Consider the following 57,671-nt stretch of genomic DNA (forward strand, 5'->3'; position numbering starts at 1 on the left):
GCAATCAGAATTTTAGTGAACATGGCGTCGGTTTCCTCCGATCAATCTTGTTTGTCTTGGGTCACCGTCCAGGACGGTGTCCGTTTGTCCAAAAACGCCCCAATTCCGTCCCGTCCCTCATCGCTGGCGCGGCGGTCGGCGATGCGTTCCGCCGTTTCCTGGATCATCGCCTTATCCACCGGACAGTTCTCCACCAACCGGACCAGAGCTTTCGCCTCAGCCTGGGCGATGGGACCGCCGGCCAAGAGGGAGGCGATCACCGCCTCCCCGGCGTCTTCCAGGGCGTCCGGAGCAACCACCTCACTCACCAAACCCAGGCGGAGCGCCGTGGCCGCGTCCATGACTTCCGCCGTCAGGAAATAGCGGCGACAGGCCCGGGCGCCGATGGCCCGGTTCACATAAGGGGAGATCACCGACGGGATCAGGCCCAGGCGAACCTCCGACAGGCAGAATTTCGCGGGGGTCGCGGCGATGGCGATATCCACCGCCGCCGCCAGCCCGACGCCGCCGCCAAAGGCCGCCCCCTGAACCAACGCCAGGGTCGGTTTCGGGCAAAGGTCGATGGCCTCGCACATGCGGGCCAGACCCAAGGCGTCAGTGACGTTATCCTCCCGGGAATAGGCGGCCATCCGCTTCATCCAGTTGAGATCCGCTCCGGCGCTGAAGGCCTTGCCTTCGCTTGCCAGAACGATCACGCGGACCTCGGGGTCGGTGCCCAAGCGCAGGAAGGCGGCCGTCAGGTCGGCAATCAAAACGTCGTCGAAGGCATTGCGAACCTCCGGTCGGTTCATGGTCAACCGGGCCACGCCCCGGTCGTCGATGGTTTCGCGTAGGGCTGTCATCGTCTGTTCCCTCCGATCACATCCGGAACACGCCAAAGGGCGTGGTTTCGATGGGGGCGTTGAGGGAGGCGGACAAGGACAGGCCAAGGACCATGCGCGTTTCCGCCGGGTCGACAATCCCGTCATCCCACAGGCGAGCACTGGCATAATAGGGATGGCCCTGGGTCTCGTACTGGTCGCGGATGGGGGACTTGAAGGCCTCCTCCTCCTCTGCGGGCCAGTGTTGCCCCCGGGCCTCCATGCCATCGCGGCGCACCTGGGCGAGCACATTGGCCGCCTGCTCCCCACCCATCACCGAGATGCGGCTGTTGGGCCAAGTCCAGAGCATGCGGGGGCTGTAGCCTCGCCCACACATGGCATAATTGCCCGCCCCGAAGGAGCCACCGATCAGCACCGTGAACTTGGGCACTTTGGCACAGGCCACTGCCGTCACCATCTTGGCGCCGTCTTTGGCGATGCCGCCGTTTTCATACTTGCGGCCCACCATGAACCCGCTGATGTTTTGCAGGAAAACCAAGGGGATGCCGCGCTGGGCGCAGAGCTCGACGAAATGGGCGCCCTTGAGCGCACATTCACTGAATAAAATTCCATTATTGGCAATGATACCAACAGGGTAGCCGAAAATCCTCGCAAAGCCGCAGACCAAGGTCTGACCATAGAGGGCCTTGAACTCGTCGAAGCGGGAACCGTCCACCACCCGGGCAATGATCTCGCGCACATCATAGGGCTTTCGCGTGTCCGTGGGCACGATACCGTGGATCTCCGCCGGGTCGTACAGAGGCTCCTCCGGTTTGCGAAGATCAAGCGTTACTTGTTTGTTTCGATTGAGGTTTGCCACCACTCGCCGAGCCAGGGAGAGGGCATGGCGATCATCTTGCGCATAGTGATCCGTCACGCCGGAGGTCCGGCAATGGACGTCCGCGCCCCCCAGGTCCTCGGCGGTCACTTCCTCGCCCGTCGCCGCTTTCACCAGAGGCGGGCCACCCAGGAAGATGGTGCCCTGGTTCTTGACGATAATGCTCTCGTCGCTCATGGCGGGCACATAGGCGCCACCGGCCGTGCAGCTTCCCATGACCACGGCGACCTGGGGAATCCCCATGCCGCTCATGGTCGCCTGATTGTAGAAGATGCGCCCGAAATGATCCCGATCCGGAAAGACCTCGTCCTGGCGGGGCAGGAAGGCGCCACCACTATCAACCAGATAAACGCAGGGCAGATTATTTTCCCGGGCGATGTCCTGGGCGCGCAGGTGCTTCTTGACAGTCAGGGGGTAGTAGGTTCCGCCCTTCACCGTGGCGTCATTGGCGATGACCACGCATTCGGTGCCCTCGATCCGACCAATGCCAGTGATGACACCAGCGGCGGGGACGTTGTCCTCATAGACCTCGTGGGCGGCGAACTGGCTGAACTCCAGAAAGGGCGAGCCCACATCCAGGAGAGTCCGCACCCGGTCCCGGGGGAGCAGTTTGCCCCGGGCCAAATGCTTTTCCCGGGCCTTCTCCCCTCCGCCCAGTTTGATGGCTGCCAGCTTGTCCCGCATGTCAGCCATCAAACCTTCCATATGGGCCTTGTTGGCCTTGAAGTCCTCAGATCGGGTGTTGATGGCGCTCTTGATGACGCTCACGGTCGGTTCCTTCCTGCGTTTCTGTTTTTTTGCTCTTGGGGGGAAGGGAGGATCCCTACCACCCACCCCGGCTCAACCAATCGTCGAGCATGTCCAGCCGGTCCGATCCCCAGAAAGGCTCCCCATCGGCCAGAATATAGGGAGCGCCGAAGACACCGGCCTCGCGGGCCGCGTTCCCTTCCGCAACCAATTTTGCCTTCCAGACCGGATCATTGCTTGCGACCAAAGCGGCCTCCCGGTCCTGCCCCTCCTCTCCCGCGATGTCCGCCGCCACCGCCCGGTCGGAGATATCCCGGCCATCGGAGAAATAGGCCCGAAAGACCGCCAGCGCATAGGCTTGCCCGACATCCCGCCCGGCGGTTTTCCGCAACCAATGGAAGATCCGCGCTGCCCCCACCGTGGCCACCGGGAATTTGCTCGGCAGCCCCCCCTTCAGGCCATATAGGCGCAGGGAACGGGCAAAGTCCAAACGGGTATAGTCCCCCTTCAGGGGTTGGTCGAGTAGCGGACGGTTGCCGCTTTCCTTCAACAAAGGCCCGAGCATGATGGCGCGCCAACGGACCTCGCGCGCATGACGGGCGGCCAAACCGTTGATCCGCTCGGCCGCGATCCAGGAATAGGGGCTGGAAAAGTCGAAATAGAAGCTCAACGGTTCGGGCATGGATCACTCTCCTCAAATGAGAACATCGAGCGGAAAAATGGGCACCGGTTTTCCGGTTCACTCGATGCTCAACCTATTGGATCTAAGCGAGAATATCACGGCCAATAACCAGCCGCTGAATGTCGGATGTGCCTTCATAGATCTGGCAAACCCGGACATCCCGGGCGATGCGTTCCACGGGATAGTCGCTCAAATAGCCGTAACCGCCCAAGGTCTGGATGGCCACGGAACAGACCTTCTCCGCCGTTTCGCTGGCGAACAGCTTGGCCATACAGGCCTCGGTCAAACAGGGCTGTCCGGCATCGCGCAAGCGCGCGGCGTTGAGCACCATCAGGCGGGCCGCAGTCAATTGGGTGGCCATGTCCGCCAGACGCATGCCCACGGCTTGGTGCTGGGCGATGGGTTGGCCGAAGGTCTCCCGTTCCTTCGCATATTGGATGGCGTAGTGCAGTGCCGCCCGCGCCATGCCGACCGATTGGGAGGCGATACCAATGCGTCCGCCCTCCAGATTGGACAAGGCGATGCGATACCCCTGCCCCGGCTCGCCAAGCATCAGTTCGGGTTCAAGCGCCAGATCCTCCAGGACGATTTGGCAGGTATCGCTGGCATGCTGGCCCATCTTGTGTTCGACGCTGGCCACCGTCCAACCGGGCCGATCGGTCGGCACGATGAAGGCGCTGATGCCCTTCTTGCCCGCCTCCGGATCAGTGACGGCGAAGACGATGGCCACCTTGGCGTTTTTGCCGCTGGTGATGAACTGCTTGACCCCGTTCAGCACCCATTTGCCGTCAACGAAGCGGGCCTTGGTTTTCAAAGCCGCCGCATCGGATCCGGCCTGGGGCTCGGTCAGGCAAAAGGCACCCAGCATCTCGCCTGCCGCCATGGGCTTGAGGAACTGCTCTTTCTGTGCCTCCGTCCCGAACTTCAGGATGGGCATGCAGCCGACGGAATTATGCACGCTCATGATCGTCGAACAGGCGCCATCCCCGGCCGCGATTTCCTCGAGCGCAAGGGCATAGGCCACATGGTCGGCCCCCACACCGCCCCAGTCCTCGGGCACCAGCATGCCCATGAAGCCCAACTCTCCCATCTGTGCCAGGGCTTCGGCAGGAAATACATGCTCCCGGTCCCAGGCCGCCGCATGGGGGGCCAGGGCATCCCGGGCGAAGGCGCGGGCCGTGTCGCGGATCAGCCCTTGCTCTTCCGAAAGCAGCGCAGCGAGGGAAGAATCCAGGATCACCACGCGATCTCCACACCGTCGTAGTTTAGGAACCGCCCTGCGTCGGCGGTGGTCAGCCCATCGATCACGCCACGCATGGCGGTCACGGACTCGTCTGTGGACAACAGTCCGTTGGGTCCCCCCATATCGGTCCGCACCCAACCAGGGTGAAAGGCCATCGCGATGATGCCCCGCTCGACCAACTCGATCCCCAGGCTCTTCACCACAGCATTCAAGGCAGCCTTGGAGGAGCGGTAAATGTACTGAGCCCCTGAGGTGTTCTCCGTCATGGAGCCCATCTTGGAAGACAGAAAAACCGCCTTGCTTCCCTTGGTGTTTTCCAGGCAGGGCAACAGGGCTTCCAGCAGCTTCAGAGGGGCGACGCTGTTGACTCGCAGGGTATATTCCCAGACGAGGGGATCCACTTTCCCAAGGATCTGTTCAGTCCCCTTGCCGCCATAGGTTCCGGCGTTGTTGATAAACAGATCGATCGCCTGTCCAACCATGCGACCGCCAAACCGCTGGATATCCCTCAGGCTGGACACGTCGAGGTTCTCCACCGTACATCCCAGGGCGGCCAGATCCTCGGCCTTGTCGGGCTCCCGGCAGGTGGCGATGACTTCCCAGCCATCGGCCGTGTATTGACGAGCGAATTCGAGGCCAAGCCCTCGGTTGGCGCCGGTGATCAAGACGGTGGACATGGCTCCGTTCCTCCCTTTCCGTTACACGAGTTCCAAGGCAACAGCAGTGGCTTCTCCGCCACCGATGCACAGTGAAGCTACCCCCTTGCGCAGCCCATGGGTCTTCAGGGCATTCATCAAGGTGACCATGATCCGCGCCCCAGAGGCGCCGATGGGATGGCCCAGCGCACAGGCGCCCCCGTGAACATTCACCTTTTCAGGGTCCAGATCCAGGTCGCGCAGGGCCACCATGGAGACCACGGCAAAAGCCTCGTTGATTTCCCACAGGTCCACCGCCTCCTTGGACCAGCCTACCTTGTCCATCAGCTTGGACATGGCTCCCACCGGCGCAGTGGTGAACAAATTGGGCTGATGCGCATGGGCAGCATGGCCGCGCATGATGGCCAGAGGCTCCCAGCCTTGCCGCTCGGCAACCGACGCCCGGGTCATCACCAGGGCCGCACTGCCATCGGAAATGGAGGAACTATTGGCCGCAGTCACCGTGCCCCCCTCCCGAAAGGCGGGCTTCAGTAGGGGAATCTTGTCCGGATCAACCTTGCCCGGGGTCTCGTCCCGGGAGACATCGACGGCGCCTTTCCGTCCCGGCACGGAGACCGTTACACATTCCCGGTCCATGACACCGCCGTCAACCGCCGCCCGCGCCCGGGTCAGGGAGGTGATGGCATAGGCATCCTGCTCCTCGCGGGTGAACTGGTAGACTTCGGCGGTATCCTCGGCGAAGGTGCCCATCAGGCGACCCCGATCATAGGCATCCTCCAGCCCGTCCAGGAACATATGATCGAGAACCTTGCCGTGACCCAGGCGTTGGCCCGCCCGGGCCTTGTCAAGCAGGTAGGGGGCATTGGACATGCTTTCCATTCCGCCCGCCACCATCACCTCCACCTGACCGGCGGCAATGGCGTTATAGGCGAGGATCGAGGCCTCCATGGCCGACCCGCACATCTTGTTGACCGTGGTGCAGGGGACATCCCAGGTCAGCCCCGCAGCATGGGCGGCTTGGCGGGCGGGCGCTTGCCCCAAACCGGCAGGTAAGACACAGCCCATATAGGCGCCGCCCACCCTCTCCGGGGGCACACCAGCCTGCTCAAGAGCGCCTTTGATCGCCGCCCCGCCCAGTTCTGGCGCGCGCAGGGACGACAGAGCCCCCTGGAAGGCACCCATGGGGGTGCGTTTGGCGCCAACGATGACGATGGGATCCTTATTGGCTTCGGACATGGGTTATTCCCTCTACGCGATGGACCAAGAGGTCCCGATCAGATGTGTTTGGCAGCAGGTCCAAGCAGGTCCCGTAACAGGGGATCCACCTGGTCGGCGGTCGGATGGCTATCAGACAGCCCTTCCCCCTTATCCCGGGAGGCCTGAAAGATGGCGTCGATCCAGGCATCCACCGCCGGATGGCGGCGGCGCTCCAGGGGAGCCAGGGCCAGGGCGTCAAGCACTTCGGCCACCTCCGATGGCAGCTCCGTCCCGGCACGCAGGGTCATCCAGTCGGATGGCGGCGGTTCGTCGCGGGTCAGGATCCAATCCACCGCCATCAAGGCCCGAACCGTATGCATATATTTAATCCGGGCCGCATCCGTGGGCGTGTCCTGGAAGTACGCGTTCATCGCCGCCTTCGCCAAACCCAGGTAATGGCCCAGCAGGGTCACCCGGGAGAACCCGGCGACCGCCAGTTCCCACAAGGCGGCGATTGGCGCCCCTCCCTCTTCCACCACCTGCGAAGCGGAGATCCACTCCCAGACGGTCGCATTGGATCGCAGGAACAGGCGCAAGGCCTTCCGGGCATCCCATAGAAGAACCGGCGGCAGATCCCCTTCGCCCCCGTCGCGCAGGATATCTGCGGGCTCGACCAACCCCAGGTAGGCCGGGATCGGATGGGTAAACAGGCCCGCACAGACCAGGGGGGCGGCCCCGGTCTTGTCCTCGTAGGGGAGCCCCCATGCCAGGGGACCTGTAAGCACGGCATGGACCGGACGCACCCCCGTCTCGGCGGCGAGCCCATCAAGGGCACGCCGCGCGCCAGATGCATCGAGATGCGCTAAATGAGGGGGCGGAAGAACCGGAACGGATGACACGGTGGAACCTCTCTCCTGAAACGGAATGGGTTCGCCGGGCGTCAGGCCGTTTCGCCAAACAGTTCACGGCCAATGAGCATCCGGCGAATCTCGCTGGTGCCCGCGCCAATCTCGTACAGCTTGGCGTCGCGCAACAGCCGACCCGTGGGATACTCGTTGATATAGCCATTGCCGCCAAGGCATTGAATGGCCTCCAAGGCCATCCAAGTGGCCTTTTCCGCAGAATAGAGGATCGCCCCCGCCGCATCCTTGCGGGTGGTCTCCCCCCGGTCACAGGCCTTGGCCACGGCATAAACATAAGCTTTGCAGGCATTCATGGTGGAGTACATGTCCGCCAGCTTGCCCTGCATCAATTGGAACGATCCAATGGGCTGGCCGAACTGGCTGCGCTCATGGACATAGGGCAGGACCACGTCCATACAGGCATCCATGATGCCGAGCGGACCACCGGAGAGAACCAGACGCTCGTAGTCCAGACCGCTCATCAACACCCGGACGCCGCCGTCCACCTTACCCAGTACGTTCTCCTCAGGGACTTCGCAGTCCTCAAAGACCAGTTCGCAAGTGTTGGAGCCGCGCATCCCCAACTTGTCCAACTTCTGGGCCGTAGAGAATCCCTTGAATCCCTTTTCTACCAAAAAGGCCGTAATCCCCTTGGATCCCGCCTCGGGAGAGGTCTTGGCATAAATCACCAGCACATCGGCATTGGGACCGTTGGTGATCCACATCTTATTGCCGTTGAGGATATAGCGATCCCCTTTCTTGTCCGCGCGAGTCCGCATGGACACCACGTCGGACCCGGAGCCGGGTTCGCTCATGGCCAGCGCTCCCACATGCTCTCCGGAGACCAGCTTGGGGAGATAGGCCCGTTTCTGTGCCTCGGTGCCATTGCGGCGGATCTGGTTGACGCACAGGTTGGAATGGGCGCCGTAGCTGAGACCCACGCTGGCCGAAGCCCGGCTGATTTCCTGGACGGCGATGGTATGCTCCAGGTAGCCCATGTCCGAGCCCCCAAATTCCTCTTCCACCGTCACACCCAACAGGCCCATTTCGCCCATCTTACGCCAAAGATCGGCGGGGAAATCATTCTCCCTATCGATATCCGCAGCCCGGGGGGCGATCTCGGATTCGGCAAAGGAACGCACGCTGTCGCGCAACATCTCGGCGGTCTCGCCAAGGTCGAAATTCAACGACGGATAATCGAACACGGACACCTCCCTGGACGTCTTGACCTCGACCCGCTCCCGAATTATGGCTCCGGGCTTATCCAGACGAGGCGTCTTGATAGGATTCACTTGGCACAGTTCAGAACAAGAACAAGCCACCGCCACTCCTTCTCAGAGTGTGTTCGTCGCATGCGGCTCGTCCATTCCTCCCTTGCGAACAATCTCACTGTATCTACCGTTTACGTTAACGTCAATATCTACCGTTTACGTTAACGTAAACCAACGTCTTGGAAATGACCCTCTACCGGAAAGCATGGGATTCCCCCTCGCCACACCCGGAGAAAGGAGTGTATTTTGGCCCCCTTCCCCCTACCCGGGACCGGATAAAACCGGCGAAAACAAACGGATCAGACCAGGAAAGACGCCAGGGACCATGGAAACACGGCTGACGGTGATCGGCGAAACATTAGGAGACGGTGAGATCGTCGCGGCCCTCCCCTCCTTTCTCAAGGGGATGGGACGGAGCTTGGCCAATATGTTTCCCCGGTCCACCCGAAAGCGCTTAAATCGGGCGCTCCATCGGTTGTATCCGCGCCTCCAAAACGTGGAACACAAGGTCCTGAAACCCGAATCCCTTCTTCTTCAAGGTGTGCCCCTGGACGAAGCCTTGGCCGACCCGGACCTGATCGACCGGGGCTGGGCTGTCTTCCAGGCCTCCTGGAAAGCGGGTCTGGTGACCCTGCGGGATCTTGATGGTGATCCCATTCCCTTTGGGAAAAATGGTTTGGAAACCGCCTGTTGCGGTGTTGCCATGGACGATGTAGAGGAAGCCCTCGTCATGATCGCGGCAGAACATATGTTCGCGGGCAATGAGATGGCCTTGGAAAAGGTGGGTGACGTTTTGGGAGGACTGGCCGACCTGCCAAAGCTGCGCATTATCGCGGAATTTGATGCCCTCCGCTTGGACCACCTGCGCGAAGCCTTTGGCAACCGGTTCGAAGAAATCATGTTCGGCATGGAGCTGGAGCATCTGAAAGCCTTCGCCCGGCTCGAGCCCCATGCCCTCCATGCCCTCCGTCAGTCCATGGGCAAGGAATTCATTGAAGTCACCCAATGGGATCCGGACTATCTGAATGCCATCGCCGATACCTTTCAGGTGGTGGAACAATTCCGGGATCTGGGTCCCTATATCATTTCGGTGAAGAGCTCGGAAACCATCCGCTCCATCGGAAGCTGGTCAATCCGCGACATCACCGAACAAGTGAACGCCAAGCGCGTCAAACAGGGAAAACAAAGACTCAAAGGACGACGATACGAGACGGACATTGCTGTCGTCCGCCATGTCCTGGGCAAGCATTTCGAAGTATTAATGGAACGACCCGGCGATCTGGTCGACGCCATTGGGCGGGTCTGCGCCACCACCCGCCATCTCTCAGGGCCAGCGCGGTCAGATCGCTACGACCAGATCGCGAAGCTGGCAGACCGCTATTTAGAGTACTTCTCCTCGGCCGATATGGTAAAGGCCCTGCACCTGACCGAAAACAATCCCGTTGTCCGGGGTGACACTGACGATTCAAACGTCGACCTGTCCTTTGGAGAAGCTGTTTTGATCCTGGACGGCCTTTGGAACAAGCAAGGCTTTGGTCGCCCCTTCTTCGAAGGACCGTTCCAAAATGAAAAAGGCGTCAAAGCCATTGCAGGACTAGTGACGAACATCCAATCCATGAAAAAACGCGGATCCGTCAAGGGGGGAGAGATCGATAAGATCCTGGGCTCCACGGATCTGCTCGATGCCAGCCTGAAGGGCGTGTTCAAAAAATAGCGCATTCCAGCGGAACAGGCGGGACGCGATTGGGACTGAAAAGGGAAACGGGACAATGCCCTCGCATCAACGTTTGCGCCTACGCTTAAAACTATGCGGCTTCGCCATTCTTGGTCCAGGGAAGGCAGATCTAATGGAAACCCTCAAGAAAACAGGGTCCATTTCCTCCGCAGCCCGGACCAATGGTCTATCCTACCGCAAGGCCTGGGCCATGCTCGATGAATTGAACCGAGCCTTTCAAAGCCCTCTCGTCTCCACTTCCTTCGGTGGGGCCAAGGGAGGTGGCGCTCAATTGACGCCAATGGGTGAGACCGTCCTCGCGACCTTTCGGGAATTGGAACGCAAAACCCTAGAAGCCGCAGGCGATGAAATCGCTCTCCTGCAGTCCCTATCCAACGAGAACGCCCCCCAAGGCGACCCCGATTCCCCCGGCTGCCGCTTCGCCGACGGCGACGAAGAAGGGGCAGAATAGCAGACAGGGTAAATATCCAGCCCTGCCCTCATATGCATAACCAGACATAACGAAGCGATTGACAGCGCTGAGGTTTTCGGCGAGGCTCGCTATGCACAGACAAACTCAAGCATGTTTATGCTTAAGAAAGGAACCTGTCTGGCATTACTCCCGCCACAGATGACGGGCATAAAAAGGGGAACCCAGCATGAAACTCAGCACACGCAACCAACTCACCGGAACCGTAACAGCTTTGATCGAAGGGCCGGTGAACGCATCCGTGAAAATTGACATTGGAGGACAGACCGTTACGTCTTCAATTACAGACGAAGCGGTGAAAGATCTGGGCCTCAAGGTCGGAGACGCGGTCACCGTCCTCATCAAATCCTCGGATGTGATGATTGGCAAATAGCTAGAGCGGAATGAGGAAAAGCATGTGCGGTTTTCCGTCTCATTCCACTCTAACTATATGATTTAGATCACGTTTATAAAACCAGGTCGGACAGACCTGATTTCATCGTGATCTAAAAGGTCTTTGGCGGCCCCTTTCTTCTTCGCTTCCCCCTCCCCCAAGGGGCCGTCCGCTTCAAGGCCTGCCTCTATGCGACCGTCGCCCCATCCATTGGGAGGATCCAGCCATGCGCATCGCTTTCGCCACCACCGACCTGGCCCATGTAAACGCTCTCCCCCTCTCAGCACCTTGCCTGGTCATCCACGAGGTCTCCGAGGAAGGTGCTCACCTGATCCAGGCATCCGAGTTGACCACAAATGACAGGGAAGCCCATCTACGTCTGTTGGGCGGCTGTCAGTTTGTCTTTGCGATGGAAACGGACGACATCACATCTGCGCTTTTAAGGCGACTCGGATGCGATGTTCTTCTCTCACACCGCGAACGCCCTATTGCCGAAGGCCTGGATAACATGGTCTCGCGATTGCGCGACCAAGGAAGTCGATGGTTGCGCCACCGGGAACGAGAAGCCCGTCAATGGGCAATCGAAAATCCAGAAAGGTTGTAAATCCCAGGTTCTTCAACAGTCTACCAAGACATCACCTTCGACAATCACGGACACCAAAGGTCCATCGGAAAAATATAGAAAATTAAAACAAAATATTAACATTTAAGATTAATTGACGAATTCCATGGAATTGTTCAAGAATAAGATGGTTGGTCAAGGTGTCACGTCCCACGCTAAACGAGCAAGATCAGGCTTTGCCCCGTTTGAGTGACATGATAGGAGTTGAGTGATCTCATCGAATGGTATTGGTCAATTGGTTGGAGATGGAGGCTTTTCTTAAAGGGGATAAAAAAACAAGTACACAGAGGGAGGCGAAACCATGGACGCGAACACCCCCACGGGTCCGGTACAATGCCTATTGGCACATATGGTAGAGGTCTGCTCAACCGCAGACCACTCGCCAACGGCATCCGACTTCGGACAGGAGATCGAGAAAGCCCGCGCTGTCGCCCATGACCTGGAACGGCTGGTCAGCGCACAATGCCTCACATGCCAGGCTGAAATTCAGGATTTCCTTGACGCAGCAAACCGTGTGACACGCCCGGACTATCGACCGGAAGACCGGGAATTGATCGGATTGACCGAATGGGCGGCCTATCTACAGGACCAGTGTTTGGAGCGGGATATGCTCGGTCGCTGTGCAAGAGAACAGCTTACCCGATAGGGGGTCCTCTTGTCCGGAGTAGCCAAGGGGCTGGCGCGTTTTTCTGAGAGCATAATATCCCCCACTGGGGCCGAAGGGCCCCAGACCCCGGGCCCTTATTTCTAGAGCATGTTTCGTGAATCACATTTCACGTGACATGCTTTAGAACAAAAAATGGGGGTTTGGGGGCATTTGCCCCCAAATGGGCTTGGGCAATCGTCCAAGACTTACGAGACACTCTCCTGTCCCATAGTGTGAATCAGACCGGATGCTCTTCAGAACACCTCAAGGGACAAGCGCGCCTGAGCAACCAGGGGGGGCGCGATATCATGGGCGAGGTAATCCCAGGCGGCCAGGGCAATCATTGCGGCATTATCCGTGGACCACTTCAAGGGAGGCAGGCAAAGCGCCACCCCTTTCTCGGCGCACAGCGTTTCGAGCGACTCTCTGATCTGGGGGCTCGCCGCCACGCCGCCCACCACGGCCATGCAGCTCGAGGGGTAGTCCTCCAGGGCCTTACGGCATTTGGCTTCTATCACATCCAGAACCGCGCGAACGAAGGAGGCGGCAAGGTCGTTGACGGGCTCCGGCCCGTTCTGATCCACATGGCGCCCCACCGCAGCCTTCAACCCAGACCAAGAGAACTCCAGGCCTTCGCGGATCAAGGGGCGGGGAAAGCGCAGGGTAGCGGTCCCCTCCTTGGCGCGTCGGTCGATCTCCGGTCCGCCTGGATAGCCGAGGCCGAGCATGCGCGCGACCTTGTCATAGGCTTCGCCGACGGAGTCATCGCGGGTCTTGCCAACAATCCGGATATCCGTGGTCGAACGCATATGGGCGAGCACCGTATGGCCGCCGGACACCAGGAAAATCAGGGCTGGGTAGGTGATCCGCGCCTCTTCCAGGTCGGCGCTGCGCAGGTGGCCCCGCAAGTGATTGACACCGATCACCGGCTTATCCCAGACCAACCCCAGCCCCGCCGCCGTATTAATGCCCACCAGCAGGGAGCCGATCAGCCCTGGCCCCCGCGTCACACCAATGGCCCGCAGGTCTCGGGGCGAGATTCCGGCTTCCTTGAAAGTGCCCTCGACGGCGGGAATGATCGACTTCACATGGGCGCGGCTGGCGAATTCCGGATACACCCCACCAAATTCAGCATGGATCTCCTCTTGGGTCGCCTTGCGGGAGGCCAGAACCTCCCCCTTGGCAGTCACCAGAGCCACGGCCGTATCGTCGCAAGAGGATTCGACCCCAAGAATCACCCCGCCATCCATCCCATCAAAAGGGCTCATGCCAACAGCTCCCGGATCGTCTTTTCAGGGATCACCCCTTCTCGCTCCACCCGAGGTGGATCCACCCGGCAATTCACCAAGGTGGAGGGATCCCCGCTCAGCGTACCGCCATCAATCACCAGATCCGGCCGACCGGACAGTTGAGGCAGGATGCCTTCGACCCGTTCGGCAGTCGCCATCCCATGGCCATTGGCGCTGGTCACCAAAAGAGGGCCCATTGTCCGCAGCAGCGCGAGCAGAAATGGGTGGTTTGGAATGCGGAAGGCCACTTCTTCCCGCCCCTCAAGCCAGATCGGGCGAGGCCTCTCCGAGAATCCCACGGCCAAGGTCAGGGCACCGGGAACAAAGGAGGACGCAGCCAGACGATCCATAACCGGGGTGCGCTCCAACCCAAGCGGACCAAGCGCCTCCAGGTCCGCGACCATAACCGGCAGGTTTCTCTGAGCCGGGCGCTGTTTCAGGGCGAACAGGCGCGCCACCGCTTCCGGATACTCCGGCGAGACTGCCAAGCCATAGACCGTATCGGTGGGCAGCAGAACCACTCCTCCCTCTCGCAGGCAGGCGGCGACAGTTTCGATCTTGGTTTCAGTCACGGCTTGGGCCATTGATGTCTTGCTCTTTGCTCGCCATTCCCCCTCCCCTCGTCAAACGCGGTCGAGGGGGATGAATCGGGGATCCAGTTCATTCAGGGGCTCGACCGGATCCGGTCCCGCTTTCTCTGCCCCATCCAGCGCCAGCTGGAGGAAACGCGGCGCGAGAGCACTCTCCTCCGCGCCCAAAACCGGAGCCCGAGCCGTCAACGCCGGATCCTTCAAAACCTGGACGTCACCGGACAGCACCGCCCCGTCCCCAGCCTTACCCAACACATGGGCAACGGCGGGGCCCGCTGGGCCAAAGACCAGATGGGACAGGGTTTGGCCGTCGTAAAGCCCCACATAGGCGTGGGCGTTCGCCGCCCGCTTCAAGCAGACCACCGGTGCAGCCCCCAAAGCCCGCGTCCGAGATCCCAAAAGGATAAGATGGTCGACCCCGAGAATGGGCCGCCCCAGGGCAAAGGCCAAGGCATTGGTGAAGGAGACCCCACAGCGGGTGGCGCTCAGCCCCCCGGGGCCGATGTTGACCGCGACCAGATCAATATCCGCCAAGGTCCGCCCGGCTTCAGACAAAACCTCCCGCGTCGCCTGCGGCAAGAAGATGGCGGTATCCAGATCCCGCCCCCGGTCACGGGTGGCCAAAACGCCGATCTCGTTTCCCAGAACCACATGGGAATGGCCATCGCTGGTATCAATGCAGAGGGCGAGAGTCATACGGCGCCTCCCTGACCCAGATCGGCCAGAAGGGCCGCCACTTTGTTGTCCCAGGGTCCGGCCTCCCACTCCAAGGTCACGCTCCGCGCCTCGGGTCCGGAGGGCGCCTGGGCAATGCGCAGCGTCAGTGGATCGTCATGGGCACCCCGAACAGTCTCGCCCCATTCCACAAAGACCATCGCCTCGTCGAAATAGGCTTCCATACCCATGTCCAGATATTCTCCCACACCGGATAGGCGGTAGGCATCCACATGCAGGATATCCACTTCTCTTCCTTTATAGACCTGAGCCAAAGCGTAGGTGGGGCTGGTGACTTCGTCCTCCGACCCCAATACCCGAGCTACGGCCTTGACGAAATAGGTTTTGCCCATGCCAACGGGACCATCCAACAGGATCACGTCCCCCGGTTCCAACCGGACCGCCAAGGCCTCAGCCAAGCGATCCATGTCGAGGAAATCGGATCGGGTGAGGGTCACGGGGGGGAGAACGGCCATCACGATCACAAAGCGCTGGAGGTGCTGGTGGAGGAAGAATTGGCAGAGGAGACTGCGGCCTTGGCGTCTGCAATCCGCACCATGACCGGGCAATCGGGGCGATGGGCGCCCGGCAGGGTTCCGGTGCTCATCAGGAATTCATTGACCACTTCCTTGCCCGTGAAGCGGAAGGTTTTGCGGAACAGTTTCACCCACTCGTCAAGATCTCGGGGCGTATGGGCATCAATCCAGCAGGCGAACCCACCATGACTTGCCCGCAGCCCCTGAAGCACCTGTGCATTATGGATGATCGCATGAACCTTTAACCGATTGCGGATAATCCGCACATCCCCCAACAAACGGGCCACGTCTTCCTCGCCATAGGCCGCGACGGTGTCTACGTCGAAGCCATCGAAAGCGGCATTCAGCCCCGGGCGACGCTTGAGGATCAGCAGCCATGACAAACCCGCCTGGAAGATCTCCAGGCAAAGGCGCTCGAACAGGACCGTTTCGTCCCGGGTGGGAAAACCGTATTCGGTGTCGTGGTAGGGGCCATGCTCCGGATGCCCCGGCGCCACGTCACAGTACCAAGACATGGAGCGATTCTCCTTCAAAACAAGAGGGGGCTTTCGCCCCCTATACCCCCCAATTGGGAAGCAGAGCTTCCCAAACCAATCTCCTTTTTTTCAAAGAGATCCCCTTCCCGGAAGCAACCAACTCAAAAGGGGTCTGGGGAGTGAAACTCCCCAGCCGGGTGTGGGCGGGAGCCCACACTATCCTACTCTGTCACCCAGGCGAGAGCCTCCCCTTACGCCTGTTCCAGCTCCACAAGGGTGCCATAGAAATCCTTGGGATGCAGGAAGAGCACGGGCTTGTCATGGGCTCCGTTCTTGGGCTCCCCGTCGCCCAACACGCGCTTGCCGTCGGCCTTCAGCTTGTCCCGGGCGGCAATGATGTCTTCCACCTCGTAACAGACGTGATGGATCCCCCCGGACGGGTTCTTGTCGAGGAACGCCTGAATAGGGGACTTCTCCCCCAGAGGGTGAAGCAGCTCAATCTTGGAATTGGGCAATTCAACGAAGACCACAGTCACGCCGTGGGCGGGCTGGGGAACCGGGTCGGATACCTTGGCGCCCAGAGTACCCCGATAGTCCGCAGCGGCGGCTTCAAGGTCGGGAACGGCGATGGCCACGTGATTCAGACGTCCAATCATGGTGTTTCTCTCTCTATCCATATCCATAGTGAGGATTTATAAATCACTATAAATCCTCACCACAGCGGATCAAACGCGCAAAACGTGAATATCCGTCACTGGGCGGCGGCCCTGGCTCTGACGGAAAGCGCGACGCACCGCCACACGCACTGTTTCCTCCACGGGATAATCATCCCGCCGGTCTGCCGATCGCATCCCATTGACCGCATCGCTCACCAGATCCAACAGATCCTCCAGGTCATCGGCATCGTCTTCCACATCCAACAGCCCACGGGCACTGATGCGCGGCTCTGCCATCAGCCGCCCCTTGCCGTCAAGCACCAGGGACACCACAACGGCCCCGTTGAAACCAATGCGCTTGCGATCGCGAACCACTTCGCTGTCCAAGGGAATCAATCGGTCACCGTCCAGTGCGAGACGCCCCGTCGGAACTTGGCCAACCACCTCCGGCTCGGTCCCGTCCAAGCGGACCACATCACCGTTGGTGATGGTCACAACCTGCTTGACCCCCATGTCCCGGGCGACGGAGGAATGCTCATCCAAATGCATGAACTCCCCGTGCACGGGCAAGGAAATCCGGGGCCGGGTCAATTCATACAGGGTCCGAACCTCATCCGCTCCCGGATGGCCCGAAACGTGGACGAGGGCGTCGCGCGAAGTGATCATCTTCGCCCCTAGGGCAGCGATCTGGTTCTGAAGCTGCAGGATGGACCGCTCATTGCCGGGAATGATCCGGCTGGAGAAGATCACCACGTCGCCCTTGCTCAATGACACATGGGGATGGCTATCACTGGCGATACGCTTCAGAGCGGCCCGGGGCTCACCCTGGGAGCCAGTGCAAATGAACAGGACCTTGTCCCGGGGTAGGCGCGCGCCCTCCTCGTCCGTCAGGAACTTTGGCGCATCTTTCAGATACCCACAGGTCTTCGCCGTATCATGCATGCGCCAGAGAGACCGGCCCGCCAGCGCCACCTCCCGTCCATTGGCCTTTGCGGCAATGGCAATGCTTTCCATTCGCGCAATGTTCGAGGCAAAGCAGGCCACGGCAATGCGACCGGTCTTGAACTGACCGAACAGCTCAATCATGGAGCGCCGGACGTCGCCTTCCGACCCGGAATGCTTATCGGAAAAGATATTGGTGCTATCGCCGACCATGGCCAGCACACCCTCGTCACCCAGGCGCTTCAACGCATCCAGGTCAGCAGGCCCGCCCACGAGGGGCTCGGGGTCAAGCTTCCAATCCGCCGTATGCAGAATCACCCCGGATTTGGTCCGAATGGCCAAGTGGTTGGGCTCGGGGATGGAATGGGTAGTGGATATGAATTCCAGATCGAAGGGTCCCACCGTGAACCGACCACCCAGTGGAATTTCCGTCAGGGGAACCTCCCCCACCAAATCGTCTTCCCGCAGTTTATGACGCAGGAATTCTGCGGAGAAGGGGGTGGCATAGACCGGGCATTCCAGATCGGGCCACAGATAGGGCACGGCCCCCAAATGGTCTTCGTGAGCATGGGTGATCACCAAACCAACCAGATCGGCCTTCAACTCTTCAATAAAAGACGGATCGGGTAGAATCACATCCACACCGGGTGTGGTGTCATTGCCGAAGGTGATCCCCAGATCGACCATCAACCACTTACCTTCGTAGCGGTAAAGGTTGAGGTTCATGCCGATCTCTCCGGCGCCCCCCAGGGGTACGAAATACAGGCCTTCCTTATGGAAGCGTGGGGGAACCGGTGTCTTAGTATCGGCCATGGGGCGGATTGATCCCGTCGAACAAGGGGTTATGTAAAAAACGGCGGACCCGACTGAGCGGAAATCCGAGAGAAGTCATGTATTCAGGCGATGGATAATCAGTAAGCCGCGAAGGGTCAAATCGGGATCAATATGCTCCATCACATCAGTGGCCTCAGCGAACAAGGGCGCGAGCCCGCCCGTCGCAACCACCCGCATGGGCGCACCGAACTCTTCCGATATGCGACGGGTGAGCCCCTCAATCAAGCCAACGTAGCCCAAATAGATACCGGACCGCATGGCCGGTATGGTTGACTTACCGATCGCAGTCCGAGGCCGTCCGATGGCGACCCGGGGTAATTTGGCCGAGGCCATGTGCAAGGCCTCTAGGGACAGGTTCACCCCCGGGGCAATCGCACCGCCACAATAGTTGCCATTGCCATCCACCACATCGAAGGTCGTTGCCGTACCGAAGTCGATGACGATCAGTGGTCCACCATAGGCCTGATGGGCGGCGACCGCATTAACCAATCGGTCCGCCCCGACCTCTTCCGGGTGGTCCAACAGGACGTCTATGCCCAGCTTCACATCGGGCTCGCCCACGACCATAGGCGGACAGTGAAAATAATTGTGGCAAAGCAACCGCAAATTAAAAACTGCAGCCGGTACGACCGAGGCAATGATGCAGGAATCAATAGCCTTGGGATCAATCCCGGCAAGGGACATCAGTTGGAACAGCCAGACGCCCATTTCATCGGCGGTGCGATTCTGATTGGTGGCCGAACGCCATTCTCCCGATCGCGTTTCCCCGTCATAAACAGCGAAAACGGTATTGGTATTACCCGCATCAATGGCTAGAAGCATCGTGTCCGCAAATCCCAAATCACAAAAAAATCCCAGTGCTCCAATTCAGGAAACGGGACCTTTCCCAGGCAACGGATCCAGATCGGATCCTTCAAGACCTGGCTCCTCGAGACCTGGAAAGAAAACGTCGCCAGCCGAAATCAGCCGCCGCCTACCATCAGGCTCCAGAAGACATAAATGTCCATCCCCATCCAACCCTTCAAAAATTCCGGACAGAGTCACGGTTTCTGAAAGTCGAGCTTCAATCGGCCGCCCCACACCCAATGCCCGGGCGAGCCATGCGTCTCGTATAGGCGTGAAGCCATCCGTCCGCCACTTGCCCACCCATTTGCTTACGGACCGGGCAATCGCCTCCAGCAACCCCTCCACAGTCATCCCGCACCCCAGATCGGCCAATGCCAAGGCCGGAAACAGGGCACCGGTGATGGGAGCAGTCGTGACATTCACCCCGATTCCGAGCACCACCCAAGGCGCGCCTCCCTGTGGGTTCTCCACCTGTTCTAGGAGCATGCCAGAAACTTTGCCCCCATGACACACAATGTCATTGGGCCATTTACATCGGGGATCCGCGAAGGCACAGAGTGCCTCGATCGCCTCACTCAAGGCAATGGCCCCAACGAAAGACAATTGGGCATTCACTGCCGGAGCAGAGCCAGAGCGAAACAGATAGCTGTGATACAGGTTGCCCTTCGGGCTATGCCAAACCCGTCCGCGCCGCCCGCGACCACCGGTCTGCTCACCCGCCCAGACAATCAGACCTTCGCGAGCTGTTCCTGCCAAAACATGATCCCTGGCAGTCGCATTCGTGCTCGACAGGCTGTCATGGGCATCCAGCACCCACCCGAAGGGAAGGGAGAGGACCGGTCCGGTCCTCTCCCCATACGCTCCATCGGAGCCCTTCGCGATCACAGAGACCGCCTCAATGGCTGGAGGCCACAGCAGTTGTCCCGCCAGTCAGGGATTCCGCCGCCGCCATGGCGCCGTCCACGAGCGGAGCAGGCGTCAGGAAAAACAACAGAATCACCAGAGAGCTAATGGCCAACAAAGCCTTCGGCGTGGTGCCAGAGAGTCTATCCAGTGGCTCCACCACATCATCGAAGTACATCACCTTGATGAGGCGGATATAATAGAAGGCACCCACCACACTAGAGAGCACACCGATTACGGCCAGGGTATACAATCCGGCATTTACCGCCGACATGAAGACATAGAACTTACCAAAAAAACCAGCCAGCGGAGGAACACCCGCCATAGAGAACATGAAGGCTGTCATCGCCGCAGCCATCAGAGGGTTGGTCTTTGATAGACCCGCCAGGTCGTTGATGTTCTCCACCGCACGGCCCTTCTGGCGCATGGCCAGAATGATCGTAAAGGTGCCAACGGTCATGAACAGGTAGATGGCCAAGTAGACCAAGACCCCTTGAATGCCTTCCGTCGTTCCTGCCGCAATGCCAACCAGGGCAAAGCCGACATGACCAATGGAGGAATAGGCCATCAGACGCTTGATATTGGTTTGATTGATGGCGGCGAAGGCACCCAGGACCATGGACAGAATGGAGATCAAGACGATGACCTGTTGCCACTGCGGAGCATAGGCTTCAAAGGGACCCATCATGACCCGGCAGAACAGGGCCATGGCTGCAACCTTGGGGGCTGTAGCAAAGAAGGCCGTTACCGGGGTTGGTGCCCCCTCATACACGTCAGGAGTCCACATATGGAAGGGCACGGCGGACACCTTAAAGGCCATACCCGCAACCATGAAGATAACACCCACCAGAACGCCGGTGGACATTTCTCCGGCATTGGCCACTTCAGCGAGACCGTCAAAGCTCACTGTTCCGGCGAATCCGTAGACCAGAGACATGCCATAGAGCAGCAGGCCGGACGCCAAGGAACCCAGAACAAAGTACTTCAGGCCCGCCTCGGTGGAGCGCAGGTTATCGCGCTGAAAGGCCGCTATCACGTAGAGTGCCAGCGACTGCAGCTCCAGCCCCATGTACAGGGAGATGAGGCTGTTCGCCGAAATCATCATCATCATGCCAACGGTGGCCAGGATGATGAGCACGGGGAACTCAAACCGGCCCTCCCCTTCCCGCTTCATCCAGGATAGGGCCATGACGGTGGTCATGATGGTGCCAAGCAGCACCAGAATCTTGGTGAACCGGGCGAACCCATCGTTGATGAACAGGCCGCCAAAGGCCAATTCGGTATCGTGGCCAGACCCCATCAGGGTCATAACACCAGCCACAACAAAGCCAGCGATCGCGATCCACCCCACCAGTGCCGTGCTGTCTCCCTTACGGAAGACACCCACCATCAACATGGCCAAGGCGAGGACAGCCAGGAGGATCTCCGGCAGGGCGGGCCCCATGACAAGCGATTGAGACATCATCTGATCTACTCCCCCGTGCTCTTAGCGCTGAGCCAACGCCAGGGCCTCGGCCGGGAGCTTCCCGGCCGCGACGAGCGCGGTTTGGTAATTGGACACAAGGTCACCCACCGATGCATGCATGACGTCCAGGAAGCTGGAGGGATAAATACCCATCCACAAGGTCAGAACGATCAGCGGAGCGAAGATGGCAACCTCGCGGGGCGAAAGGTCCAGGAGAGCCTTCAGGTCCTCCTTTTCCAGCTTCCCGAAGATCACCCGGCGATAGAGGTACAGCATGTAGGCCGCGCCCAGAATCACACCGAAGGCAATGAAGAAGGCGACCCAGCTACTGGCCTGGAAGACACCCAGCATGATCATGAACTCACCCACGAACCCGGCCGTACCCGGCAAGCCGATAGAAGCCATGGTGAACAACATGAAGAACAGGGCATAGCGGGACATATTGTTCGCCAGACCGCCGTAACGGGAGATCTCCCGAGTATGCAGCCTGTCGTAAACCACGCCGACGCATAGGAAGAGCGCCCCGGACACCACACCGTGGGACAGCATCTGGAAGATGGCACCCTCTACGGCCAGTTCGTTCATGGCGAAGATTCCCGCCGTGACGAAGGCCATGTGCGCGATGGATGAATAGGCAATCAGCTTCTTCATGTCCTGCTGCACCAGGGCTACCAGGGAGGTGTAGATCACCGCGACGATGGACAGGACATAGATGAAGGGCGTGAAGTCCGCCGAGGCAATCGGCAGCATCGGAATGGAGAAACGCAGGAACCCATATGCACCCATTTTCAGCAACACGCCTGCCAGGATCACCGACCCCGCCGTCGGCGCTTCCACGTGGGCATCAGGCAACCAAGTGTGAACCGGCCACATCGGCACTTTCACTGCGAAGCTGGCGAACATAGCCAACCACAGCCAGGTCTGCAGAGCCGGAGCGAAGTGGAAAGCCATCAGGGACGGAATGTCCGTGGTGCCCGCCTGGATCGCCATGGTCAGCAGGGCCAGAAGCATCAGCACCGAACCCGCCAAGGTATACAGAAAGAACTTGAAGGCTGCGTATACCCGACGCGCCCCACCCCAGACGCCGATGATCAGGAACATCGGGATCAGGACGGCTTCGAAGAAAATGTAGAAGACCACGAAATCCAGAGCACAGAACATGCCAACCATCATCGTTTCCAGGATGAGGAAGGCAATCATGTACTCTTTCACCCGTTTGGTAATAGCAGTCCAGGACGACAGGATGCACAGCGGCGTCAGCACGGTGGAGAGCAGGACGAACAACACGGAGATGCCGTCCACGCCCATCTGGTAGTTAATGCCGTATTCAGGCAACCATTCCACCTTCTCGGTGAACTGGAAGCCCCCATTGGTCGGATCGAAGCCGAACCAAAGGGCCAGAGACAGCAGGAAGGTAAAAGCAGTGGTCAGCAGCGCCACATTGCGAGCGTTGCGCGCCACGACCTCCTCATCACCCCGCACCATGAAGATGAAGAGTGCGCCGACCAGCGGCAGGAAGGTAATGATCGAAAGCAGCGGAAGATCGTTCATCGTGGCCTCTCTCAATGCCCGGCGGAGGTGACCATGAACCACGTGACGATTCCGGCAACGCCGATGATCATCGCGAAGGCATAGTGGTAAAGGAAACCGGATTGCATCTTGCCGAAGCGCGCCGCCATGGAACGGGTGACCGAGGCGATCCCGTCGGGACCGATCCCGTCGATGAGCGCACCGTCACCCCCCTTCCAAAACGCACGTCCCAAGGCGAAAGCCGGCTTGATGAAGATGCGGTCGTAGAGCTCGTCGAAGTACCACTTGTTTAGCAGGAACTTGTAGATTCCCGGCTGGGCCTCAGCCAGACGAACTGGCCATTTCGGCTTGGCCGCATAGAACACCCAGCCCAAGAAAATCCCCGCAGCAGTCACAACCAGCGGCAACAGCTTCACCCAACCCGGCACATGGTGGGCATGTTCGGTGACAGCCATATCCTTCACCGCCTCGCCCCAAAACTGCTCCCGGCCCTCGCCGATGAACAAATTTGCCCCCAGGCCACCGGCGATCATCGCACCCAAAGCGAGAACAACCAGTGGAGCAAGCATAATCCAGGGGCTTTCATGCACATGACCCATCACGTGATCGTCGGCACGGGGCGTCCCATGGAAGGTCATCAGGAGCAAACGGGTGGAATAGAACGCGGTCAGGGAAGCGGCGGCGACGCCGAGCCAGAAGGCGTATTGTCCAACTCCACTATCGGCGGCATAGGCGACTTCCAGGATCATATCCTTGGAGAAATAGCCGGAGAACGGCGGCAGCCCCATCAAAGCCCAAGAGCCAATCCACATGAACCCGTAGGTCCAGGGAACCATTTTCCAGATGCCGCCCATGCGGCGCATGTCCTGTTCGTCAGACATGGCGTGAATGACCGAACCGGCACCAAGGAACAAAAGGGCCTTGAAGAAAGCGTGGGTCATCAGGTGGAAGACACCGGTTCCGAAGGCACCGACGCCAAGGGCGAAGAACATATAGCCCAACTGAGAACAGGTGGAATAGGCGATCACCCGTTTGATGTCATTCTGCACACAGCCGATGGTCGCGGCAAAGAAAGCGGTCGAGGCACCGACAATGGTCACGATGGCCATGGCCGTGTCTGACAGGACGAACAGCGGCGACAGGCGCGCAACCATGAACACACCAGCCGTCACCATGGTCGCGGCGTGGATCAGAGCAGAAACGGGCGTCGGACCCTCCATGGCATCCGGCAACCAAGTGTGCAGACCAAGCTGGGCCGACTTGCCCATGGCGCCAACGAACAGAAGGACACAGAGGATCGTCATGGCGTGCCACTCGACCCCAAAGAAGGTCTTCGTGGTATCCGCATACTGGGGCGCGGCGGCGAAGATCGCGTCCAACCCCACCGTCCCGAAAACCACGAAGACACCGAAGATCCCCAGAGAGAACCCGAAGTCCCCCACCCGGTTGACAACGAAAGCCTTAATGGCCGCAGCGTTAGCCGAGGGCTTCTCATACCAGAAGCCGATCAGCAGGTAGGAAGCCAGACCGACACCCTCCCAGCCGAAGAACATCTGCACCAGGTTGTCCGCGGTCACCAACATCAACATGGCGAAGGTGAACAGGGACAGATAGGCCATAAACCGGGGGATGCTCGGATCGTGGTGCATATACCCAACGGAATAAATATGCACCATGAAGGAGATCGTCGTGACCACGATCAGCATGACCGCCGTCAGGGTGTCGATCTTCAGCGCCCAATCAAAGTGTAAATCCCCGGAGGCCACCCAAGTGAACAGAGTGACCGTCGTCGGATTACCCCCCACGGCAACCTCAAAAAACGCGTACCAGGACAAAAGGGCGGCAATGCCCAAGCCTGTGCAAGTAACCCACTGCGATCCCTTGTCGCCCAACGCGTGACGGCCAAAGCCCGCGATTAAGGCGCCGAGAAGCGGCAGGAAGACGATGGCGGCGTACATCATGGTGTCCCCCTCACCCCTTCATCTGGTTGATGTCTTCGACCTCGATCGAGCCTCGGTTCCGGAAGAACACGACGACGATCGCAAGGCCGATGCCCGCTTCAGCGGCGGCCACGGTCAGGATGAACATGGTGAACAATTGCCCCACCATGTCCTGAAGATGGGCGGAGAAGGCCACCATGTTGATGTTCACCGCGAGCAGGATCAGCTCGACGGACATCAGGATGACCACCACGTTCTTGCGGTTCGCGAAGATGCCAAAGACACCCAGAGTGAACAGCATCGCAGCGACGGTGAGATAGTGGGCCAGCGTGATTTCCATCACGAAATCCCCTTGCCGGTGTGCACTTTGTTGAGCTTCAGGGTGCGTTCCTTCCGCCGAGCAATCTGATCGGCGACCTTCTGGCGACGCACATTCGGGTGGCTGCGGTGGGTCAACATGATCGAACCGATCATCGCCACCAGCAGGACCAAGCCCGCAGCCTGGAACAGATAGACGTAATCCGTGTAGATCACATGCCCCAAAGCCTGCGAGTTGGAAATCGTACCCGGCTCGGGCGCCGGTACAGCGCGAAGGCCCATGGCCTCTGGCGCCATGGTCCAGCCCCCTGCCAGCACGGCGATCTCCGCGAGCAGGACCACGCCTATTGCCGCGCCAATGGGCAAGTAGGTCAGGAACCCTTCCCGAACTTTCAGGTAATTGATGTCGAGCATCATCACCACGAAAAGGAAAAGGACCGCGACCGCGCCTACATAGACGACAACCACCAGCATGGCCACGAATTCCGCCCCAAGGAGGAGGAACAGGCCCGCCGAGTTCACGAAAGCCAAGATCAGCCACAACACGGAATGGACCGGATTGCGGCTGGTCACGACCATGAAGGCCGACGCCACCATGATGGCGGCCAGCATGTAGAAGATGAGACCTTGTACGATCATTCGTCCCCCTTCCCGGCCGTGCCGGGGGCGCTGGAGTGCGTGCGGTGCATCGTTCGTGTTCCCGGAAGCGGACAGCCCGAAGGGACTATCCGGGTATAAAACCTAGATGGACGGGAGGACCTCCCCCCTTATGCAATACGGTTCCGCCCGGCCATCCGAACATTCCCCCGTTCGGTGGCCCGGGTCACCCGGAGCCAGAAAACTCCGGATGGTCGGATCAGCGGTACGGTGCGTCCTTGGCCAGGCGCATCGCTAGTTCCTCTTCCCACCGATCCCCATTGGCGAGCAGCTTCTCCTTGTTATAGAGCAACTCCTCACGGGTCTCGGTCGCGAATTCGTAGTTCGGTCCTTCGACAATCGCGTCCACCGGACAGGCTTCCTCACAAAAGCCACAGTAGATGCATTTGGTCATGTCGATGTCATACCGGGTGGTCCGACGGGATCCATCGGTCCGGGGCTCGGCCTCAATGGTGATGGCCTGGGCCGGGCAGATGGCCTCGCACAACTTGCAGGCGATGCAGCGCTCTTCCCCGTTAGGGTAACGCCGCAGGGCGTGCTCGCCACGGAACCGGTTCGACAGAAAGCTCTTCTCGTAGGGGTAGTTGATGGTGACCTTGGGCTTCAGCATGTAGCGGAAGGTCAAGGCCATGCCGGAGACCAACTCCCACAGGGCGAAGGAGCGAATGACTTGAGCGATGGAGGACATCGGCTTTGGCTCCTCTCGTTATTGGGGCAGCAGGTCGAAGCCGACCAATACGCCACCGGTGATCACGACCCAGATCAGGGAACCGGGCAGGAAGACTTTCCACCCCAGCCGCATCAACTGGTCATACCGGTAGCGCGGGAAGGTGGCCCGAGCCCACAGGAAGATGAAGAGGATCGCGGCAATCTTAATGAAGAACCAGATAATACCCGGGATCCAGTTGAACGGCGCGATATCGAAGGGCGGTAACCAACCACCCAGAAACAGGATGGCGGCGATCCCGCTCATCAGGATCATGTTCGCGTATTCACCCAGGAAGAACAGGGCAAACGGCATGGCCGAATATTCGACGTTATACCCGGACACCAACTCCGCTTCCGCTTCCGGAAGGTCGAAGGGGGCACGATTGGTTTCAGCCAGGATGGAGATGACGAACATAACGAACATCGGGAAGTGGGGGATGAAATACCACATCCCATCCCGCTGGGCTTCGACAATGGCCGTCAAGTTCATGGAACCGGCGGACATGATCACCGAGATGATGATCAACCCCATCGCCACTTCGTAGGACACCATCTGCGCCGCAGAACGAAGGCCTCCCAGAAAGGCGTATTTGGAGTTCGACGCCCAACCGGCCATGATGATTCCGTAGACACCCAAACCCGAAACCGCGAAGAGATAGAGCACGCCGACATTGATGTCGGAGATCACCCATCCCGCATTGAAGGGAATGACCGCCCAGGCAATCAAAGCCAGGATGAAGGTCAGCATCGGCGCCAGAATATAAACAGCGCGGCTAACCCCGGTCGGGATCACCGTTTCCTTGACGAACAGTTTCAGGCCATCGGCCAGCGGCTGCAACAAGCCAAAGGGGCCAACCACGTTGGGACCCTTGCGCATCTGCATGGCACCAATGACCTTACGCTCGGCGTAGGTCAAATAGGCCACGGCCGCCAACATCGGCAGAATGATGACCAAACATTGGAGAACAATGATCAGCGTGGGCCAGAGGTAGCCCGTCCAGAACTCAGCCATCGGTTCCCGTCCGCTCTTGGTTGCCGTTGATGAAGACCCGCGTGCATTCCGCCATGGTGGGGGAGGCCCGGCTGATCGGGCAGGTCATGTAGTAATTGGAGATCGCCGTTTTGAACGCCGCCGTGTCCACCGGACCCTCGGCACCGAAGGCTCCCCAGCTCGCAGGGGTTACCGCATTCAAAGTCCCGAGGACCGGATTGATCTCGGCCATCCGTGCCCGAACCTGAGTCACGCTATCCAGCGGCAGTGTCTTGTCCAAAGCACCGGACAGCGCTCGGATGATCTTCCAATCTTCCTTAGCCTCGCCAGGACCGAAACCAGCCACCTTCGTCCGTTGAGGGCGGCCCTCCGTATTGACGTAGGTGGCTTCCTTTTCGGTGTAGGCCAATCCCGGCAGGATCACATCGGCGCGATGTGCACCGGCGTCTCCATGGGAGCCCTGATAAATGACGAACGCCTTGCCAAGAGCATTTGTGTCAATTTCGTCCGCACCCAGCAAATACAGCAACTCAACCGCACCCGAAGCGCAACCCGCCACAATTCCTTGGGTATCCATGCCCCCGACGCCGGGGACGAAACCCAAGTCGAGGCCACCGACCCGTCCAGCCGCCGTATGCAAGACGTTAAAACCGTTCCAGTCCTCGGTGACCATACCAGTGGTATCAGCCACCTTTCGGGCTGCAGCCAGGATGGCGGCGCCATCTGTCCGGGTCAAAGCTCCCATGCCAACAATAATCATCGGTGCCTTGGCGCCTTTGAGGACGTCGGCGAATGGGTGGCGCCCTTCTGCGATTTCGATCAGGACCGAGGGATCAACGCCCAAATCCTCCACCGGATAGGTCAAATCCCGCCCCGCAGGACCAATGCGACCGGCTTTAAAACCGCCCGCCAGATAGCGCTTACGAATGCGTGCATTGAGGACCGGCGCTTCCCAGCGGGGGTCAGACCCCACCAACAACAGGGCGTCGGCCCTGTCTATTCCTTCAATGCTACTATTAAACAGGTATCCTGCCCGGGTCGAGGGGTCCAGCTTGGCCCCGTCCTGACGGCAGTCCAGGTTGCCAGAACCCAGAGCAGTCATGAGATCTTTCAGTGTGGTCATGGCCTCGCAATCGGCCTGATCTCCCACAATCGCGGCGATCTTGGACCCGTCAAGCCCGGCCACCTTGGCGCGGATGGCAGAAAAAGCCTCCTCCCAACTCGCCGGAACCAATTGACCATTTTTCCGGACGTAAGGGGTGTCCAAGCGCTGGTGACGCAAACCATCCATGGCATGACGAGCCTTGTCGGCCAACCATTCCTCGTTCACCGCTTCGTTCAAACGGGGCAGGATCCGCAGCACCTGACCGGACCGGACGTCGATCCGCACATTGGTGCCCAAGGCGTCCAGAACATCAATACTTTCTGTCTTGCGCAGCTCCCAGGGCCGTGCCGTAAAGGCATAGGGACGACTGGTCAAGGCCCCCACAGGGCAGAGATCAACAACGTTGCCAGACAGCTCGCTGTCCAGCGCCTGCTCCAGGTAAGTGGTGATTTCCGCATGCTCGCCGCGACCCAACATCCCCATATCGGGAACGCCAGCCACCTCGGTGGTGAAGCGGACACAGCGGGTGCAGTGAATGCAGCGGGTCATGGCCGTTTTCACCAGGGGACCCATTTCCTTTTCGGTGACCGACCGCTTCATCTCGCCATAGCGGGAATGGTCGTTGCCGAAGGTCATGGCCTCGTCCTGAAGATCGCACTCCCCACCCTGGTCGCAGATGGGGCAATCCAGCGGATGGTTGATCAGCAGGAATTCCATCACGCCCTTGCGGGCCTTGCGGGCCATTTCAGAGTCGGTCTTGACCTCCATCCCCTCGGCCACGGGCATGGCGCAGGAGGCGGCGGGCTTGGGCGGCCCGGGCTTCACTTCAACCAAACACATGCGGCAGTTACCGGCGATTGACAGACGCTCGTGGTAACAGAACCGGGGAATTTCGATCCCGAGGATCTCGGCCGCCTGAAGAACCGTAGTTCCGGCGGGGACCTCGACCTCGATGCCGTCGATTGTCAGCTTGGGCATATCTTGCTCCAACCCCTACTTGAACGGTTTCAAACGGTGACCTATTCGGCCGCCGCGGAACGACCACCCCGAGCGTCCGCAATGCGGCGCTCCATTTCGGGCCGGAAGTGGCGAATAAGCCCTTGAACGGGCCAGGCGGCAGCATCACCCAAGGCGCAAATGGTATGCCCCTCAATCTGCCGGGAGACGTTTTCCAGCACATCGATTTCCTCGACGCTGGCCTCACCGGTGACCATGCGTTGCATCACCCGGGAAAGCCAGCCGGTCCCTTCCCGGCAAGGTGTGCACTGTCCACAACTCTCATGGTGGTAGAAGCGGGAGAATCTGGCGATAGCCGCAACGACATCGGCAGACTTGTCCATCACGATAACCGCAGCGGTGCCAAGACCGGACTTGACCGCTTTCAGGCTGTCGAAGTCCATCAATACGTCGTCGCAGATCTCCTTAGGCAGGACCGGAACCGAGGCGCCTCCAGGGATCACCGCCTGCAGGTTGTCCCAACCGCCGCGCACGCCGCCGCAATGTTTCTCGATAAGCACCTTCAGAGGGATGCCCATCTCCTCTTCCACATTACACGGCTTGTTCACGTGACCAGAGACGCAGAACAGTTTGGTTCCGGCATTGTTTTCCCGGCCCAGCCCCGCAAACCAAGCCCCTCCCCGGCGCAGGATCGTCGGCGCAGCGGCAATGGATTCCACATTGTTCACCGTCGTCGGACAACCATAGAGGCCAACACCGGCGGGGAAAGGCGGCTTCAGGCGCGGTTGGCCTTTCTTGCCCTCCAGGGACTGGATCAGAGCGGTTTCTTCACCGCAGATGTAGGCCCCTGCGCCCCGATGAACATAAACCTCGAAGGCCCACCCGGATCCACAGGCATCAGGACCCAACAACCCCGCTTCCCGAGCCTGGGCAATGGAGGCCTCCAGGCGCTGAGCCTCTAGAACGAACTCACCACGGATATAAATGTAGGCCACATGAGCGGACATGGCGAAACCGGCGACGAGACAGCCCTCGATCAGCTTGTGCGGATCATGGCGCATGATCTCCCGATCCTTACAGGTTCCGGGCTCACCCTCGTCTGCATTGACCACCAGATAGTGGGGACGTTCACCGACTTCCTTGGGCATGAAGGACCACTTCAAGCCGGTGGGGAAGCCAGCGCCACCGCGCCCCCGCATACCGGAGGCCTTCATTTCATTGATAATACCATCCCGGCCCTTTTCCAGGATGGCCTTGGTGCCGTCCCAATCGCCACGAGCACGGGCGCCGGTCAGACCCCAATCCTGATATCCGTAAAGGTTGGTGAAGATGCGATCTTTATCCTGAAGCATCACTCGGCCCCCCCAACCTGGCTGGTCGTACAGAAGTCTGCGAGAGTCGTCGGCCCCCCCTCGGGTTCGGATCCCATCCGTCCGATCTGGGAGCCCACTTTCACCGGCTCGCCGCTTTTCAGCTTGCGTACCAATTCCCGGGTGCTCTCATAAGTCAGGTCTTCAAAATAGTCATCCCCAATCTGGAGCATCGGTGCATTGCAACAGGCACCCAGACATTCAGCCTCAGCCAGAGAGAACAGGTCATCTTCGGTTTGACCGCCTATTCCGATCCCCAATTCGTCCTTAATGGCCCGCAGAATCTCATCGGACCCCCGCAGCCAACAAGCGATGTTGGTGCAGACCTCAACGTGGTGCCGCCCCTTCGGTGAGTGCTTGTACATGGTGTAGAAGGTGGCGACCTCCAGCACTTTCATGCGGGGGGTCTTGGTGATCCGGGCCACTTCCTCGACCACGCCACTGCTCACCCAACCCAGCTGGCGCTGGGCGAGATCGAGAAGGGGCAGAACGCCAGAGCGTTCCCGACCTTCGGGATACTTGGCGAGGATAGCATTGGCCTGTTCCATGTACTCGGGCGTGAACTGGAACGCCTCGGTGGCGGATCCGCTCATCGGTCGATCTCCCCAAACACAACATCGATGGAGCCGATGTTGGCCGTAATATCAGCCAGCATATGTCCCCGGCTCAGCATGTCCATGCCCTGCAGATGCGCATATCCGGGGGAACGGATTTTGCATCGGTAGGGGCGCGTGGACCCATCGGATACCAGATAGACGCCGAATTCGCCCGTGGCGGCCTCGACGGCGGTATAGGTCTCACCGGCGGGCACCTTAAAACCCTCGGTAAACAACTTGAAGTGGTGAATAAGGCTCTCCATGGAGTGCTTCATGTCCTTCCGCGATGGCGGAGTCACCTTATGGTCCTCGGACTTAACCGGACCGTCGGGCATCTTTTCGACGCACTGACGCATAATCTTGATGCTTTCGCGCTGCTCGGCCATGCGGACCAAGTAGCGGTCATAGCAATCCCCATTGGAGCCCGTCGGAATATCGAAATCCATATCAGCGTAGCAATCATAGGGTTGCGACTTGCGCAAATCCCAGGGAACGCCACAGCCCCGCAGAACCGGGCCGGTGAAGCCCCAATCCAAGGCCTGTTCCACCGTCACCTTGCCAATATCGACTGTCCGCTGCTTGAAGATCCGGTTTTCGTCGAGCAGGCTTTCCACGTCATCCATGTACTTGGGGAAGCTGTCGCAAAACTTGAGGATATCTTCCAGCAGATCCGGCGGCACATCCCGGGCAACCCCACCGGGGCGGAACCAAGCAGCGTGCATCCGCGCACCGGATGCGCGCTCGGAGAACTCCAAAAGGTGCTCGCGCTCCTCGAAGCCATAGAGCAACGGTGTCATCGCGCCCACATCCAAAGCCATGGAGGTGGTGTTCATAATGTGGTTGATGATCCGCGTGATCTCGTTAAAGAGCGTCCGCAAATACTGACCACGGGGCGGCACCTCAATACCCAGCAGCTTCTCCACCGCCAGGACATAGGCATGTTCCTGATTTAGCGGGCAGGCATAGTCCAGGCGATCAAAGTACGGCAGGGCCTGAACGTAGGTCTTATGCTCAATCAGCTTTTCGGTGCCCCTGTGGAGCAATCCGATATGGGGATCGGCGCGTTCGATCACTTCACCCGACAGTTCGAGCACGAGGCGAAGCACGCCGTGGGCTGCGGGGTGCTGCGGCCCGAAGTTCATGGTGTAGGATTTGATTTCGGTCTGGGCCATTTACGCGTTCCCCTCGGCCTTCTCATCGCCGGGCAGAACCCTGGCGATCTGCTGGTCCATAGCCTCCCACGGGCTCGGGAAGTCGAAGGAGCGGAACTCCTGGGACAGCTTCACCGGCTCGTAGACCACCCGCTTCAGCTCCTCATCGTAGCGGAGCTCCTTGTACCCGGTCAGGGGGAAGTCCTTACGTTGGGCGTGACCCTCGAACCCATAATCGGACAGGATCCGACGCAGGTCCGGATGGTCCGAGAAGAAGATCCCGTACATGTCCCAGGCTTCCCGCTCGAACCAGTTGGCCGTATTGAACAGACCGGTCACCGACGGAACGGGCGTGTCTTCAGACGCGCTCACCTTCACCCGAATACGATGATTCTGGTAGATCGACAGCAAGTTGTAAACCACATCGAACCGCTCTTCGCGTTCCGGATAGTCCACCCCACACAGATCCACCAGTTGCTTGAACTGGCAAGCGCTGTCATCGCGCAGAAAGGTCAGAACCTTGGCGATGGATGGACGCTGGGCGATCACCTGCAGCTCGTCCAGGGCCATTTCCACCCGAATCACCTCGGTGGGCAGGGCGGCTTCGATCCGCGCCCCAAGCTCCTTGAGGCTTTCGATCCGTTCCTCGATTTCGCTCGTCATGCCGTGCCGTTCCGTTAAAGAAGGCTAAAAGGAAATCACCGGTACAGGGCGCCGGTGCGTTTGATCTTCTTCTGCAGCTGCAGGATGCCGTACACCAGGGCTTCCGATGTCGGCGGGCAACCGGGGACATAGATATCCACGGGCACAACGCGGTCACATCCACGCACCACCGAATAGGAGTAGTGGTAGTAGCCGCCCCCATTGGCGCAACTGCCCATGGAGATCACCCAGCGGGGCTCTGCCATCTGGTCATAGACCTTCCGCAGGGCTGGCGCCATCTTGTTGGTCAGCGTCCCAGCGACAATCATCACATCGGACTGACGGGGGCTGGGCCGGAAGACCACACCGAGACGGTCGATGTCATACCGCGCACAGGCAGAGTGAATCATCTCCAGCGCACAGCAGGCCAGACCGAAGGTCATGGGCCACATGGACCCCGACCGCGCCCAATTGACCAAGCTGTCGACATTGGCTAGGACGAAACCCTTCTCCTCGATCTCCTTGGCCACTTGGCCCAGGATCGCGTCCTGTTCGGGACCGGGAGGAATGCCCTGGTTGGCGGGGCCCTGACTGGCGGGGATGGAACTGGTTACTCCCATTCCAACGCTCCCTTTCTCCACTCGTAAATGAAACCGATGGTCAGCACGCCCAGGAACACCATCATGGACCAGAAACCGAACATGCCGATCGCACCCAGGCTGACCGCCCAGGGAAAAAGGAATGCCACTTCAAGGTCAAAGATGATGAAGAGAATGGCCACCAGATAGAACCGGACCTGGAACTTGGACCGGGCATCGTCAAAGGCCTCAAACCCGCATTCGTAGGCAGAGTCCTTCTCGCTGTCCGGATGGCGCGGAGCGACCACATAGGACGCGCCGATGGCGATCGCGGCAACCGCAGTCGCGATGGCGATAAAAATCAACACCGGCAGGTATTCGAGGAGCATGTCTAGCATCCACTGCGCTCCTAAAGGATGAAAGCCCTTGGAAAAGGCGAGTTAGCGAGACCGGGTCCGCGTTGCCGCGCCAGGGCCGTCGCCGTGGGATGGCCGTGATGTAGCCCAGTGCTCCGGCCCAAGTCAAGTCGCCACCCTTCGCGACGCGGCATTCCCATGAAAAAGAGGGGGTTGCCTGAGCAAGAGGCGTCCCCGCCTATCCCAATGCTCGGCATCAGCCAAGGCCCTCTGACCCTTTGTATTCCTGGGGTTTCAAGGTTCTCGAGCCTGACCAACCGAATAAATCCTGTCGGGTGGGACGGGCCGCACCTTTCTTCCGTAGCGCCCCTCCCCGATGGACGAAAGGAATAGCCCCGGCGGACCATTTTACCTGAGAACCGGATCTCCTCCCTCGCCATAGTCGCCGATACCGGTCGGAGTCTTAACCACGACAGGCCCCAAGCCGAGACAGAATGGCTGACCTCGTGGTCCTTGCAATGACCCAGGGCACGGGGCACACTTTTATCAAAATATCGTAAGCCAATAAGAGCCATCAAGCCGCGCCACCTCTTCCACTTGATGGGGTAGGTCAAGGAACGGTGAACCGGGAAAAAGCCGGAAAGAGAGAGAGGATCGCCCAAGGTGAATATGATGAAAGCTCGGGACTCGGCGCTGGTCGAGCCCACACCCACAGGGCAAGGGGCCGAGTCAGCCCTACACGCCCTGGTGAAGGACGTCCTGCATCGCATTGAAGCCATGTCCATCGAATTGGCCGATGTGGCCGGGGACATCGCGACCGTGCATGGTTTCGTTAAAAAACAGGAAATCCTCTTTTCCCAACTCGTCATTCTGGCACGGGAAGTACAAACCGCAGTTGACCGGATTGATGGAGCCGGACAATCCACCAATGCGGTCACAAAAGATGCGGCCGAAAGCATGCGCCAATCAAGCCAAGCGCTCCACCAGGCCATTGAGAGCATCGCTGGGCTCACCCAATCCGTATCAGGCATGGGAGACCGCCTGACGGCCGTTGAGAAGAGCCTGGAAGGGGTGAACGCCTCCTCTCTCACCATCCGCACCGTGGCGCAACAGACGAACCTCCTGGCCCTGAACGCAACCATCGAGGCTGCTCATGCGGGGGAGGCCGGTCGCGGCTTCGCCATTGTCGCCAAAGAAGTCAAAACTTTGGCCAGTCAATCCCACGGCGCGGCACAGGGAATCCAGAAGACCATCAACGACTTGTCCATGGGGCTGGACGAGCTCATCCAGAACAGCGCGACCATCGTTGCGACGGCCCAGGACGCCAACCAAGGGATCGGGGTCATCAATCGGGCAGTAAGTGGCTTTCAGGACTCCATCACCACAGTGGACAGTCACGTAGAAGAAATCGCGGGAGCGACCACCACCACAAAAAATCACTGCGCCGACATCGTCCAGGAAATCAATGCCGCCGCCGAAGGTGTCTCCGCCACTGGCAGAAACTTGGAGGCTGCGGACAAGCGGGTCCTCTCCTTGGTTTCTCTAGGAGAAGAGCTGATTGCCCGGATCCTCGACAGCGAGGTGGACACACCGGACAGCCCATACATTCAAGCCGTTCGTCGGGGCGCGGAGCAGCTCGGTCAGCTGTTGGAGGACGCCTTGGACAAGGGGCGAATTACGATGCAAGCCCTGTTCAGTGAAACCTACACACCCATTTCAGGCACAGACCCACAACAGGCAATGGCTCCGTTCACTGCCTTGACGGACGCCCTCTTCCCTCCCGTTCAGGAGGCCCTATTGGGAACGGACGACAAAATCGTTTTTTGCGCAGCGGTAGACCGCAACGCCTACCTCCCCACCCACAATCGCAAATTCTCCCAACCCCAGGGGTCCGATCCCACATGGAACAACGCGAATTGCCGGAACCGGCGCATTTTCAACGACCGGACAGGCCTGAACGCGGGACGCAACACACGCCCCTTCCTGGTCCAGACCTACCGGAGAGACATGGGGGGCGGAAAGTTTATCATGATGAAGGACGCCAGCGCCCCCATCACCGTCAAGGGCCGCCATTGGGGGGGACTCCGGATGGGCTATAAGCTTTGACCCCCTAGGTCCCCACCTGCGAGAGCTCACCAGGGAGACTGCGCCCGGTCAATTGGCTGTTCGTCCTGGGCCGCGTCGCCCGTCCCCGGGGGTGGGACCGCATCTGGTCCAATAGGGGCACCATGTCCCATTGTCATCGTGCGGGACAATTCACTTTGACGCATAAAAGGGCGTTCTTCCTTTGTCCCACGCTTTGTCCGAGTATTCTCGGACGTCCGAGAAGAAACCACTCTGACAATCCCCTTTTGTTCTTCTCTTCGCCCCAACAAAAACCCCGCCAACTCATTGAGTTAGCGGGGTTTTTCATTGGTGGGCGGTGACGGGTTCGAACCGCCGACCCTCTGGGTGTAAACCAGATGCTCTTCCAGCTGAGCTAACCGCCCCAAGAGACCGGGACTTTAACCAAACCGCCCCAAGATGCAACGAAAAAAGAGAGAGACAAACGGGCGCCGGAATTCCTTCCGCCGCCCGTGTCCCGTCCGATTGGACCTGCCGAAGATTAGTTGACAGCGTCTTTCAAACCTTTACCGGGCTTAAACTTCGGCTGTTTGGAGGCCGCAATGTTAATCTTCTCGCCGGTACGGGGATTGCGCCCCTCTGTGGCAGCGCGCTTGGTCACGGCGAAAGTACCGAAGCCGACCAGACGCACTTCCTGGTCGTCCTTCAGGGCCACCGTAATGGCATCAAAGACACCATCGACAGCCTTGGCGGCATCCGCCTTGGACAGCTCAGCGCTCTCGGCCACGGCAGCAATCAGATCGTTCTTATTCACGGGACAACCCCCTCGTTCGCGTTAATAGTGCGTTACGGAAACTTTAAAGGACCCAATCGAATTGGATGGCGCGGAGTCTAGAAGCGCCTTCGGTCTCCGTCAATTCCTCTTGCGCGGAAAAGCCAGGATTCATGCCGGTTTGCGCCTGCAACACGGTGCCAAAACACCCCAGCCGAAAGGTTCCAAACCCATTCCGGAACGTTTTATGGACTTAGGAGAGCTCTTCCCTAAAATTTAAGAAAATTGCCTCACACCACCCTCACCTTTTCAAAGAATTTCTTACCCGAATCCGAAGAGACAGCGGCTCGGCACCTCTTCGATTCCCTTGAGCTTTTTTATCCCAATCATCAGGCGGGAAAAAATCATGAACGCCAGTCAAGAGAAAGGCCGCCTCAATACACAACCGAGGCGGCCAGATCACTTGGATTAAACGGAGTCAAACGGATCAAGTCGAAGCAGGACCCGAAAGATCAATGGGTCACCAAGTCCCCTTCGGCGGCATCCCCATCTTTCCGGGCGGCGACCGGTGCGTCGTCTGCCGGTTCGGTCCACTCGATAGCGGTGAGTGCTTGGGTCAGAGCCAATTCCAAAGCCTCATCGGCGTGGGTAATGGGAATGATCGTCAGACCTTTCTTCACGTTATCGGGAATTTCGGTCAGATCCTTCTCGTTATCCTTGGGAATAAGGACCGTCTTGATCCCTCCCCGCCGAGCAGCGAGGAGCTTTTCCTTCAAACCACCGATCGGCAAGACTCGGCCCCTCAGGGTGATTTCCCCCGTCATGGCGATGTCCTTATGCACGGCGATTCCGGTCATGGCCGAAACAATCGAAACGCACATCGCGACGCCTGCCGACGGCCCATCCTTGGGCGTAGCGCCCTCAGGCACATGGACATGGACATCCCGCTTTTCGAATTGTGTCGGCTTAATGCCATAGGTCACAGCACGAGATCGCACAAAAGACCGGGCGGCCTGAACGGATTCCTTCATCACGTCCCCCAACTGGCCGGTCAACGTCACCGCGCCCTTGCCCGGCATCATGACCGCCTCAATGGAAAGAAGCTCTCCTCCCACCTCGGTCCAAGCCAAACCGGTCACGACGCCAATCAGATCCTCCCGTTCGGCCTCTCCATAGTGGAACTTGCGTACACCCGCATATTTATCCAGGTTGGCGCTTGTTACCTCTACACAGACCTTCTCGCCCTTGCTCAGCAAGATTTCCTTGGTGGCCTTCCGCGCCAAATTCGCCAATTCCCGCTCCAGGCTGCGTACACCGGCTTCCCGGGTGTAATAGCGGATAAGATCCAGCAGCGCCTCATCAGAAATAGACCATTCACCCTCACGCAGGCCATTGGCCTCCACCTGCTTGGAAATCAGATGGCGCTTGGCAATTTCGACCTTTTCATCTTCGGTATATCCAGACAGACGAATAATTTCCATGCGGTCCAAGAGAGGTTGGGGCATTCGCATGGAGTTGGCTGTGGTCATGAACATGACGTCAGACAGGTCGTAATCCACCTCCAGGTAGTGGTCATTGAAGGTGTTGTTCTGCTCCGGATCCAACACCTCGAGCAGCGCCGAAGACGGATCCCCCCGCCAATCGGCCCCCAGCTTGTCTATTTCATCAAGCAGGAAAAAGGGATTGGAGGATTTGGCCTTCCGCATACCCTGAATAATCTTACCGGGCATAGACCCGATATAAGTCCGCCGATGACCGCGAATTTCGGACTCGTCGCGCACACCACCAAGGGAAATTCGGACAAAATTCCGGCCCGTCGCCTTGGCAATGGACTTGCCCAATGACGTCTTACCCACGCCCGGCGGTCCCACAAGGCAGAGAATGGGCCCCTTCAGCTTCTTGGTGCGCAGTTGGACGGCAAGGTATTCCAGGATCCGCTCCTTGACCTTATCCAGCCCATAGTGCTCCGTATCCAGAACCGTTTCGGCGACTGTCAGATCCTTCTTGACCCGCGTTCGCTTGTTCCAGGGAATTCCCAGAATCCAATCGAGATAATTGCGCACCACCGTGGCCTCGGCGGACATGGGGCTCATGTTGCGCAGCTTCTTCAGCTCAGCCATGGCCTTTTCCGTGGCCTCCGCCGTCAGCTTTGTCTCGGCGATGCGATCTTCCAGTTCCTGGGTCTCATCACGGCCGTCCTCGCCTTCACCCAACTCCTTCTGAATCGCCTTCAATTGCTCATTCAGATAGTATTCCCGTTGGGTCTTCTCCATCTGACGCTTGACCCGGCTGCGGATCTTCTTCTCCACCTGCAGGACTCCGATTTCGGATTCCATGTGGGAATAAATCCGCTCCAGCCGTTCACCAATGGTCGCGACTTCCAGCAACTCCTGCTTGTCGGCGATCTTCAGAACAAGGTGAGAAGCTACGGTGTCAGCCAGTTTGGCCGGATCATCGATCTGGTTAATGGAGACCAAAACTTCAGGCGGAATTTTCTTGTTGAGCTTAATATACTGCTCGAACTGGTTAATCACCGACCGGGAGAGGGCTTCCATCTCCGGGTTATCCAGCTCATCCTCGTCCAGGGGCGTGGCCTCTGCCTCGAAAAAGTCCAAGCGATCGGAATAACTCTTGATACGGGCACGCTGGCCACCTTCCACGAGCACCTTCACGGTGCCATCGGGCAAGCGCAAGAGCTGAAGAACGGTGCTGATCGTGCCCACGTCATAGATATCGTCGGCACCGGGATCATCCTGGGAGGCGTTCTTCTGGGCAACGAGGAGGATCTGCTTATCCTCCCGCATGACATCTTCCAGGGCCTTCACAGATTTCTCGCGCCCGACGAACAGGGGCACAATCATATGGGGAAACACAACGATGTCCCGCAGGGGCAGGACGGGAAAGACTTGCGTGGAACCGCTGTTCACGGGGCCTTCCTTTCAATAAAGAGGACGTGCGCCCGGGGGGAACGGCACGACACATCGATCATGGTCGACTTCGATTCGAAACACCGGACCGCCTTTCGCGCATCCGACGTCCGCTCCAACAAAGCCACCTTAAAGGTTAACGTGGGTCCGGAAGATTTACAGATCAAGGGATAAACATCTTCCCCGATCACCTTTGGGACCGCCCTATTCTGAAAATGCGACACGCACCAAATAGGACGGGCCGTACCCAAACCCCATGGGATGGAGGCCCATGGGGTGGAGGAACGGCCCATCAAAGGCTCAGTCACGCGCGGTCAGGCATTGGTCCCTTCAGCGGGAACACGCTGATCTGAATAGATCACCAGGGGCTTGGCGCCTCCGTCGACCACTTCCTTATTGACCACGACTTCCTCGATCCCATCGGTTCCGGGCAAATCGAACATGGTATCCAGCAAAATGCCTTCCATAATCGACCGCAGCCCACGGGCACCGGTCTTACGGGCGATGGCCTTCTTGGCAATGGCCCGCAAGGCGTCTTCCTTGAACTCAAGGGACACACTCTCCATCTCGAACAGCTTCTGGTACTGCTTGACCAGGGCGTTCTTGGGAGAGGTCAGGATGTCGACCAAGGCATCCTCATCCAGGTCGTCCAGGGTGGCCAAAACCGGCAACCGACCCACGAATTCGGGAATCAGCCCGTATTTCAACAAATCTTCCGGCTCCACGGCCCGGAGAACCTCTCCGGTTTGACGGGTTTCCTCGTCACGCACGTCTGCACCGAAACCAATGGACGACCCCTTGCCGCGCGACGAAATGATCTTTTCCAGACCCGCGAAGGCGCCACCGCAGATGAACAGGATATTGGTGGTGTCCACCTGCAGAAATTCCTGCTGGGGATGCTTCCGACCACCCTGGGGCGGAACGGAGGCTACCGTGCCTTCCATGATCTTCAGCAGAGCCTGCTGCACACCCTCCCCCGACACGTCGCGGGTAATGGAAGGGTTATCGGACTTGCGAGAGATCTTATCGATTTCGTCGATGTAGACGATGCCACGCTGGGCCCGCTCCACGTTGTAGTCCGAAGCCTGCAGCAACTTCAGAATGATATTTTCCACATCCTCGCCCACATAACCGGCTTCGGTCAATGTTGTGGCGTCGGCCATGGTGAAGGGCACGTCCAGAATACGGGCCAGAGTCTGAGCCAGCAAAGTCTTGCCACAACCGGTGGGTCCCACCAACATGATGTTCGACTTGGCCAGTTCCACTTCCCCATTCTTCGCCGAATGGGACAGGCGCTTGTAGTGGTTATGAACAGCCACTGACAGCACCTTTTTCGCGTGCTTTTGGCCGATCACATAATCGTCCAGAACGCCCAGGATCTCCTTGGGCGAGGGCACGCCGTCGCGGGATTTGACCAAACTGGTCTTATGTTCCTCGCGGATGATGTCCATGCAGAGCTCGACGCATTCATCACAGATGAACACCGTCGGCCCGGCGATGAGCTTGCGGACCTCATGTTGGCTCTTTCCACAGAAAGAGCAATAGAGGGTATTCTTCGAATCACCGCCTGAAGACTTCGACATCTCGTACAAACTCCTTCGTCTTCCCCGGCACGGGTCCCAAATCCACCCGCGCGTCACGCCCTAACCCGCCGGAGGTCCGGAACCCGGCTTGGTCTCGCCGGTTCCGTTTGGCCCTGACGCGATACCATGAAAAGAGGGCTTAATAGCTTTCCAGGCACTTGGCACGTCAATAATGGGCATGTTAGCCGGTCACGGAAGTTCCACACAATGGCAAAACGGCCTTTTCTCCCCGAACCGTCACACCAATTCGTCCGGTCAACCGGCCCCCGGCTCGCCCAAGGGCACGAGATGGGGGCCTAAGACCTTCCAAACACGAAAAGCTTTAGTCCTTGGACTTATCGTCAGCCTCGTCGGCGTCCTTGGGACGGCGCTCGACGATTTCGTCGATCAACCCGAAGGACTTGGCTTCTTCAGAGGTCATATAGTTATCACGGTCCATGGCCTTCTCGATCGTTTCGAGGGGCTTGTCGCAATGTTTCACATAGATCCGGTTCAGACGCTCGCGCAGGGCCAGAATCTCCCGAGCCTGGATCTCGATATCCGCAGCCTGCCCCTGGAACCCTCCTGAGGGTTGGTGGATCATGATCCGGGCATTAGGGGTGGCGAAACGCTTTCCCGCTTCGCCCGCACAGAGCAGCAGGGATCCCATCGATGCCGCCTGACCGATGCACAGGGTCGACACAGGGCTGCGGATGTACTGCATGGTGTCATAGATGGCCATGCCACTGGTCACCACACCACCGGGAGAGTTGATATAGAACGCGATATCCTTGTTGGGATTCTCCGACTCCAGGAACAGGAGCTGGGCGCAAATCAGGCTGGAAACCCCATCATGCACCTGACCGGTCAGGAAAATAATCCGTTCCTTCAGCAGACGGGAATAGATGTCATAGGACCGTTCCCCACGGTTGGTCTGCTCCACCACCATGGGAACAAGGGTATTGTTGAAAACTTCGATCGGATCACGGTCGATCATGGGCTGGTCTCGCTATCCCTTGGCGGGGAGCGCCCCAATCTGCGAACGGTCGACACCAACTCCCGCATCCCTTCAAGATGCATGACTTGACGCAACCGTAGCTTTGGGACCTCCCTTACTGTGAACTGACTTGGCCGGAATTGGCCGACGGACTGGAAATCCCGGGGGGAAGAAGGCCGCGAACGGAACCGGTCGGGGAGAGCCGGCCCAAGGGGTTCGCGACAAACGCGGCGGGACCCGTGGACCTACATAGGTCGTTCGCGCCCCCCCTGTCCAGAGGCACCGTTCGACACCCCTTGATCAAAGGCCTCTACGTCAATGGAAAGCCCCGCCAGCTCTGGGCTGGCGGGGCTTCCAAATTTGGGAACCCGGAGGCCGAAAAGGGCGAAACCAGCCCTCCTCGGAGCTCTCCTCGTCCTTTTTGGCGCGAGTCTTCTTGGCAGCCTACTTCTCGGACGTGACCTCGGCGGCGTTCGCATCCGGATCAGCCAGAAGGGCATCCACGTCGACGGGCTTGTCGGTCACCTTGGCCAGTTCCAGGATGAAGTCACAGACCTTATCCTCGAACACCGGAGCACGCAGGCTCTCCATGGCCTGGGGGTTGTTGCGGTAGTAGTTGATAACCGCAGCCTCCTGACCAGGGTACCGACGCATTTCGCGCATCAGGGCCTTATTCAGATCTTCCTGGGCAACATTGATTTCGTTGCGCTGCCCCACTTCGGCGAGCAGCAGACCCAGACGAACCCGACGCTCGGCAATGGAGCGGTATTCGGTGGTCAGCTCTTCGTCCGACTTGCTAGCGTCCTCGTCCTCCAGGCTCCCTTGCTCTTTGGCCTGCTGGAGTTGCTGCCAGATGCCATCGAACTCGGCAGAAACCAGCCCTTCGGGCACTTCAAAGCTGTAGGCATCGGCGAGGGCGTCAAGCAGCTTGCGCTTCAGCTTGGCCTTGGAGACCTCGTCGTATTCGCCCTGCAGGTCACCGCGCACGGCTTCCTTCAGTTCGTCGACGGTTTCTTTGCCGAACTTCTTGGCCAGCTCGTCGTCGAGCTCAGGGAGGATGGCCTGCTTCACCTCCTTGACGGTCACCTCAAAGGCAACCGGCTTTCCAGCCAAGTTCTCGGCGGGGTAATCCTCCGGGAAGGAAACCTCGACAGTCTTGGCGTCGCCGGCCTTCAGGCCGATAAGCTGCTCCTCGAAGCCGGGGATGAACGAGCCGGAACCCAGCTCCAGATCATAGCCTTCCGCAGCGCCGCCATCGAACGGCTCGCCGTCCAGCTTGCCCAGGAAGTCGATATTGGCCATGTCGCCAGTCTCGGCCACCCGACCTTCAACAGCTTCATGGGTCTTGCTCCGCTGGCGCAGATCCTCAAGGGCCTCGTCCACCTTCTCGGCGGCCACTTCGGCCACTTCGCGCTCCAGGGCGACGATGGAGAAGTCCAACTCGCCAATCACGGGCAGGACTTCGACGGCCATGGTGAACTCAAGATCCTTGCCAGCCTCGACCTCACTGACGAGATCGATGTTCGGCTGCATGGCGGGCTTCAGGGCATTGCTCTCGATGACCTCGGTGATGGAGTCTTGAACTGCCTTTTCAAGAACTTCACCGAGGACGTTTTTCCCGTAGCGCTGGCGCATCAAGGTCATGGGCACCTTGCCGGGCCGGAAGCCGGGCAGGCGCACCTGATCCTTGAGCTCCTCCAGCCGCTGGGTGGTGCGGGTGTCGATTTCCGTCGCGGGGATGACGATTTTATATGCCCGCTTCAGGGATTCATTGAGGGTTTCGGTGACCTGCATCGGCTGATCTCTAACGACCTTGCGTGTTCAAGGCGGCGAGCCGTGACGTGGGTACCGGTCTTCCACATCGCTGCCGCAACTATACCAGAATCCAGATCACCATGCCCGGACGGAGCGGCAAATGGGACACGCGGTCCCTCTGCCTTCCCAACCTAGGATCAAGGGGGCACGCCACAGAAGCCAGCGCGTTTTGATCCAACGGTCTTGCATGATGACCCGACGTTCGACGGGCCGCCCAAAAACGGACGCTGTCCGCAGGGCGGAAATTGAGACGCCTTTTCCGACATCCATTTGGGATCTCGAAAAGGGTGACAGTCGACTCTCCGGCGACCCCAATCAATTGGTCTCCAGAGTATTCGAAACACGCGGACTGACTCGCGCCACTTTCGGAAACCGAGGGAGGCGCCAGCAGGTCCGGCATGAAACCGGCGCCGTGTGTGAGACATGGTGCGGGCGGAGGGACTTGAACCCCCATGGCTAAAGCCACTGGTACCTAAAACCAGCGTGTCTACCAATTCCACCACGCCCGCATATGTCGTCCTTACCGACGGCAAGCGCGCCTTATCCCACAGCACGGCGCAGCTTGCAAGGGAAACGCTTCTCCCCCTTGAATACCGTCCTGGAAGCGGCTCTTGCCGAGATGAGGGTAAAGGGAAGTCCCCCCACACACGGATGACAGCCCCGGGTTTATCCCTTGGCCAGAGCCCTGACTGCGGGACTCGCCGCGATGGTCGCCTTGTCCTGATAGGCTTCGTGATTCCGCTCGATATCGTCAAGCTTGTACAGGTAGTTCACCATCATTCCAACGGATTGGCGCAGGCCATTGCTCGACAGATCCCCCCGCCAATTGATCCGCTCCACCCGCGCGCCATTGGTCAGATGGAAATGAGCCACCGGATCCAGAGCGCGCGCGATCCGACCCCGATCCGGATCCGCAGGGCGGCGTTCCTGGATCAGATATCGGGCACAAAGGCGGGTCAAGGGGGCCTTCAGAGCCTCCTCCGCCTCGGCATCATCAATCCACGCGCCCTCTTCCACCAACCGTTTGAGGGTCCCCTTCGGTCCGGCCTCACCCGTGGCTTTCAACCCCTTCCGTTCTGCGGGCAACAAGAGGGCCTTGTCCCCCTGGGCCAATCGCTCCTCCAGCCACCGGCGGAAACCGGGCACGGGAGACAGGGTGGAAAAGGCCTTCAAGCCTGGCAATTCACGGCGCAGGGTTTCCACCACCCGTTTGATGAGGAAGTTGCCGAAGCTAATCCCCGCCAGCCCCGCCTGGGCGTTGGAGATGGAATAGAAGATCGCCGTATCCGCTGTGCTGGGATCCAGAACCGGCGCCTTTAAATCCAAAAGATCGCCGACCCTTTCGCTGATACCATGGACCAAAGCGACTTCCACGAAGATGAGCGGCTCGTCGGGCATACGCGGGTGCACGAAGGCATAAAGGCGCCGATCCCGATCCAGCCGGTTCTTCAGATCCTCCCAACTTTGAATGGCATGGACGGCCTCATAGGTGATGATCTTTTCCAGGAAGGCCGCTGGGGATTGCCAGGTCACCTGCTTCAGCTCGAGAAAGCCCACGTCAAACCAGGCGGCCAACAGATCCCGCAGATCCCGTTCAAGACCCTTCAGGGCTGGATCGCCCGACATCTGACGCAACAGTTCCCCCCGCATATCCACCAAAAACTTCACCCCTTCGGGTAGGGCATTAAACTGGGTCAACAGGGTCCGGCGGGGCGCCACCAAGGTCCGACGCAGGCGGGCCTCGGCCCGATCAACGACCTCCGGATCCGCGTCGGCTGGCAGATCGGCCAGGGCCCGGGCCGCCGCTTCAATCCGGCCCCGGTTCGGGGCGAATTCCGTGGCGAGCAGAGTGAGGAACCGCAATCTCCCCACCGGCGAAAGGGCCAAATAGGCCCGCCCCAGGGCTGCGGCCCGGGACCGGGCTGAGACTTCGCCCCCCTTGCCTTCCAGACAATCATGAAGCTGACTGCGGACGCCATCCATCTCCCCATCGGGGAGATCCGGGGACAGGTTTTCCAGAAACGGTCCATTCCGGGACCAGGGAATGTCTCGCCACAGGCTTGACAACCGGGCCATGAGCCCCGGCGAGGCTGGTACCGCGTTACTTGTCATCGTCTTGTAACCTCAGCATTTTTCTCTCTTGCTTGGATGACGGAAACACGTTGGCCCCGATCGGGTCAAGCTCTCCCGCCTCATACCTGCCCTTCTGACTTCCCTTGAGCATCGAGCGGAAAAGTGGGGGCCGGTTTTCCGGCCCACGCGATGCTCAACCTGTTGTATCTAGAGCTTGCAACACCTTAGGTAGGGCTTCGGGCAGGTCCTCGGCGATCAAGCCTGGCCCAACATTCTGGCCCGCCGCCCCATGGAGCCATGCTCCGGCGCAGGCGGCCTCGAAGGCGGGCATGCCCTGGGCAAGCAATCCGGTCACCATCCCGGCCAAGACATCCCCACTGCCCGCCGTGGCCAGATCCGGCGGAGCGTTGGCGGTGATAGCCGCCCGACCGTCCGGCGCAGCGATCACCGTATCTGCTCCCTTGAGCAGAACCACCATGCCTCCGGCCCGGGCTGCGGCGCGGGCTCGGGTCAGGCGGTCGGCGGACGGATCACCCCCACCCGCCTCCGTTCCGCCGAACAGGCTGGCCCATTCCCCGTCGTGGGGCGTGACAACACAAGGAGCGGCCTGGGGACCGGCCTGGGGACCGGTCAGGGCTTCGCGCAGCTCTCCCAAGCGCCCGGACAGGCTGCTTAGGGCGTCGGCGTCGAGCACCAGCCCCCGACCCGAACGGGCCAGGGTCAGGGCCAAGTCGGCAGTTTCCGATCCACGGCCATATCCTGGACCGAGGAGATAGGTCGATTTTCGCCGATCTGCCAGGAGGGTTTCCACATCCCCGTCCCGATCAAGGGACCAAACCATGGCTCCGGGCTGGTCTCCAGCGTAAAGGGCGAAGGCCTCTTCCGCACAGGCAATCGTCAGCAATCCCGCCCCCACTCGGCGGGCACCCCGGGCGGCGAGACGAGCCGCGCCGGTCATTCGCGCCCCGCCCATCACCACAGCATGACCCCGCTGATATTTATGCCCCGCCACCCTCAGCTGCGGCAGACGCCAGAGCCCTGGGGTATTAGCCGCGCAGTCGGGGGCCAGGGGGGCGAGCACCGACTCCGGGATCCCGATATCGGCAACAACCAACTCACCCAGCAGAGTCCGCCCGGGCAGGAGCAGGTGGCCAGGCTTGGGGCAGAAAAAGGTGACGGTCAGGGCGCAGGGCGCCGCAGCCCCGAGAACCTGACCGGTATTCCCATGCAGGCCACTGGGCATGTCCACCGCCACACAAGTCAACCGCCCCTCCTCCACCCCGCGGGTCAGGCGGGTGATCACCTCAAGGGCTGCGCCTTCCAAGGAGCGGGCGAGCCCAGCGCCAAACAGGGCATCGATCACCAGCAGATCGGGGGGACACCGGATGGAATCCAAGGCCGAGGGGTCCAGGGGCTCCTCGGGTCCACGCCAGAGATCGCGCATCACTGCAGCGTCACCGGTTAACCGCTCTGGATCCCCCAACCCCATCAAACGTACGGACCACCCTTTCTTCGCCAACAGGCGGGCCACGACATAACCATCGCCGCCATTGTTGCCCGGGCCACGTAGCACCAGAACCGGACGGCGTTGCCAACGCGCACGGATTTCCCGAGCGACAGCCCAGCCCGCTGCGGCCATCAAGGTGGGTCCGGAAACCCCCGCAGCCATGGCAGCTTGATCTGCGGCCCCCATGCGCGCCACATCCAACAGGTGAACCGGATTCTTACCGGAAAAACGCGTATCGGTCATGACGTACCTGCTCCCACGGAAAAGTCCGAACCTTGCCGTATTTCGTGGTTCCCACAGGCGACCTCACGCCGTCGGCGTGACAACGGGAAGCCAGATACGGTGTCGTTTACAGACTACCCATTGCGGGTGAGCCCTGACAAGCAACACAAAATCTGCCCCCTCCCCCGCGCAGACACAGATAAAAGAACAAGTTTCCGCAAGGGGGCATGATTATGCACCGTTTCCTCGAAAATCCGGAAAACCTGCTTCGCAGTTTCTGGGCTCTGCCCGGACCCGCAAAGGGTCGCAGACCCTTTGATCCCAAATGGGGGTCCGGGGCCTCAGGCCCCGGTTGGGGGGCGGGGCAAAGCCCCGCGTTTTCCGGCTTTTCAAGGAGACAGAGCATAATGCAAAACAATCCACAATTATTAATTGACGATCTTAATTTACAACACTTTAAAGATGCAGTACTTCTAGTATGTGGCGTTCCAACATAAAATGTCTCCTTTTTGGCGAATTCCTAACTCCGGAGGAAAACACAATGCCCACTGCGACAGTAGGAAACTTCACGATCACCTATACGCTTAGAACAAATGCCGACCCGCACGCAGATATTCAGTTCGGAATGGATTTCACGGTGACTCAAACAAAGTCTCCACTGCCACTCAGCCAGTTAATTTATCCGGCGACAGCGGTAGGTACCAATATCCCGGGCAGATGGAATGTCGACAATCATTTGAAACCTTCTCCGGATTCCGCTTGCCTGATCTTCAATGGCGCCACAGGAGGTACCATAACCGACATACCAACTGAGATAAGCAGGAGAAACAACGGAGTACTGAAAACTAAATTCTCCGTATACAGGGTGGATACTGGAAAAAACACTGTTTATATGGATGGAGTTACGTTCGGTTATTCCATCGACACGGGTGCCACCAATCCGGAAACAACATTCACCGGGTTTACAAAAATCCGCCTGCCAAACGACCAAAAGCAAGTCATGCTCGCTCAGTGTTCGGCAGCCAAGTTCGCATAAAGCAAGCGGTTCCAGGCAAGTTTCTCCGACGAAACGCCCGTTCGTCGGAGGAATTGTCTGTCTTCGTGACCCTGATGTCCTGCAGCCAATTTTGAGGCGGGTCATAAAGGGCGAAGCCAGAGTCATACCAACGGGTTTCGTCTCCTGAATTTCCCATGAGTGCATCCTTTGCCACAGTGTCCACTGGGCCTGGGCCGCAGCGGAAATTGCCCCGACGTCCAGCAGACAACGCGAATCATCTCCCCCGAAAAACGCACAGAAGCCGTGACAGGCTTGCTCCCACGGCCCGAAGGCCCTATGCCCTGGATCAAGCTTCGTCGGTCATGGCGGCATGAGGACGGAAAACCGGGACCCGCCTTTCTCATTCTGACCGAAAAACGAATCCCGCCAAAGGCAATCAAGGAGCGGAGACGGTGACGGTATTGGTGCTGGGAGCGGGCTTGATCGGAGTCACCTCCGCCTATTTCCTGGCCAGGGCGGGCGAGAAGGTCACGGTTGTCGACCGCCAGCCCGGACCGGGACTGGAAACCAGCTTCGCCAATGGTGGGCAGATCTCCGCCTGCCATACCCAGCCCTGGGCCCATCCCTCAACCCCGGCTCTGGCCCTGCGATGGCTGGGACGGCCCGATGCTCCGCTGGCCATCCGCTGGAGCCGCTGGGATCCGGCGCTCTGGAGCTGGGGACTGCGCTTCCTGGCCAATTGCACCACCGGGGCCTATGACCGGAACATGGAGCGGGCAGTCCGACTCGCGCTGTATAGTCGTGCGACTCTGAAAGCCCTCCGTACCGAACTGAACCTGGACTACGACCAGAAGACCAAAGGCATTCTCAAGATCTATCGGGATCCCCGGGACTATGAGAAGGGGCTGACAGCCATGGCCCGAACCGAAGAGTGGGGTCTCCACCAGACAGCCCTTGATCCTGCCGCATGCGTGGCCCTGGAACCGGCCCTGGCACGGTCTGAAAATCTACTCGTAGGGGGCATCCTGGCCGCCGAGGACGAAAGCGGCGACGCCCATCTGTTCACCAAAACCCTATTCGACAAGGCCAGGGAGTTGGGCATCACCTTCCTAGGAAATCACGCCATCCTTGGCCTGGAGTCCTCCGGTCGGAAAGTCACCGGTGTGGTCACGGACAAGGGCCTTCTGCGCGCCGACCGGGTGGTTCTAGCCCTGGGCAGCTATTCCCCTTTCCTCGCCCGGACCGTTGGCCTGCGCCTGCCGGTTTATCCGGCGAAGGGCTATTCCCTCACATTGGACGTTGCAAATCCCGCCGCCGCACCGGAAATCTCCCTAACGGACGAGGGTCAACGCATGGTCTATTCCCGCCTGGGACATCGTCTACGGGCTGCGGGCACGGCAGAGCTCACTGGCTGGGACACGACCTTAACCCAGTCCCGGGTTGACCTGATCATCCGCGAAGCCCAAGCCCTGTTCCCCGAAGCCGGAGATTACACGACGGCAACGGCCTGGTGCGGCCTCCGCCCTAAAACGCCCGACTCCGCCCCAATCATTGGCGCTGTTCCAGGCCTAGATAATTTCTACCTCAATACAGGCCATGGAACATTGGGTTGGACGATGGCTTGCGGCTCTGGAAAGCTGCTTTCAGCCCTATTGACACAAACAAATCCCGAAATTGACGCAAAAGGGCTTGGAGCCGGTCGATTCATGGGATATCGGTAAAACTGGATCTAATACTCCGCCGATCGCGCGGAGGTTTTTGTGTTTTATTGAGATGCGTGAGGATCGCCATTGAGGCGATTCCACAGGTTCGGCAGGAGCGGTTCCATCAATGACTACCCAGGACGCCAAGACGATCGATGGCCTGAAGGCTGAGCTCTCGCGCCTTCGTGAAATGCTTAGTATCACCGAGGATAACCTCAGGACCAGCCAGGACGAGGTCATGCGCCTGTCGACCATGGACAGCCTGACCGGCGTCCTCAATCGACGCCATTTCATGGATATCGCCGACCAGGAAATCAGTCGGGCGCGCCGGTACAAGCGTCCCCTGGCCATTCTGGTCATCGGCGTGGACAACATGAAAATCACCAATGAGGTCCATGGCAGTGAAAAGGGTGATTTGGCACTGGAGGCCATGGGTGCCGCAGCCCTGCACACCCTGCGGACCACGGATTTCGTCGGGCGGACAGCCGGAGCGGAATTTACGGTAATGTTGCCGGAAACGGAGCATGACGGCTGCATGATCCTGGCCGAACGCTTGGTGCTTGAACTGGCTCGAGTGGCAGGAGAAGCCCTGAAAGGAGCCCCTCCCCTGCCCAAGGTCAGCATCGGTGCCACCCATTTCGTCCGCGAAGATGTGATCTTCGATACCGTTCACCAGCGTGCAGACATGTCCATGGACCGGGCCCGGGCCAACGGCGGCGACCGGGTTCTGTACATCAGTGCTGAAGAAGCAGAAAAGCTGGAAGCCTAAAGCCTTTTCCAACCGAACAAAATCGCGTCACAGCTTGGGTGCGCTTCCAGCAGTTCAATTCAGTGGCAAGCTATGGAAGCCTATGCTTCGGTCATTCATACCGTTGCCGAGGAAATGTCGAACATTTCTCTCCTTGATATCTGAGATCAATAGGCCTTCCAAAACATTACAGCACGTTCGAATATCTTCACTCGCTGTCCTCACTGTACACGACAGGGGATGTTTTCCCGTCACGGCGCTGTGCCCAGACCCGCAAAGGGTCGCGGACCCTTTGATCCCATTGGTAAAAAAATGAATGGGGGTCCGGGGCCTCAGGCCCCGGTGGGGGGCGGGGCAAAGCCCCGCGTTTTTCGGTTTTTCAAGGAGACAGAGTATAAAAGAAAATTGGGGCTTTGGCCGATCGCCCAAAAATATAAGACACTGTCCTGTACCCTGGCCAGCTTGACTCAAGCTGATCCAGTTTCACTCCAGGGATCGGCTGGCCTTTACAGTTGCGCGGGCTGTCACGGATCAGGCCCAGATTGGGGCGCCCCCTCCCGCAGGGGATGTTGGGCAAGCCCCCTTTTTCTCATATACCCTCTCGGCGAATATGGAATCGATACAAGGGCCCGTTGGGGGTTTCCTCGGTCGCTTTAGACACCAATTCATCCCCGGTTTGGGCGCAAAAGCTCACGAAATCCTTCAGGGATCCCGGATCGGTCGCCAGGATTTCCAGCACTTGACCCGCCTTCATGCGTTTCAAGGTCTTGCGCGCCCGCAGCACGGGCAAGGGGCAGCTCAATCCCCGGGCATCCAGGGTATCATCGATATTCTTGTCGGCTGTCGATGTGCTCACGGTTCTCGCTCTCCAATCATGCTTTTCGGTCTATGGCGGGTGCAATCGGATTCCTATATGAAGGGTAAGGGTCCCCCAAAACCAGTCGCAAGTCAGGCTTCAAGGAGAACACAGTTGTCCGCTATCACCGTCCATATGGTCGACCCCACCACGGTCCTGGAGTGGGTCAAAGAAGGCAAAGCCGTCGTTGTCGACGTCCGCGAGCCCCACGAATTCGCCAGCTTCCACATCGAAGGGGCAATCTCCAACCCCCTATCCCAGTTCAATCCAAACTTCTTGCCCGAGGGCGGCGTCGAAGACGACAAAAAGTTGGTCTTCCATTGCCAAAGTGGCGTGCGGTGCGGCCATGCTGCGGAAATGATGCGCCTGACCGGCTTCAAGGGCACCCTGAACCGCATGGCCGGGGGAATCGCGGCATGGCATCAGGCGGGTGGCCCTATCATTCAGGACTAAAGCCCTTCCCTTGCGTCCAGGCAACCTCACGAGTCCATTGAATTGTTGCAATGCAGTGACAGGTTTTCTTGTCTTCCGCCGATTCCCCGCCCATCATTTCCCTGAATAAAAAGCACGACCCAAACAACGGTCGGCTCACTTCGGGAGGAAATGGAGATGCTTGTTCGCTCCAACACGTCGGCTGAACACCGCACGAAGGAGGGATATTCCCAAGGCGACCAAAGGACATTCCTTGTGGTTGTCGATGATACGACGGAGCTGCGGGCGGCAATCCGCTTCGCCGCCCGTCGGGCCCAGAATACCGGGGGCCGAGTGGCCTTGATGTATGCCATCGCGCCAGCCGAATTCGACCACTGGATGTTCGTCGGTAATCTGATTCGGGAAGAAGCCCGAGAGGAAGCCGAGCACAAGCTCAATCGGCATGCCTCGGTCATTCGAACCGTCTGCGGCCAACTTCCCGTTCTTTATGTCCGTGAGGGGGAATGCAGAAAGGAGCTATTCAAGCTCATTGAAGAAGAGAAGGGGATATCCATTCTTGTTCTCGGCGCCGCAGACAACACTGACGATCCTGGCCCCCTGGTTCGTGACCTGACGGGACGCTATGCTGGTCGGCTAAGAGTGCCCATCACCGTCGTACCTGGAGGTCTGACCGACGCGGAAATCGACGCCTTGGCATGAGCGGGGGATTCAGCGGGTGAATGGCCCGAAACCGAGAAAGGAAGGATGCATGAACACTGGCAAGCGCATTCTCTTCTTGGGGCTGGGTCATCTTTGTGTGGCCCTCGGTATCATTGGCGCCTTCCTGCCCTTGCTCCCTACCACACCTTTTTTGCTGGTCGCCACCTGGGCCTATGGCCACGCCAGCCCGCGCTTGCGCCATTGGTTGTGGACCCATCCCCGCTTTGGCGCGGGGATTCGGGCTTGGCACGAACATGGCGTGATCGGTCGAAGGGTAAAAATCCTGTCCTTAAGCGCCATGACCCTGTCCTGCCTGGTCACTTGGCTGGTGACCGGCAACACTCTGGCCGCCTTGGGCCAGGGTATCATCCTGGCTTTCGTCGGGGTCTTCATCGTCAGCCGACCGGAGGCCCCGCCCCGCCCCGCAACTCCGAGCAATTCCTAAACGCGGATATCTTGTGTTGCGGTACTGGGATATCGACATGCTACACGACAGGGCTTCATGTTTTTTGGGCGATAGCCCAAGCCCATTTGACGGCCTGGGGTCTGGGGCCTTTCGGCCCCAGTGGGGGACGGGGCAAAGCCCCGTGACTGGAAAACCCCAGCTATCGTGTTCCTGGATCAAGCGGCGGCGCTTCCAAAGTACGGTGCGTCAAACGCACCGTACTTTAGTATAAGACCTATTCATCCAGACGTCGCTCCAACCCCTCCTTGGCGAGGCCAATGCTGTCCTGCAGGGCTTTAACCAAGGGTGCCAGAGTTGCCTGGTCGTCCGCTTGATCCTCAATAACCGTGGCAAGCAACTGGGCACGGGTGGCACCGAACTGACCGGCCATTCCCTTCAAAGCATGGGTTGCCCGGCGCAAATCCTCGGGCGATCCATCAAGGGATAGAGCCTCCACCTTCGCCAAATAGCGCTCCATGTTATCCAAAGCAGACCGAAGCAGGGGGCGAACCTTGTCCACTCCAACCTGATTAATCAATCCGTCCAGAATCGCCCCATCAAAGTCGGGGGCTTCCCTCCAGTTCGGGTCGGGCAACCGTAAGGGGTCTCGATCGGGAGGGGGCTGGTCTTCTGGATCAGGGGAGGGCTGGTCTGACGCCTTTTCGGGTACCGACTCCCTGCCCTTACTCACCCGATCAATCACATCGTGCAAACGCCCCCAATCCACAGGTTTTGTCAACAGATCTGTCAGCCCGCTGGACAAATAGCGATCTCGATCCTCTAGGCTCACATCGGCGGTCAAGGCAATGATGGGCAGGGTCTCCATCTCTCCCCCCATGGCACGGATCTGTCGAGTCGCCTCGGCCCCATCCATCTCGGGCATCTGCATATCCATAAGCACCAGATCGTACCGCCCCTCCTCCCCAACACTTTCCTCCACGGAGGCTTTCACACGGGCCACACCCTCGACGCCATTGCAAGCCGTATCGACCACATGTCCCGCCCGGCGCAGAACCGTAGCGATCAGCAGCATGTTGGTCTCATTGTCCTCCACCAACAGCACGTGACAGCCCTCGCCCTCCCCGGCCACCACCTCTCCCAGGGGCCAGGGCGATGGGCTGCTGTCGAGGGTAACCGACTCCCCAGGATCCCCCAGCGGCAAGGTCAGCCGAACCCAGAACGTCGCCCCCTCCCCCACCCGGCTATCGACGGAAATGACTCCCCCCATCATTTCTGCGAGACGCTTACAGATTGTAAGGCCCAGCCCTGTGCCCCCAAATTTTCGCGTGGTCGAGGCATCGGCCTGGGTAAAGGGGGTAAACAGGCGAGACATCTGTTCCTCACCCATACCGACTCCCGTATCCGTCACGGCAAAGGTCAGGGAGACCGCATCCCCGCCGGCGTCCTCCCAATTCAAAGACACGCCAATCCGCCCCCGCTCAGTAAACTTGACCGCATTGCCCACCAGATTGAACAGAACCTGACGCAAACGGGTTGGGTCCCCTCGGGTAACAAGATCCGTCGGGCGGTCACCAAGGACCTCCAATACAAGGCTCTTTTCCGAAGCCTTCGGCTGGAACAGCTCCACAACGTCGTCAACCAATTCCGCTGGATGAAAAGAGACAATTTCCATCTCCAACTGCCCGGCTTCGATCTTCGAAAAATCGAGAACATCATCAAGCAACCCCAGCAAGGTGCGGGCCGAGCGCATGAGCGTGCGGGCATAGCGTTCCTGGTCGTTGTCAAGATTCGAAGACAACAACAGATCCCCCATTCCCAAGATACCGGTCATGGGAGTACGGATTTCGTGGCTCATCACCGCCAGGAACTGGGACTTGGCCCGACTGGCGGTTTCCGCCTCCACCTTGGCCGCACGCAGGGCTTCCTCATATCGGCGCATCTCCGTAATGTCCGAATGGGTGCCAACCATACGAACGGCCTGCCCCCCGTCGTCCCGTTGCGCCCGCCCCCGATCCAGCACCCAGACGTAATGCCCCATTTTATGGCGGAATCGCAGGACCATCCGGTACTGCTCGCTCCGCCCCTCCAGATGCTTGACCACCTCCGCCCGGGTTTCCTCCAGGTCATCGGGATGGACAAGGGCGAGCCACTCCTTGGGATCCTCTCCAATTTCCCCGTCCTCATAACCCAGGATTTCCTTGCTGCGGGGGGACAGGTACAGGCGGTCCCGAAGCACGTCCCAGTCCCAAAGGCCATCGTCGGCCCCCCTAACAGCCAGGTCGAACCGCTCCTGAACCCTTAGAATCTCGGCCCTCGACCTTTCCAGGTTGCTCGCCAAATTCGACATTTCCCGCGCCTGGACTTCCAGCTTGTCATTGGCCACCCGCAGGGCCATTTCCCTTCGGCGGGACTGAGTGATGTCCATACAGGCACCCCGGTATCCCTGCATCTGACCATGGGGTCCCAAAACCGGGATACCGGACAGCAGCTGCCAGGAATAGCTCCCCTCGGGCAGGGGGGCACGGAAGGCAATGTCGGAAAAGCGGACCGCGCGCGCAGCCAGGGAACGAATAAGAGGCTCGACCCGCTCCCTGTCTTCCGGATGCATGATGGAAAACAGTCCACGACCGATCAGGTCCACGACCCCGATCCCCAACTGGTCGACAGCCCGACCGGTGATAAAGGTCAGAGCAAAGTTCTCGTCCACTTCATAAATGAGCTCGCCCACGGAATCGGTCACATCGCGGAAACGCTGTTCACTTTTGCGCAGGGCATCCTCCGCCTCACGCCGGTCGGTGATGTCCCGCAAAGTCACGAGCAGACGGGGGCGGCCACCATATTCAAAGGGAACAGCCTTGGTTTCAGCCAGAAAGCGCTGCCCCGTCTGCGGCACCCGATGACGGGTCTCCACCTGCCCCGCACCACTGTCTTTGACCTTTTTGAGAAAGGCGATGAAAGCCGATCCGGTCTCGGGTTCGAGCCAAGCAACCAATTTTTCTCCGGTCATGGTTTCCGCATCCATGCCGTGCATACGGAAGGCCGCCTGATTGCCGTCAATGACCCGGCTGTCTTCGTCCAGGACAAGTAACCCATCGGTAGCGCTTTCAAAAATCGCCCGATAGCGCCTTTCGCTTCGGCGTAAGGCCTCTTCCGCCCGCTTGCGTCCGGTCACATCGCGGTAGAACCAGACCCGCCCCCAGTGAACCGCCTCATCATCGGCCAACCCCCGGGAGAACCGTTCCAGGACCCGCCCATCCCACAAAACCACCTCAGTCCCCTCGTCGTTCAGCTCTGGGGACATCATCCGCCGCTCCACCTCCTGCATGAAGGCATCACCTTCCTTGACCATGGGTTCCAAAACCCGATGCAGCTCCCGCCCATCCCCATGGCCGGCCAGCGTCAGAGGAATGCGCCAGATATCAAGGAAGCGCTGATTCCAGGACATCACCCGCCAATTCTGGTCCGTGATCAGGATGCCGTCGGGCGAGGTTTCCCGCTGG

General features: G+C 59.3%; 53 protein-coding genes and 2 tRNA genes (2 of these 55 running past the window's edge). 12 read left to right on the forward strand and 43 right to left on the reverse strand.

Annotated elements, in window-relative coordinates; all coding sequences use genetic code 11:
* The 9 genes from ACLIRY_RS03015 to ACLIRY_RS03055 all read right to left on the reverse strand — a co-directional run.
* On the reverse strand, positions 1 to 23 hold the beginning of the coding sequence (locus ACLIRY_RS03015) for an acetyl-CoA carboxylase biotin carboxylase subunit (RefSeq protein ID WP_413203854.1). The gene continues 1,969 nt to the left of window position 1, outside the view; the window shows 23 of its 1,992 coding nt (coding positions 1–23); the start codon lies at positions 21 to 23; the stop codon falls past the left edge of the window.
* A gap of 18 nt (positions 24 to 41) precedes the next feature.
* A complete protein-coding gene (locus ACLIRY_RS03020) occupies positions 42 to 842 on the reverse strand; it encodes an enoyl-CoA hydratase/isomerase family protein (protein WP_413203855.1) in 801 nt (266 codons plus the stop codon).
* 16 nt (positions 843 to 858) lie between these two features.
* On the reverse strand, positions 859 to 2,466 hold the full coding sequence (locus tag ACLIRY_RS03025) for a carboxyl transferase domain-containing protein (RefSeq protein ID WP_413203856.1): 1,608 nt from the start codon (positions 2,464 to 2,466) through the stop codon (positions 859 to 861).
* Between the two features lie 55 nt (positions 2,467 to 2,521).
* Complete coding sequence (locus ACLIRY_RS03030) at positions 2,522 to 3,127, reverse strand: 2-hydroxychromene-2-carboxylate isomerase (RefSeq protein ID WP_413203857.1); 606 nt, start codon at positions 3,125 to 3,127, stop codon at positions 2,522 to 2,524.
* 82 nt (positions 3,128 to 3,209) lie between these two features.
* Entirely contained in the window at positions 3,210 to 4,367 is a 1,158-nt protein-coding gene (locus ACLIRY_RS03035) for an acyl-CoA dehydrogenase family protein (protein WP_413203858.1), read from the reverse strand.
* Complete coding sequence (locus tag ACLIRY_RS03040) at positions 4,364 to 5,047, reverse strand: SDR family oxidoreductase (protein ID WP_413203859.1); 684 nt, start codon at positions 5,045 to 5,047, stop codon at positions 4,364 to 4,366. Before ACLIRY_RS03040 ends, ACLIRY_RS03035 begins: the two co-directional genes overlap by 4 nt.
* A gap of 21 nt (positions 5,048 to 5,068) precedes the next feature.
* Positions 5,069 to 6,262 (reverse strand): acetyl-CoA C-acyltransferase, encoded by a 1,194-nt coding sequence (locus ACLIRY_RS03045; protein ID WP_413203860.1) that lies wholly within the window; start codon positions 6,260 to 6,262, stop codon positions 5,069 to 5,071.
* Positions 6,263 to 6,300: 38 nt separating this feature from the next.
* Complete coding sequence (locus tag ACLIRY_RS03050) at positions 6,301 to 7,122, reverse strand: DNA polymerase beta superfamily protein (RefSeq protein ID WP_413203861.1); 822 nt, start codon at positions 7,120 to 7,122, stop codon at positions 6,301 to 6,303.
* 41 nt (positions 7,123 to 7,163) lie between these two features.
* Positions 7,164 to 8,282, reverse strand: a complete 1,119-nt coding sequence (locus ACLIRY_RS03055; RefSeq protein WP_413204188.1) for an isovaleryl-CoA dehydrogenase — start codon at positions 8,280 to 8,282, stop codon at positions 7,164 to 7,166.
* A gap of 439 nt (positions 8,283 to 8,721) precedes the next feature.
* Between ACLIRY_RS03055 and ACLIRY_RS03060 the strand changes: the two genes are divergently transcribed.
* From ACLIRY_RS03060 to ACLIRY_RS03080, 5 genes are all read left to right on the forward strand, one after another.
* The gene (locus ACLIRY_RS03060) at positions 8,722 to 10,110 is read left to right on the forward strand and encodes a hypothetical protein (protein ID WP_413203862.1); all 1,389 of its coding nucleotides are present in this window, start codon (positions 8,722 to 8,724) and stop codon (positions 10,108 to 10,110) included.
* 133 nt (positions 10,111 to 10,243) lie between these two features.
* Complete coding sequence (locus ACLIRY_RS03065) at positions 10,244 to 10,582, forward strand: winged helix-turn-helix domain-containing protein (RefSeq protein WP_413203863.1); 339 nt, start codon at positions 10,244 to 10,246, stop codon at positions 10,580 to 10,582.
* Positions 10,583 to 10,769: 187 nt separating this feature from the next.
* Positions 10,770 to 10,973 carry a TOBE domain-containing protein gene (locus ACLIRY_RS03070; RefSeq protein ID WP_413203864.1) on the forward strand — a complete coding sequence of 68 codons (204 nt, stop codon included), beginning with the start codon at positions 10,770 to 10,772 and terminating at the stop codon, positions 10,971 to 10,973.
* A gap of 226 nt (positions 10,974 to 11,199) precedes the next feature.
* Entirely contained in the window at positions 11,200 to 11,577 is a 378-nt protein-coding gene (locus tag ACLIRY_RS03075) for a hypothetical protein (protein WP_413203865.1), read from the forward strand.
* 319 nt (positions 11,578 to 11,896) lie between these two features.
* A complete protein-coding gene (locus ACLIRY_RS03080) occupies positions 11,897 to 12,241 on the forward strand; it encodes a hypothetical protein (RefSeq protein ID WP_413203866.1) in 345 nt (114 codons plus the stop codon).
* 254 nt (positions 12,242 to 12,495) lie between these two features.
* On the opposite strand, the gene tsaD is transcribed toward ACLIRY_RS03080, so the two are convergent.
* The 23 genes from tsaD to ACLIRY_RS03195 all read right to left on the reverse strand — a co-directional run bounded on the left by tsaD (position 12,496) and on the right by ACLIRY_RS03195 (position 34,433).
* Positions 12,496 to 13,509 carry a tRNA (adenosine(37)-N6)-threonylcarbamoyltransferase complex transferase subunit TsaD gene (gene tsaD, locus ACLIRY_RS03085; protein WP_413203867.1) on the reverse strand — a complete coding sequence of 338 codons (1,014 nt, stop codon included), beginning with the start codon at positions 13,507 to 13,509 and terminating at the stop codon, positions 12,496 to 12,498.
* Complete coding sequence (locus tag ACLIRY_RS03090; protein ID WP_413203868.1) at positions 13,506 to 14,114, reverse strand: L-threonylcarbamoyladenylate synthase; 609 nt, start codon at positions 14,112 to 14,114, stop codon at positions 13,506 to 13,508. Before ACLIRY_RS03090 ends, tsaD begins: the two co-directional genes overlap by 4 nt.
* A 39-nt stretch (positions 14,115 to 14,153) precedes the next feature.
* Positions 14,154 to 14,816: a tRNA (adenosine(37)-N6)-threonylcarbamoyltransferase complex dimerization subunit type 1 TsaB gene (gene tsaB / locus ACLIRY_RS03095; RefSeq protein ID WP_413203869.1), complete on the reverse strand. Its 663-nt coding sequence runs from the start codon at positions 14,814 to 14,816 to the stop codon at positions 14,154 to 14,156.
* Positions 14,813 to 15,310 carry a tRNA (adenosine(37)-N6)-threonylcarbamoyltransferase complex ATPase subunit type 1 TsaE gene (tsaE, locus tag ACLIRY_RS03100; RefSeq protein ID WP_413203870.1) on the reverse strand — a complete coding sequence of 166 codons (498 nt, stop codon included), beginning with the start codon at positions 15,308 to 15,310 and terminating at the stop codon, positions 14,813 to 14,815. The genes tsaB and tsaE overlap by 4 nt, the downstream gene beginning before the upstream one ends.
* A 5-nt stretch (positions 15,311 to 15,315) precedes the next feature.
* The gene (locus tag ACLIRY_RS03105) at positions 15,316 to 15,885 is read right to left on the reverse strand and encodes a DNA-3-methyladenine glycosylase I (RefSeq protein ID WP_413203871.1); all 570 of its coding nucleotides are present in this window, start codon (positions 15,883 to 15,885) and stop codon (positions 15,316 to 15,318) included.
* Between the two features lie 212 nt (positions 15,886 to 16,097).
* Positions 16,098 to 16,502, reverse strand: a complete 405-nt coding sequence (gene mce / locus ACLIRY_RS03110; protein WP_413203872.1) for a methylmalonyl-CoA epimerase — start codon at positions 16,500 to 16,502, stop codon at positions 16,098 to 16,100.
* A gap of 69 nt (positions 16,503 to 16,571) precedes the next feature.
* Positions 16,572 to 18,257 (reverse strand): ribonuclease J, encoded by a 1,686-nt coding sequence (locus ACLIRY_RS03115; RefSeq protein WP_413203873.1) that lies wholly within the window; start codon positions 18,255 to 18,257, stop codon positions 16,572 to 16,574.
* Positions 18,258 to 18,332: 75 nt separating this feature from the next.
* Positions 18,333 to 19,100 carry a type III pantothenate kinase gene (locus ACLIRY_RS03120; RefSeq protein ID WP_413203874.1) on the reverse strand — a complete coding sequence of 256 codons (768 nt, stop codon included), beginning with the start codon at positions 19,098 to 19,100 and terminating at the stop codon, positions 18,333 to 18,335.
* A gap of 45 nt (positions 19,101 to 19,145) precedes the next feature.
* Positions 19,146 to 20,009: a biotin--[acetyl-CoA-carboxylase] ligase gene (locus tag ACLIRY_RS03125; protein ID WP_413203875.1), complete on the reverse strand. Its 864-nt coding sequence runs from the start codon at positions 20,007 to 20,009 to the stop codon at positions 19,146 to 19,148.
* Positions 20,010 to 20,019: 10 nt separating this feature from the next.
* Positions 20,020 to 21,492 carry an NADH-quinone oxidoreductase subunit NuoN gene (gene nuoN, locus ACLIRY_RS03130; RefSeq protein ID WP_413203876.1) on the reverse strand — a complete coding sequence of 491 codons (1,473 nt, stop codon included), beginning with the start codon at positions 21,490 to 21,492 and terminating at the stop codon, positions 20,020 to 20,022.
* Between the two features lie 21 nt (positions 21,493 to 21,513).
* Positions 21,514 to 23,043 (reverse strand): NADH-quinone oxidoreductase subunit M, encoded by a 1,530-nt coding sequence (locus ACLIRY_RS03135; RefSeq protein WP_413203877.1) that lies wholly within the window; start codon positions 23,041 to 23,043, stop codon positions 21,514 to 21,516.
* A gap of 11 nt (positions 23,044 to 23,054) precedes the next feature.
* On the reverse strand, positions 23,055 to 24,980 hold the full coding sequence (nuoL, locus tag ACLIRY_RS03140; RefSeq protein ID WP_413204189.1) for an NADH-quinone oxidoreductase subunit L: 1,926 nt from the start codon (positions 24,978 to 24,980) through the stop codon (positions 23,055 to 23,057).
* Positions 24,981 to 24,993: 13 nt separating this feature from the next.
* The gene (nuoK, locus tag ACLIRY_RS03145) at positions 24,994 to 25,302 is read right to left on the reverse strand and encodes an NADH-quinone oxidoreductase subunit NuoK (RefSeq protein WP_413203878.1); all 309 of its coding nucleotides are present in this window, start codon (positions 25,300 to 25,302) and stop codon (positions 24,994 to 24,996) included.
* Positions 25,302 to 25,919, reverse strand: a complete 618-nt coding sequence (locus ACLIRY_RS03150) for an NADH-quinone oxidoreductase subunit J (protein WP_413203879.1) — start codon at positions 25,917 to 25,919, stop codon at positions 25,302 to 25,304. Before ACLIRY_RS03150 ends, nuoK begins: the two co-directional genes overlap by 1 nt.
* Before the next feature lie 217 nt (positions 25,920 to 26,136).
* Positions 26,137 to 26,625, reverse strand: a complete 489-nt coding sequence (gene nuoI / locus ACLIRY_RS03155; RefSeq protein WP_413203880.1) for an NADH-quinone oxidoreductase subunit NuoI — start codon at positions 26,623 to 26,625, stop codon at positions 26,137 to 26,139.
* Between the two features lie 18 nt (positions 26,626 to 26,643).
* Positions 26,644 to 27,657 (reverse strand): NADH-quinone oxidoreductase subunit NuoH, encoded by a 1,014-nt coding sequence (nuoH, locus tag ACLIRY_RS03160; protein WP_413203881.1) that lies wholly within the window; start codon positions 27,655 to 27,657, stop codon positions 26,644 to 26,646.
* On the reverse strand, positions 27,650 to 29,719 hold the full coding sequence (gene nuoG, locus ACLIRY_RS03165; protein WP_413203882.1) for an NADH-quinone oxidoreductase subunit NuoG: 2,070 nt from the start codon (positions 29,717 to 29,719) through the stop codon (positions 27,650 to 27,652). The genes nuoH and nuoG overlap by 8 nt, the downstream gene beginning before the upstream one ends.
* Before the next feature lie 41 nt (positions 29,720 to 29,760).
* Positions 29,761 to 31,050 carry an NADH-quinone oxidoreductase subunit NuoF gene (gene nuoF, locus ACLIRY_RS03170; RefSeq protein ID WP_413203883.1) on the reverse strand — a complete coding sequence of 430 codons (1,290 nt, stop codon included), beginning with the start codon at positions 31,048 to 31,050 and terminating at the stop codon, positions 29,761 to 29,763.
* A complete protein-coding gene (locus ACLIRY_RS03175; protein WP_413203884.1) occupies positions 31,050 to 31,661 on the reverse strand; it encodes a complex I 24 kDa subunit family protein in 612 nt (203 codons plus the stop codon). Before ACLIRY_RS03175 ends, nuoF begins: the two co-directional genes overlap by 1 nt.
* Positions 31,658 to 32,836 (reverse strand): NADH-quinone oxidoreductase subunit D, encoded by a 1,179-nt coding sequence (locus tag ACLIRY_RS03180; RefSeq protein WP_413203885.1) that lies wholly within the window; start codon positions 32,834 to 32,836, stop codon positions 31,658 to 31,660. The genes ACLIRY_RS03175 and ACLIRY_RS03180 overlap by 4 nt, the downstream gene beginning before the upstream one ends.
* On the reverse strand, positions 32,837 to 33,478 hold the full coding sequence (locus ACLIRY_RS03185; protein ID WP_413203886.1) for an NADH-quinone oxidoreductase subunit C: 642 nt from the start codon (positions 33,476 to 33,478) through the stop codon (positions 32,837 to 32,839).
* A 35-nt stretch (positions 33,479 to 33,513) separates the two neighbouring features.
* On the reverse strand, positions 33,514 to 34,077 hold the full coding sequence (locus ACLIRY_RS03190) for a NuoB/complex I 20 kDa subunit family protein (protein WP_413203887.1): 564 nt from the start codon (positions 34,075 to 34,077) through the stop codon (positions 33,514 to 33,516).
* Positions 34,068 to 34,433: an NADH-quinone oxidoreductase subunit A gene (locus ACLIRY_RS03195; RefSeq protein WP_413203888.1), complete on the reverse strand. Its 366-nt coding sequence runs from the start codon at positions 34,431 to 34,433 to the stop codon at positions 34,068 to 34,070. Before ACLIRY_RS03195 ends, ACLIRY_RS03190 begins: the two co-directional genes overlap by 10 nt.
* 627 nt (positions 34,434 to 35,060) lie before the next feature.
* On the opposite strand from ACLIRY_RS03195, the gene ACLIRY_RS03200 reads away from it, so the two are divergent.
* Positions 35,061 to 36,497, forward strand: coding sequence for a methyl-accepting chemotaxis protein (locus ACLIRY_RS03200; protein ID WP_413204190.1), 1,437 nt, complete (start codon positions 35,061 to 35,063; stop codon positions 36,495 to 36,497).
* Positions 36,498 to 36,804: 307 nt separating this feature from the next.
* Here ACLIRY_RS03200 and ACLIRY_RS03205 read toward each other — a convergent pair.
* The 9 genes from ACLIRY_RS03205 to ACLIRY_RS03245 all read right to left on the reverse strand — a co-directional run bounded on the left by ACLIRY_RS03205 (position 36,805) and on the right by ACLIRY_RS03245 (position 48,351).
* A tRNA-Val gene (locus ACLIRY_RS03205) sits at positions 36,805 to 36,880 on the reverse strand.
* 116 nt (positions 36,881 to 36,996) lie between these two features.
* Complete coding sequence (locus ACLIRY_RS03210) at positions 36,997 to 37,269, reverse strand: HU family DNA-binding protein (protein WP_413203889.1); 273 nt, start codon at positions 37,267 to 37,269, stop codon at positions 36,997 to 36,999.
* 470 nt (positions 37,270 to 37,739) lie between these two features.
* A complete protein-coding gene (lon, locus tag ACLIRY_RS03215; RefSeq protein WP_413203890.1) occupies positions 37,740 to 40,154 on the reverse strand; it encodes an endopeptidase La in 2,415 nt (804 codons plus the stop codon).
* Positions 40,155 to 40,468: 314 nt separating this feature from the next.
* Positions 40,469 to 41,737 carry an ATP-dependent Clp protease ATP-binding subunit ClpX gene (clpX, locus tag ACLIRY_RS03220; RefSeq protein ID WP_413203891.1) on the reverse strand — a complete coding sequence of 423 codons (1,269 nt, stop codon included), beginning with the start codon at positions 41,735 to 41,737 and terminating at the stop codon, positions 40,469 to 40,471.
* Positions 41,738 to 42,059: 322 nt separating this feature from the next.
* Positions 42,060 to 42,713, reverse strand: coding sequence for an ATP-dependent Clp endopeptidase proteolytic subunit ClpP (gene clpP, locus ACLIRY_RS03225; protein WP_413203892.1), 654 nt, complete (start codon positions 42,711 to 42,713; stop codon positions 42,060 to 42,062).
* A gap of 444 nt (positions 42,714 to 43,157) precedes the next feature.
* Complete coding sequence (gene tig, locus ACLIRY_RS03230; protein WP_413203893.1) at positions 43,158 to 44,507, reverse strand: trigger factor; 1,350 nt, start codon at positions 44,505 to 44,507, stop codon at positions 43,158 to 43,160.
* A 445-nt stretch (positions 44,508 to 44,952) separates the two neighbouring features.
* A tRNA-Leu gene (locus tag ACLIRY_RS03235) sits at positions 44,953 to 45,037 on the reverse strand.
* Positions 45,038 to 45,194: 157 nt separating this feature from the next.
* On the reverse strand, positions 45,195 to 46,640 hold the full coding sequence (locus tag ACLIRY_RS03240; protein WP_413203894.1) for a malonyl-CoA decarboxylase: 1,446 nt from the start codon (positions 46,638 to 46,640) through the stop codon (positions 45,195 to 45,197).
* Positions 46,641 to 46,794: 154 nt separating this feature from the next.
* Positions 46,795 to 48,351 (reverse strand): NAD(P)H-hydrate dehydratase, encoded by a 1,557-nt coding sequence (locus ACLIRY_RS03245; RefSeq protein ID WP_413203895.1) that lies wholly within the window; start codon positions 48,349 to 48,351, stop codon positions 46,795 to 46,797.
* A gap of 520 nt (positions 48,352 to 48,871) precedes the next feature.
* Here ACLIRY_RS03245 and ACLIRY_RS03250 point away from each other — a divergent pair.
* From ACLIRY_RS03250 to ACLIRY_RS03260, 3 genes are all read left to right on the forward strand, one after another.
* On the forward strand, positions 48,872 to 49,366 hold the full coding sequence (locus ACLIRY_RS03250) for a hypothetical protein (protein WP_413203896.1): 495 nt from the start codon (positions 48,872 to 48,874) through the stop codon (positions 49,364 to 49,366).
* A 413-nt stretch (positions 49,367 to 49,779) separates the two neighbouring features.
* Positions 49,780 to 51,048: a D-amino acid dehydrogenase gene (locus tag ACLIRY_RS03255; RefSeq protein ID WP_413203897.1), complete on the forward strand. Its 1,269-nt coding sequence runs from the start codon at positions 49,780 to 49,782 to the stop codon at positions 51,046 to 51,048.
* 109 nt (positions 51,049 to 51,157) lie between these two features.
* A complete protein-coding gene (locus tag ACLIRY_RS03260) occupies positions 51,158 to 51,799 on the forward strand; it encodes a GGDEF domain-containing protein (protein ID WP_413203898.1) in 642 nt (213 codons plus the stop codon).
* Between the two features lie 568 nt (positions 51,800 to 52,367).
* Here ACLIRY_RS03260 and ACLIRY_RS03265 read toward each other — a convergent pair.
* Complete coding sequence (locus ACLIRY_RS03265; protein ID WP_413203899.1) at positions 52,368 to 52,634, reverse strand: sulfurtransferase TusA family protein; 267 nt, start codon at positions 52,632 to 52,634, stop codon at positions 52,368 to 52,370.
* Between the two features lie 114 nt (positions 52,635 to 52,748).
* On the opposite strand from ACLIRY_RS03265, the gene ACLIRY_RS03270 reads away from it, so the two are divergent.
* The 3 genes from ACLIRY_RS03270 to ACLIRY_RS03280 all read left to right on the forward strand — a co-directional run bounded on the left by ACLIRY_RS03270 (position 52,749) and on the right by ACLIRY_RS03280 (position 54,210).
* A complete protein-coding gene (locus ACLIRY_RS03270; RefSeq protein ID WP_413203900.1) occupies positions 52,749 to 53,087 on the forward strand; it encodes a rhodanese-like domain-containing protein in 339 nt (112 codons plus the stop codon).
* 156 nt (positions 53,088 to 53,243) lie between these two features.
* A complete protein-coding gene (locus ACLIRY_RS03275; RefSeq protein ID WP_413203901.1) occupies positions 53,244 to 53,765 on the forward strand; it encodes a universal stress protein in 522 nt (173 codons plus the stop codon).
* A 49-nt stretch (positions 53,766 to 53,814) separates the two neighbouring features.
* Positions 53,815 to 54,210, forward strand: a complete 396-nt coding sequence (locus tag ACLIRY_RS03280; RefSeq protein WP_413203902.1) for a YbaN family protein — start codon at positions 53,815 to 53,817, stop codon at positions 54,208 to 54,210.
* Positions 54,211 to 54,445: 235 nt separating this feature from the next.
* Here the strand turns inward: ACLIRY_RS03280 and ACLIRY_RS03285 are convergent, their stop codons facing one another.
* On the reverse strand, positions 54,446 to 57,671 hold the 3' portion of the coding sequence (locus ACLIRY_RS03285) for a PAS domain S-box protein (RefSeq protein WP_413203903.1). It continues 992 nt past the right edge of the window; 3,226 of the gene's 4,218 nt are visible here — the last part of the coding sequence; its start codon lies off the right edge, out of view; the stop codon is at positions 54,446 to 54,448.

It is taken from the genome of Rhodospirillum sp. A1_3_36, from assembly GCF_047263945.1.
Classification (GTDB): domain Bacteria; phylum Pseudomonadota; class Alphaproteobacteria; order Rhodospirillales; family Rhodospirillaceae; genus Rhodospirillum.

Excerpts from the sequence above, each read along its gene's own strand:
- ACLIRY_RS03045 (WP_413203860.1), bottom strand. The coding sequence starts at position 6,262 with ATGTCCGAAGCCAATAAGGATCCCATCGTCATCGTTGGCGCCAAACGC.
- ACLIRY_RS03175 (WP_413203884.1), bottom strand. The coding sequence starts at position 31,661 with ATGAGCGGATCCGCCACCGAGGCGTTCCAGTTCACGCCCGAGTACATG.
- ACLIRY_RS03030 (WP_413203857.1), bottom strand. The coding sequence starts at position 3,127 with ATGCCCGAACCGTTGAGCTTCTATTTCGACTTTTCCAGCCCCTATTCC.
- ACLIRY_RS03200 (WP_413204190.1), top strand. The coding sequence starts at position 35,061 with ATGATGAAAGCTCGGGACTCGGCGCTGGTCGAGCCCACACCCACAGGG.
- tig (WP_413203893.1), bottom strand. The coding sequence starts at position 44,507 with ATGCAGGTCACCGAAACCCTCAATGAATCCCTGAAGCGGGCATATAAA.
- ACLIRY_RS03185 (WP_413203886.1), bottom strand. The coding sequence starts at position 33,478 with ATGACGAGCGAAATCGAGGAACGGATCGAAAGCCTCAAGGAGCTTGGG.
- nuoI (WP_413203880.1), bottom strand. The coding sequence starts at position 26,625 with ATGTCCTCCATCGCTCAAGTCATTCGCTCCTTCGCCCTGTGGGAGTTG.
- ACLIRY_RS03020 (WP_413203855.1), bottom strand. The coding sequence starts at position 842 with ATGACAGCCCTACGCGAAACCATCGACGACCGGGGCGTGGCCCGGTTG.
- nuoH (WP_413203881.1), bottom strand. The coding sequence starts at position 27,657 with ATGGCTGAGTTCTGGACGGGCTACCTCTGGCCCACGCTGATCATTGTT.
- ACLIRY_RS03250 (WP_413203896.1), top strand. The coding sequence starts at position 48,872 with ATGCCCACTGCGACAGTAGGAAACTTCACGATCACCTATACGCTTAGA.
- mce (WP_413203872.1), bottom strand. The coding sequence starts at position 16,502 with ATGATTGGACGTCTGAATCACGTGGCCATCGCCGTTCCCGACCTTGAA.
- tsaE (WP_413203870.1), bottom strand. The coding sequence starts at position 15,310 with ATGGCCGTTCTCCCCCCCGTGACCCTCACCCGATCCGATTTCCTCGAC.
- ACLIRY_RS03115 (WP_413203873.1), bottom strand. The coding sequence starts at position 18,257 with ATGGCCGATACTAAGACACCGGTTCCCCCACGCTTCCATAAGGAAGGC.
- nuoK (WP_413203878.1), bottom strand. The coding sequence starts at position 25,302 with ATGGAAATCACGCTGGCCCACTATCTCACCGTCGCTGCGATGCTGTTC.
- nuoN (WP_413203876.1), bottom strand. The coding sequence starts at position 21,492 with ATGATGTCTCAATCGCTTGTCATGGGGCCCGCCCTGCCGGAGATCCTC.
- nuoG (WP_413203882.1), bottom strand. The coding sequence starts at position 29,719 with ATGCCCAAGCTGACAATCGACGGCATCGAGGTCGAGGTCCCCGCCGGA.
- tsaD (WP_413203867.1), bottom strand. The coding sequence starts at position 13,509 with ATGAGCCCTTTTGATGGGATGGATGGCGGGGTGATTCTTGGGGTCGAA.
- ACLIRY_RS03150 (WP_413203879.1), bottom strand. The coding sequence starts at position 25,919 with ATGATCGTACAAGGTCTCATCTTCTACATGCTGGCCGCCATCATGGTG.
- clpX (WP_413203891.1), bottom strand. The coding sequence starts at position 41,737 with ATGTCGAAGTCTTCAGGCGGTGATTCGAAGAATACCCTCTATTGCTCT.
- ACLIRY_RS03080 (WP_413203866.1), top strand. The coding sequence starts at position 11,897 with ATGGACGCGAACACCCCCACGGGTCCGGTACAATGCCTATTGGCACAT.
- ACLIRY_RS03245 (WP_413203895.1), bottom strand. The coding sequence starts at position 48,351 with ATGACCGATACGCGTTTTTCCGGTAAGAATCCGGTTCACCTGTTGGAT.
- ACLIRY_RS03275 (WP_413203901.1), top strand. The coding sequence starts at position 53,244 with ATGCTTGTTCGCTCCAACACGTCGGCTGAACACCGCACGAAGGAGGGA.
- ACLIRY_RS03090 (WP_413203868.1), bottom strand. The coding sequence starts at position 14,114 with ATGGCCCAAGCCGTGACTGAAACCAAGATCGAAACTGTCGCCGCCTGC.
- nuoF (WP_413203883.1), bottom strand. The coding sequence starts at position 31,050 with ATGCTTCAGGATAAAGATCGCATCTTCACCAACCTTTACGGATATCAG.
- tsaB (WP_413203869.1), bottom strand. The coding sequence starts at position 14,816 with ATGACTCTCGCCCTCTGCATTGATACCAGCGATGGCCATTCCCATGTG.
- ACLIRY_RS03105 (WP_413203871.1), bottom strand. The coding sequence starts at position 15,885 with ATGTCTTGGTACTGTGACGTGGCGCCGGGGCATCCGGAGCATGGCCCC.
- nuoL (WP_413204189.1), bottom strand. The coding sequence starts at position 24,980 with ATGTACGCCGCCATCGTCTTCCTGCCGCTTCTCGGCGCCTTAATCGCG.
- ACLIRY_RS03180 (WP_413203885.1), bottom strand. The coding sequence starts at position 32,836 with ATGGCCCAGACCGAAATCAAATCCTACACCATGAACTTCGGGCCGCAG.
- ACLIRY_RS03065 (WP_413203863.1), top strand. The coding sequence starts at position 10,244 with ATGGAAACCCTCAAGAAAACAGGGTCCATTTCCTCCGCAGCCCGGACC.
- ACLIRY_RS03075 (WP_413203865.1), top strand. The coding sequence starts at position 11,200 with ATGCGCATCGCTTTCGCCACCACCGACCTGGCCCATGTAAACGCTCTC.
- ACLIRY_RS03070 (WP_413203864.1), top strand. The coding sequence starts at position 10,770 with ATGAAACTCAGCACACGCAACCAACTCACCGGAACCGTAACAGCTTTG.
- ACLIRY_RS03240 (WP_413203894.1), bottom strand. The coding sequence starts at position 46,640 with ATGACAAGTAACGCGGTACCAGCCTCGCCGGGGCTCATGGCCCGGTTG.
- ACLIRY_RS03120 (WP_413203874.1), bottom strand. The coding sequence starts at position 19,100 with ATGCTTCTAGCCATTGATGCGGGTAATACCAATACCGTTTTCGCTGTT.
- ACLIRY_RS03135 (WP_413203877.1), bottom strand. The coding sequence starts at position 23,043 with ATGAACGATCTTCCGCTGCTTTCGATCATTACCTTCCTGCCGCTGGTC.
- ACLIRY_RS03280 (WP_413203902.1), top strand. The coding sequence starts at position 53,815 with ATGAACACTGGCAAGCGCATTCTCTTCTTGGGGCTGGGTCATCTTTGT.
- ACLIRY_RS03060 (WP_413203862.1), top strand. The coding sequence starts at position 8,722 with ATGGAAACACGGCTGACGGTGATCGGCGAAACATTAGGAGACGGTGAG.
- ACLIRY_RS03260 (WP_413203898.1), top strand. The coding sequence starts at position 51,158 with ATGACTACCCAGGACGCCAAGACGATCGATGGCCTGAAGGCTGAGCTC.
- ACLIRY_RS03040 (WP_413203859.1), bottom strand. The coding sequence starts at position 5,047 with ATGTCCACCGTCTTGATCACCGGCGCCAACCGAGGGCTTGGCCTCGAA.
- ACLIRY_RS03195 (WP_413203888.1), bottom strand. The coding sequence starts at position 34,433 with ATGCTAGACATGCTCCTCGAATACCTGCCGGTGTTGATTTTTATCGCC.
- clpP (WP_413203892.1), bottom strand. The coding sequence starts at position 42,713 with ATGATCGACCGTGATCCGATCGAAGTTTTCAACAATACCCTTGTTCCC.
- ACLIRY_RS03055 (WP_413204188.1), bottom strand. The coding sequence starts at position 8,282 with ATGTTGCGCGACAGCGTGCGTTCCTTTGCCGAATCCGAGATCGCCCCC.
- ACLIRY_RS03190 (WP_413203887.1), bottom strand. The coding sequence starts at position 34,077 with ATGGGAGTAACCAGTTCCATCCCCGCCAGTCAGGGCCCCGCCAACCAG.